Consider the following 57,671-nt stretch of genomic DNA (forward strand, 5'->3'; position numbering starts at 1 on the left):
CCCCTCGTCGACCTCGTCCGGGAGGTAGAGCGTGCGCGCACGGCCGCCCTCGCGGGCGGTCGGATGAGCGTGGGCGTGGCCGCCTACCCGCACCGCCATCCCGAGTCCCCGACGTCCCAGCACGACCTCGAGGTGCTGCTCGCGAAGGAGCGGGCGGGAGCGGATTTCGCGATCACCCAGGTCTTCTTCGATCCCGCCGAGTACTGCGCCCTGATCACGAAGGCACGTGAGGCCGGCCTGAGGATGCCCGTGATCCCCGGCTTCGTCCCGGCCACGAACCCGCGCCGCCTCGAGCGCCTCGCCGAGCTCTCCGGGGTCCCGCTCCCGCGCGACCTGATGCACTCCCTGGAGACCGCGCGGGACGAGGCCGAGCAGCGCCGGGTCGGCGTGCGCTGGAGCGTCGACCTGATCGCTCGCGTCCTGGATGCGGGAGCTCCCGGACTGCACCTGTTCACCTTCAACCGCCACGCCGAGTCCCTCGACGTGCTCGAGACCCTCGACCTGGACCGATGGTCCGCCACCACCACAGGAGATGACCGATGACGACCGCTCCCCGCACCCCGGACGCCGACGCCGGCACCGATGCCGACGCCGACGCCGCCACCGGCCCCGCCGTCCGCACCCCGCTGCCCGCCGCGACTCCCGTCGGCTACCCGCGCATCGGCCCCGACCGCGAGCTGAAGAAGGCCGAGGAGGCCTACTGGGCCGGTCGCATCGACCGCACCGAGTTCGCCGCGCGCGTGCGGACCCTGCGCGGCGCGACCCGCGCCCGTCTCGCCGGGCTCGGCCTCACCGCCGCGGCCTCGGTGCCCGAGACGTTCTCGCTGTACGACCAGGTGCTCGACGCCGCACTCGCCGTCGGCATCGTCCCGGACCGCTTCGCAGGCGTGCTCGGCACCGACGGCACCGTCGACCTCGACGGCTACTTCGCCCTCGCCCGCGGCACCGCGGACCAGCCGCCGCTCGAGATGACCAAGTGGTTCGACACGAACTACCACTACCTCGTGCCCGAGATCGGGCCGGACACCGACCTGCACGTCGCCTCCACCCAGGTCGTCGACCTGTTCCGCGAGAGCCTCGCGGACGGTGCGGGGGAGGGTGCGGGCACCCGGCCCGTGCTCGTCGGCCCGCTGTCCCTCCTGCTGCTGGCCAAGGCGCAGGACGGCGCCCCCGAGGGCTTCGACCCGCTGGACCGGCTCGACGAGGTCGTCGCCGTCTACGGCGAGATCCTGCGCCTCCTGCACGAGACCGGGGCGTCGTGGGTGCAGCTGGACGAGCCCGCTCTCGCCGCCGACCAGCGCATCGACCCCGGCACCCTCGCCTCGCTGCTCGAGCGCGCCGAGGGCCGTCTCACCACCGCCGAGGCGCGCCCGCAGATCCTCGTCACCACCCCCTACGGGGGCATCGGCGACCTGCTGCCCGCCCTGCTCGCGACCGGTGTCGAGGCCGTCCACCTCGACCTCACCCGCGGCGACCTGCCCAGCGTCGACCAGCTCGCGGGCGTCGGCGGCACGAGGATCCTCGCCGGCCTCGTCGAGGGTCGGTCCGTGTGGCGCACCGAGCTGCCCACCGCCGCCGCCCGGCTGCGGCTCCTGCGCGAGCGCACGGCCGCGGCCGGTGGGGACGCAGATGCCGTCGCCGTCTCGACCTCCGTCTCCCTCCAGCACGTGCCCCACACCCTCGCCGACGAGACCGACCTGCCGGCCGATCTCCTGGCCACCCTCGCCTTCGCCGACGAGAAGATCGGCGAGCTCGTCGCCCTCGCCGGCGGCGACATCGAGCCCGGGTCGGCCGACGGTCCCCGCTCCGTGCCCCGCACCTTCGCGGGCGTGCGTCGCGACGAGGTCCGCGGGCGGGCCGCCGCGCTCACGCGCTCGGATCTCGAGCGCTCGGCCTTCGAGGTCCGTGCCGCGGCGCAGCAGTCCGTGCTCGGCCTGCCCGTCCTGCCCACCACGACGATCGGGTCCTTCCCGCAGGTGGCGAGCGTGCGGAGGGCACGCGCCGACCATCGCGCGGGACGCCTCGACGATGCCGGCTACGAGCAGGCGATGCGCGAGGAGATCGGCCGGGTGATCGACGTGCAGGAGGAGCTGGGCCTGGACGTCCTGGTGCACGGCGAGCCCGAGCGCAACGACATGGTCCAGTACTTCGCCGAGCACCTCGACGGCTTCGCGACCACCCGGAACGGCTGGGTGCAGTCCTACGGCTCGCGGTGTACGCGCCCCTCGATCCTCTTCGGTGACGTCGCCCGGCCTGAGCCGATCACGGTGGCCTGGTCGCAGTACGCGCAGTCGCTCACCGACAAGCCCGTCAAGGGCATACTCACCGGGCCGGTGACGATCCTGGCGTGGTCCTTCGTGCGGGACGACCAGCCGCTCGGCGAGACGGCCGACCAGGTCGCGCTCGCCCTGCGCGACGAGATCGCCGACCTGGAGACCGCGGGTCTGGGCATCGTGCAGGTCGACGAGCCGGCCCTGCGTGAGCTGCTCCCGCTGCGCGCCGCCGACCAGGAGGCCTACCTGCGCTGGTCCGTGGAGGCGTTCCGCCTGGCCACCTCCGGTGCCGCCGACGCGACCCAGATCCACACCCACCTCTGCTACTCGGAGTTCAACGAGGTCGTGGACGCCATCGACGCGCTCGGGGCCGACGTCACCAGCATCGAGGCCGCCCGCTCCCGCGGCGAGATCCTCGAGGCCCTGGACCCCGAGCGCTTCTCCCGCGGGATCGGCCCGGGCGTGTGGGACATCCACTCCCCGCGCGTGCCCGCCACCGAGGAGATCCGCGATCAGCTCGCCGCCGCACTGCAGCGGGTGGGGGAGGGGCGCCTGTGGGCGAACCCCGACTGCGGGCTGAAGACCCGCGGCTACGAGGAGACCAGGGCCAGCCTGCGGAACCTCGTCGAGGCCGCGCGGACGGTCCGGGAGACCGCAGGGATCGGCGTCCCCGTCGGCTGACGGGAGGGGCGGGCGGCCCGCGACGGATCGTCGCGGGCCGCATCCGCTCACCAGGTCGAGTACTCGAGCTGGATCTTCCCCTCGTCGTCGATGCCCACCGTGCCGTACAGCGAGATGCTGGCCTCCTCCGTCTCGGAGGTGGCCTTGTCCCCGTCCATGAACGGCTTCTCCTTGTAGGAGTACGTGGCGCTGCCGGCGCCGTCGAAGCCGGTGTCGAAGCTCCAGCTCTCGCCGTCCTGGTCCACCGTGACCGTCGGGTACTCGTCGATGGACCAGGAGCCCGAGTCCTCGACCGGCTCGTAGACGTAGGCGCTCATCGGGCATCCCTCGGGCTCGGGGTCCGTGCTCTTCGCGCACTCGTCGAGATCCGCGTTCACCTGCGACTGGACTTCCTTCGTGCCGGCCTCGGAGAGCTCGTAGGTCGGCGCCGCGTACAGCTCCTCGGAACTCATCGGGTCCACCGGGACGCTGACGTCGCTCGGCGTCGCGGAGATGAACTCGGAGGTCGAGGGGAGGGAGAACTCGTAGGTCCCGGGCAGCACCGACAGCATCGCGAAGCCCTCCGAGACGTCCAGGTCGGAGACGTCGAGCTCCGTGTCGTTGACCAGGACGGTGCCGGCACCCTCGGGCACCGACAGGGCGACGCTCGGGTACTCCACCGCGCCCAGGCGCCAGGCCGGGAAGACGACGCCCGTGCGACCGTGCTTCTCGACGGTGTACGTCTGCTCCGAGGTCACCCCGTCCTGCGTGATGTCGGCGGTGACCAGCACCGAACCGTCCTCCTGGCGGTCGGATCCGGTGATCTCGTGACCGCTGATCCGGGTGTCGGCGGCCCCGGCGATGTCGTCCGTGAGCAGCTTCTGCTGGGCCGTCGGGACGTTCGGCGGCGCGAGCTCGACGGCGCCCGAGGCGTCGCCGTCCTCGAGCGCGGAGAGGTAGGCGTCCACGCTCTTGTCCGGCGCGTAGACGGTGCGGGAGACGACCGCGTAGGCGATCACCGCTCCTGCGATGACGACGCACAGTCCGCCGACGCCCGCGACGACGCCGATGACCGTGCGGCGCGCGCGGCGGGACAGCGGCCGACGCTGCGCCCCGCTCGACGGACCGAAGCCGCCGACGGGCGCGGTCGCCGCCGCCCCGGCGGATGCCGCCCCTGCTGCCATGGCGCCGGCGGGTGCCGCACCCGGGGCCGAGGCCGAGGTGCCGGCAGGAGTCGCCGCGGTCGCGGCCGGAGCGGCGAGGGGCCGGCGGAACCAGGAGAGCGACCGGCGCGGCAGCGCGGGCACCAGGAACGGTGCCACGAAACGGGACAGCAGCTCCACGACGATCCCGGCGAGCAGGGCCAGTGCCGGTGTCCATCCGGCGAGGCCGAACGATCCGGTTCCCTGCTGCGAGCCGAAGAAGTCCGCCTCGACCCGGAAGGACATCGACAGCCGGGAGATCACGAGCAGGACGACGCCGCTCAGGAGGTAGGCGAAGGGGAGCGCGACCCAGGAGATCGCCAGCGCGATGATGTTCCCGGGGACGATCCGACGGCCGTGGTGCCACGGCAGGGAGACGACGACCAGGACGACGAGCCCCAGCAGCAGCGTCAGCAGCCACACGTACCAGGGCAGCGAGAAGACCGTCTCCCGGAAGGTGGGGATGCCCTCGGGGACGAACTCGTACGCCAGCTCCGGGAGGCCGGCCTTGGCGGTCAGCGAGGAGAGCAGGGGCAGGCCCGTCAGGCCGCCGAGGAGCTGGCCGCCCAGCAGGGGCAGCAGCAGGATCGTCGCGAGGACCGTGGGGTTCTCGCCGTCGAGCAGCTGACGGATCGATCCGACCACCACCAGCAGCGCGCCCACGGCCACGCTGATCACGATCGCGTGCACCACGGCGAGCTTGAACGCGGCCGGCAGATCGCCGACCACCGGCCACCAGGCCGGTCGCGACCGTCGGCTGGTGCGTCCGAGCCCGAGGGCGAGCGTGATCAGCACGAAGGCACCGAAGAAGGTGTCGAAGCCCGACGCGTGCACACGCAGCCCGTAGCCGTCCGTGATCGGGATCGGCTGGGCGAGGATGAGAGCGAGGAGCACAGTGACCAGTGCTGTCGCGAACCCGGTGATCACCGCGCTGGTCCAGATGCCCAGCAGACCGGTGTCGCGGCCGCGCTGGATGCGGCGCCCGCCGAAGAACGCCAGCAGGAGCATCACCACGGTCACCGGGACGGGGAGGAACCGGATCGCGGCGTCGAAGGTGGCGCCCTCGATCGTCGCGTGCGTGCCCAGGGATCCGAACATCGCCATCGCGACCAGCTGGAACGGTGCGCGCAGGAAGGCCGCGATGCTGTTCAGGGTGCCTTCGGTGTCGACTCCCGACGAGTCGAGCTCGGACTCGACGGCGCTGTCGGCGCCGCCCGAGAGGCTGAGGGCGAGCGCGGCGACGGCCAGGATGATCGCGAGGCCGCTCATCAGCAGACCGCCCACGTAGGCGATGCCGCCCACGGCCAGCGAGCGCAGGGGGCTCTCGAGGCCGACGGCCGAGAGCTTGGCGAGGACCTCGGCGGGCGTCATGGTGGCGGGCGCGGTCTGTGCGCTCTGCGCGTCCGGCCCGGTCTGTGGGGTCGGCCCGGTCTGCGCGGCGGGCGCACTTTGTGCCGAGGGCGCGGAGGGCACGGAGGGTGCTGAGCCGTAGGACGGAGCCGGGGCGTGCGGCCCGGTCGGGCCGGACGGGCCGGCCGCAGAGGGGGCGGAGCCCGGGACGTTCTCCGCCCCCGGCTCACCGTAGGAATAGGCGTCGCGCGCCCGGTCCGTGCCGCCCGCTGCGGGGGCCGTTTCCTGTGATGGTCGCGCGTCGTCGGGCGTGGTCATGCGTGTCCCCCTGGGGTGCTCCGGTGTGAAGGTCGAGACGGGACTCGCGTGCGCTGGGGGACCCCACCACGGGATCCGATCGATCAGCGTCCGTACCAAGAATGCTCAACCTGTTCCCAGGATAAGGCAGGGGACCGACATATGGCGATGTGGCCCGTTTCCGGGGCCGTCGCGACGACTACGCGCCGGTACGCATCCAGTCGTCGCCCCGCACGCGCACGCCGAGTGCCACCGCCCGGGCGACCATGAACAGCAGGTTGGTGGCGACCCAGAGGGCGGCGAGGCCCAGCGGTCCGCCCGGCGCCCAGAGCCAGACGATCGCGGCGAAGGGCAGCACGGCGAGCATCGTGAGCATGCCCGCGCGGGCCAGGTAGGGGGCGTCCCCGGCGCCCATCAGCACGCCGTCGAGGACGAACACGTACCCGGCGACGGGCTGGGCGATCACGAGAACCCAGAGGGCGGCACGCAGGCTCTCCTGCACGGCCGGGTCGGGGCTGAAGACCGAGGGGACCACGTAGCTCGCGCCCAGCAGCACGACACCCACCACGGCGCCGCCGCCCACGCCCCAGCGGGTGAGGCGGGAGGTCACCGCGTGCACGGTGTCGGTCTCGGCCGCTCCCAGGTGGCGACCGGTGAGGGCCTGACCGGCGATCGCCAGGGCGTCCAGGGCGAGCGAGAGCAGCATGAACACGGTGCTGGCGAGCTGGTGCGCGGCCAGCTGCACCTCGCCGAGCCGGGCGGCGACGAGCACGGTCGCGATGGTGACGATCCTGAGGCTGAGCGTGCGCACGAACATCGGCAGGGACTCGCGGCCGGTCGCGGCGACGGAGCCGGGATGCGGTCTCAGCGCCACGTCCTGACGTCGGGCATGGCGCACCACGACCGCGAGCAGCACGAGCGCCATCAGCCACTGGCTGATCACGGTGCCGATCGCGCTGCCGGCGATGCCCAGGTCGAGCCCGAAGATCAGCAGGGCGTTGAGCGGGATGTTCAGCAGTGCCCCGCCCACGGCCACGATCAGCGGCAGGCGCGCGTCCTGCAGCCCGCGGATCAAGCCCGTGGTCGCCTGCACGGAGAGCATCGCGGGGAGCCCGAATGCGGAGATCCTCAGGTAGACGGATGCCTGGTCGGTGACGGCGTCCCCCGCCCCGAAGAGCCCGAGCAGGGTCGGCCCCAGCGCCGCCAGCACCAGCAGGCAGCCGGCGCCGATCAGCAGGGCGAGCCAGGCCGCGTCCACGCCACGGGCGATCGCCTCGCGGATCCTGCCGGCGCCGAACGCCCGGGCCACGGCGGCCGTCGTGGAGTACGCGAGGAACACGGAGAGTCCGACCACCGTGGTCAGCACGGTCGAGGCCAGGCCGAGGCCGGCGAGGGAGGTCGTGCCCACGCGCGCGATGAACGCGGAGTCGGTCATCACGAACAGCGGCTCGGCGACCAGGGCGCCCAGGGACGGCAGCGCGAGGCGCAGGATGTCGCGGTCCACGGAGCGTCGGGCCGCGGCGGCATCGGAGGAGGGGCGGGGCACGGCTCCATCGTGCCAGGACCTCGCCGTGCCGGAACCGTCGACCGACGGGGGACGGGTCACATGGATCGCCAGACCTTCGGCTGATGTCCGGCCGACGAACGGCGTGGTCGAATGCGTGTGGATGGTCCGATTCGTGTCGATGCCGCGCATCGATCGGCGCTGATCCTCCGCCCCGTCGCTCGCATCGTCCGTCCGCCGCCTCCCGCGGCCCAGGAGACCCATGAACCGTCTGGCCAAGCTCAGCCTGAACAACCGCTCGTTCATCGCGCTCGTGTGCATCGCGGTCTCGATCATCGGCATCTTCGCGATGACGACCATGCGCCAGGAGCTGATCCCCTCGGTCTCCCTGCCGCAGGTCCAGGTGATGACCAGTTCGCCCGGCTCCTCGTCGGAACAGGTGCAGAAGCAGATCAGCAAGCCCGTCGAGCAGGCGCTGACCGGCATCGAGGACGTGGAGAAGACGTCCTCGACCTCGCAGTCCGGGGTCTCGATGGTCACGGTCGAACTGGACTACGGGACGGACACCGCGCGAGCCACCAATCAGGTCGACGCCGCCATCGGGCGGATCCAGGACCAGCTGCCCGAAGGAGCGGACCCGCAGGTCATCTCCGGTGGTACGAGCGACCTTCCGGCTGCGGTCCTCTCGGTCTCCTCCGACCTCTCTCCCGCCGAGCTCGCCGACCGTCTGGACTCCACGGTCACGCCCGAGCTCGAGCGCGTGGACGGCGTCTCCTCGGTCCAGGTGGTCGGTGCTCCCGAGGAGATCGTGCGCATCACCCCGGACGAGAAGAAGCTCGAGGACGCCGGACTCAGCGACAGCGACATCCAGAGCGCGGTGGAGGCCAACGGGCTGTCGATGCCCGGTGGCAAGGTCAGCGACAAGGACCAGAGCGTCGACGTGGTCGTCGGCAAGGAGATGACCAGCCTCGACGATCTCCGCGACATGGTCCTCATGCCCGGGTCCTCGGGCGGCGGGTCCGGTGGATCATCGGCCGGGGGAGATGCCTCGGGTCAGCAGGGCGGCGACCAGTCTGGTGCGCAGGGTCAGGCCGGCGGCGGTGCGGGCGATCCGTCCCAGGCCGGCCAGCAGGGCCAGTCCGGTCAGCAGGCGCAGGGCGCCCAGCAGGGCCTCGCCGATGCGCAGGGCCAGGGTGGCCAGGACGGCCAGGCGGGCCAGAACGGCAACCAGGAGATCACCACCCTCGGCGACGTCGCCAAGGTCGAGAAGACCACCGAGGACCCCACCTCTGTCTCCCGCACCGACGGCCGCCAGTCCCTGGCGATGATGGTGACCGCGACCAGCGACGGCAACGTCGTCGACATCTCCCACGACGTCACGGGCAAGCTCGAGGACCTCCTGCCCGAGGTCGGCGGCGACGCCAAGAGCGACGTGGTGTTCGACCAGGCACCCTTCATCCAGGAGTCGATCGTCTCCCTGGCCGAGGAGGGTCTGCTGGGCCTCGTCATGGCCGTCGGCGTGATCCTGCTGTTCCTGCGGCGCCTGCGACCCACGCTGGTCACCGCGATCTCGATCCCGACCTCGCTGCTGATCGCCTTCATCGGCATGCTGGTCACCGGGTACACGCTGAACATGCTGACCCTGGCGGCGCTGACGATCTCGATCGGCCGCGTGGTCGACGACTCGATCGTGGTCATCGAGAACATCACCCGGCACCTCGCCTACGGGAAGACCCGGATCAGAGCGATCCTCGACGCCGTCAAGGAGGTCGCGGGCGCGATCACCGCCTCGACCCTGGCGACGGTCGTCGTCTTCCTGCCGATCGCGATCGTCGCGGGCATGGCGGGGGAGCTGTTCCGGCCCTTCGCCCTCACCGTCGCGATCGCGATGCTCAGCTCCCTGCTGGTGTCCCTCACGATCGTCCCTGTGCTCGCGTACTGGTTCCTGCGGCCGCCGAAGAAGCAGCCGGTCCCGGACGATCCGGACGACGAGGCGCAGGTCGCCAAGGTCCGCGAGGCCGCCGAGGCCCGCGAGGAGCGCACCTGGCTGCACCGCCTCTACGCCCCGCTGCTGCGGCTCACCCTGAACTCGCTGCCGCGACGCCTGATCACCGTGGTGGTCGCGATCGGCGTGCTCGTGGGCACGGCGTTCCTCGCCCCGCTGCTCAAGGTCAACTTCCTGGGCGACACCGGCCAGAACATCGCCTCGATCACCCAGACGCTGCCGGCCGGGACCAGCCTCACGGACGCCTCGGAGAAGGCGAAGGACGCCGAGAAGGCGCTGATGGACGTGGACGGCGTGCAGACCGTCCAGACCACCATCGGCGGCGGCGGGGAAGGCGGAGGGTTCACCGCCGGCGGCGGCGCCGAGAACGAGGTCAGCTACTCGATCACGACCGATCCCGATGCGGACCAGCAGGCCCTGCAGACCACCATGGTCAAGACCGTGCAGGACCTGAAGAACCCCGGGGACGTCGAAGCCGCCGACATGAGCTCGGCGACCGGCTCCAGCTCCGTGGACATCCAGATCACCGGGCCCACCGCGAAGGACCGCCAGACGGCGAACGACGCGATCCTGGACCAGCTGGACCCGCGGCCCTCCGGCGTTAAGGAGGTCAGCAGCGACCTCGAGGGCGACCAGCCGACGGCCGTGGTGAGCGTGGACCGCAAGAAGGCGGCGAAGCTGGGGCTCACCGAGCAGGCCGTGGTCGGCATGGTCGCCCAGAAGCTGAACCCCGGATCGATCGGGACCATCTCCCTGGAGGACACCGACCTCGACATCCACGTCCAGCAGAAGGACGACGTCGACACCCTGAACAAGCTCGAGGACCTCGACCTGGCCGACGGCCTCGCCCTCACCGACGTCGCGAAGGTCAGCCAGGAGGAGTCCCGGCCGTCGATCGCGACGCAGGACAACCTCGAGACGGTCACGGTGTCGCTCTCGCCGATCTCGAACGACAACGTCGGGCAGGTGTCCCAGGCCGCGCAGAAGGCGATCGACGACGCCGATCTGCCCAGCGGCGTCAAGGCAAGCCTGGGTGGTTCCGCCTCGGACATCTCCGACACGTTCGGTCAGCTGGGTCTGGCGATGCTCGCCGCGATCCTGCTGGTGTACGTGCTGCTGGTGTGGATCTTCAAGTCCCTGGTCCAGCCGCTCGTCCTCCTGGTGTCGATCCCGTTCGCGGCGACCGGTGCGCTGGGACTGCTGGTGCTCACCGGGGTCCCGCTGGGGCTGCCCTCGATGATCGGCCTGCTGATGCTGGTCGGCATCGTGGTCACCAACGCGATCGTGCTGATCGACCTGGTGAACCAGTACCGACGGGCGGGGATGGGCATCGACGAGGCGATCCACCTCGGGGCCGCCAAGCGTCTGCGGCCGATCCTGATGACGGCCGCCGCGACGATCTTCGCCCTGCTGCCGATGGCCTTCGGGCTCACCGGCAAGGGCGGGTTCATCTCGCAGCCGCTCGCCGTCGTGGTGATCGGAGGACTCGTCACCTCGACACTGCTGACCCTGGTCATCGTGCCGGTCCTCTACCGGATCACCGAGGGCCCGGGGGAGCGCCGCCGGCTGCGCCGTGAGGCCGCCGAGCGGGACCGCCGGGACACCGCCGAGCGCGAGGCCCAGGAACGCCGGGACGCGCAGTCACGCGAGCTCGGCGAGAAGGCCGCCGCCTCGACCGCCGCGGGTGGTGTTGCGGGTGCCGGTGCGGGTGCGGATGACGGAGCCGGTGTGAGCTCGGATGTGGGCTCCGGAGGTGGCGCAGGCTCGGATGCGGATGCGGATGCGGATGCGGATGCGGGTGCCGGAGTCGGCGCCGGCGCGGCGGCTGCGGCCGCTGGTGGTGCTGTCGCGGGCGGTGCTGCCGCACAGTTCTCCCCGGCCTCGCCTGCTTCGGCGAACGCGCCGGCTGCGCCGGCCGACTCGGCGAGCACCTCGGAGGGCACCACTCCTGACGTGAAGCGGGAGGCGCCGACTGACCGCCTGAGCAGGGTGGAGGACGAGGAGCCCCGTGAAGCGCGCCGGCCGTCCGAGGTCAGCTGGGATGCCGAGTCGGGGTCGTCCGGCGAGGCGCCGGAGAGCGGCGAGGGAGAGGCGCCGGAGGGCGGCGAGGCGGAGACCCGGGAGAGCGGCGACCCGTCGGCGACGGAGCAGGCTGCGGCGTCGGGGGAGGCCTCGACGAACTCCCACCGGGCTCCTGGTCCTGTGCACCCGTCGCACTCCCGTGAGTCCGGAGCGCACGCGGGGCGGGATCAGCGCCGCGGTCGCGGGGCTCGGCGTGGCCTGGGCCGGGGTCTCGGCAAGGTCGAGGAGGGCGGCACGTCGCTGGCCCGCAGGATCCGCGACCGGTTCCGCCGCCGCTGACGGCCCGGGCGCTCCGCCACTGACCGGTTCCGGCGTCATTGGCGTGCGGTGGCGGGCGGGCCCTGGGGCGCCCTCCATGGGCCCGGCGCCCGGGGTCGGGCCCCGGGTTTCGGAGCGCTGGGGCCGCGACGGGACTAATAACGCATCATCTGCGAGATATTGCAGATGATGCGCTATTAGTCCATCGCAGGCCAGGGCAGTCTTCCGAACCAGGCCCTCAGTCCGTCGCGAGCTGCTGAAGTTCTGCCGGGGAATCGCCGTAGTGCCGGCCGCGCTCGGCGGGAGTACCGGCCTCGCGTCGCGGTGGTCCCGGAACGGATGCTCGTGCAGCTCACGCAGGCAGACCGGCCAGGTGCTGTCGCCGGTGCAGGATCCTTAGCAGCATCTCCTCGGTCTTCTCCCACTCGAGGAACACCTGCTCCCAGGTCAATCGCGTGACCCGGTACCCCCTCGCAGCCAGGGCCAGATCCCGTCGTCGGTCCTCGCGGTACTGCTGAGGATCGTCGTGGAATCTCCTACTGTCGCACTCGATCACCCAGTTCGTACCGATCAACAGGTCGACCCGTGCGTCCGGAAGCAGCTGTGCCTGCGAGCGGACGGTTACACGGCGCGATTCGAACCACCAGCGCACAGCGGTCTCGGTGCCGGACTGCGCATCTGTCCTCACACGTGAGAGCTGCCCGGCCGTGCGTGTCGGCAGTCCTGCCAAGAGCTGCTCGAGCTGCCAAGAGGTCATTCGGTGCTGATGGAGTGCGGACTCGATCAGGATCGCCGCTTTGACCGGAGGAAGGCAGCGGGCGGCATGGTCGAGGGTCAGCCGGATGTTCGGGACAGGATCCTCGTCCGGCCAGGCCCGGAGGGCGGGGCCGTGCAGGGCGAGCGGCTGCAACATTCCGGACGTCCACTGCGGCGAGGAATCACGAGGCGCGACGGGAATGCCGGTCACGGGGTCGTGGACTCGGCGAATGGGACGCAGCATAGGAGGTGGTCCAGGAACAGTGCTGACTCGCAGACGAAAGGCGTGGACACCCTCGACCACCGGTGTCCACAGACCGTGGAGCGCAGCGGCGTCCACGCAGGTGGGACGTACTCCATGAGCCAGTAAGGCCACGAGGTCCTCGGGCGCCTCCGGCGTCACGTACCACTGGCCGACGGTGCGGATGGTGCCGTCCCTCAGCCAGGCGCGACGCTGGCGACGCTCGGGGTGCAGTGCCGCCAGCTGACTCTTGAGGATGATGCCCGGGATCCGCATGGGCAGATCGCATCAGCTCATCGGCCCTCACGGGAGGGGGAGCGGTCGAATGTGGACGACGCAGAATCGGGAGGACCCTAGAACGCCCCAGCCCGCGAGAGAGGGGAGGCGGTGCGCCTCCGCCCCGGCTGCATCCACGGTTGCGCGGGCCGCGGCGGGACTAATAGCGCATCATCTGCGAAATGGCGCAGATGATGCGCTATTAGTCCCGCCCAAGCCCTCGCGCAGGGAAGAAGGCCTCACGCAGGGAAGAAGCCCTCACGCCGGGGAGAAGTCCGCCCCGAAGAAGAGTTCCGACGCCCGCCACCCAGCGGCGACCACCACCGACCACCCAGCGGCGACCACCACCGACCACCGACACCACCCCGCCAACCCCACCCCCGCCAACCCCTCAGATCGGGATCCGCATCCCTCCGAAGGCGTTGCGGAAGATGGTCAGGTCCTCGAGGCCCGGGAGCTTCTGGATCTTCTTGTCGAGGCCGTCGAGGTCGTCGCCACGGCCGGCGAAGAGGTGCCCCATGACGTGCACGACCTCGTCGTCGGACATGACGCCCGAGCCCACCGGGCGCCACGCCCGGGAGAGCGCCAGGCGGGTCGCCGCCCGGGCCTTCTTCGAACCCTCGAGGCGCTCGCGTCCCTGGGTGGTGTAGAAGGCGACGTGCCGTGTCTCCTGCTGGGCGATGCGCTTGAGCAGGGGGCTGAGCGCCGGGTGGTCGGTCATCGCCGAGAGCCGACGGTAGGCCGCCACGGCGGAGAGCTCGTTCGCGGCGCCCCAGGTCATGTGCACGGCCACGAAGTCGGTGCCGGCGAGGTTCGAGAGCACGGACTGCTTGAGCGGGCCGAGGGCCTGGGTCCAGCCGAGCTTGACCCGCTTGGACTTCAGCTCCTCGTAGTCCACCACGATGCCGTGGCGCTGCAGCACCGCTGCCAGGGCCTCCCCGTGCCAGAACTCCTCGCGGTTCCACACGGTCATGAACCCGCCGGTGGCCTGCTCCTGCCGTGAGGGGGTCACGAGCATGTCCCGCAGGTAGCAGGAGGTGTGGTACTCGACGTCGCACATGTAGCGCAGGACGCGCAGGGTGGGCTCGTCGAGAGGCTGGGTCTCGAAGGTGTCGAAGTCGAGGTCGTCCCAGCCCACCGGTTCCGAGGTCTCGGCGAACTTCTCAAGGTCGAAGGCCATCGATGCCTCCTGGGGTCGTGACCTGGGAGATGCCCCGGCGGATCGCGCGTATCGGACCGAGCAGGCCGGGTGCGTCGGGCCCGGGCAGCAGGCGGGTGATCTCGTAGCGCGCGGAGCGCAGGGAGGCGCGGTCGGCCGAGCGGCGGAAGATGCTGGGCAGGGAGATGTCCTCGTCGGCCTGGCGCTGGCCCGCGGGGCGCAGCGGATCCCCGCCGACGGCGAGCACGAGCCGCGCGGTGATCGCCTCGGCCCGGGAGCGCGTGATCCGGGCGATCGCCTCGAGGTGGAAGAAGTCCAGCGAGTGCGTGCGGCGCTCGATCACCTCGGAGAGCACCCGTCGGACCTCGGGCAGGTGCTCGACCCTGTGCAGGAGGGCCTCGAGCGCGGCGCGCAGCGACCCTTCCTGGACGGCCATCCGGGCCATGTGACCTGCGGTGACGGCCTCACCGGCCACGCGCGTCCATCCGGGGCCGACGATCGGCAGGGCGCGCTCGACGTAGACCTGGCGCAGGGCGGCACCCGGACGCGGGCGTCGCCTGCCGTGCGCAGGGCCCGGTGGCAGGGTCTCGAGGATCTCCTCGAGGGCGTGGGCCCACCAGTGCCGTTCCCACAGCCAGCTGGCCAGGAACGCGGTGATGCGGGCTTCGTTGGCGGTCCACGAGCTGTACATCGTGCGGGTCTCGGTGAGGGCCGCGGACTCCAGGGCGTGCAGGAACGCGAGGTCGCGGTGCAGCTCGGCGAGATCCCGCGGGCCCGCGCCTTGCGGGTCCTCCATCGCCTCGTCGATCTGGTCCTCGATGCGGTCGGTGTCGACGTCGATCCTCCCCGGCACCGACCGGGTGTACTCGGAGACGTCGAAGGAGGTGAGCAGCACCGGCGCGACGGAGCCGTCGGAGAACTGTCGCGAACCCTCGCGCGGCGCGTCGTCGTGATAGGCGACGGGGCGGGGCGTGGGGCGGGGAGCGTGCCGAGGGTCACGCTGGCTGCGCGGTTTGCGCCGAGCGGGTGCGCTCACGTGCGGGAGACCTCCTGGCGCGGGTAGGAGAGGGGCGGGAGCGTCCGGCTCGGACCCGGCGTGCGGGTCCTCGTCCTGCTGTTCGATCCTCGTCGAGAACGCTGATGTTCCCGCCATTCTACGCAGTCCCGGCGCGGATGGTCAGTCCCGCCCCCGCGGGTGAGCAGCGACCTCGCATGCCAGGTGGAGAGGGTATTGGTAGGTTGCGAACATGACCGTTGCGCTCCCCGAGCCCCGCCGGAACGGCGCGGCGCACCGCGGAGCCGCCGGGGCGGAGGCCGGGACGGCCGCCCTCCCGCAGTCGACCGGTCCTGGCGGAGCAATCCCCTCGCTCGCGCAGCTCCGCGAAGCGCTGCGTGGTCCCGAGTCCCCGCTGCCGGCCCCGCGCACGGCAGACGAGGCCGCCGCACGGGTCCGGGACCGGACGGCATCCGGTGACCTCTCGGGAGCCCTCCGCGTCGCCAGGGTCTTCGCGGCGCTGCCCGGAACGGACGAGGCCAGACGGGAGCTCCTGCGCGCCCGTCTGGCCGCGCACCGCGCCGCGAACGACGACGGCTCGGCGCGGGCTCTCGCCCGCGAGCTGGTCACCTCGATCGACCGGGCGGGGTCGCCGCTGCAGGCCCGCGCGAGCGCCGAGGTGTTCGCCGAGCACCTCCGGCCGGCCCCGGACGGCAGCGACGAGGAACGACAAGCTCCGTCCGCCTCGGGGGCTCGTGGCAGGCGTCGCGCGGAGCAGACGGCGATCCCGGAGGGCCTGCTCGCCATCGTCCGTTGCGTGGAGCTCCCGCGTCCCTCCCACCTCTCCCGCATCTCTGATCCCTCCGGTATCTCCCACCCCTCCCGCGCCGCCGAGTCCCGACAGGAGCTGACCCGCCTGCAGGAGGCGCTGCAGGCGCTGCCCGCCCACACGCAGGACCTCGTGGACACCCCCGGCCCCCTGCTGGGTGTGCGGCTCGGCCAGTGCTTGGAGGCGGCGGGGCGCGAGGACGACGCCCTGCGGCTCTGCCGGGACGTCCTGGACGAGGTCGCCCACCTGCAGGCCCGCGAGGGCGGCTTCGTCGATGCCGCACGCGTGGTCATGACCGCCCATGCCGTGCTCGCCCGCGTTCTCGCCTCGCGGGATCCGATCGCAGCCGTGGGCCACTCCCTGACGGCGCTCGACGGCATGCATGAGGTCGAGGACCTCTCCCTGCGGGTCCGCCTGATCACGGATCTCCTGCGGGCGCTCGTCATGAGCGACCTGCAGGACCAGGCGAGCTTCGCCGCCGGACGACTCGCCTCCTTCGCCCGCACGTTGCCGAGCGCCGAGCAGAAGGTGGAGCCCCTGCTGGCCGTCGGCGCCCAGCGGGTCGCGGCCAGGCGGTACGACGCCGCCGAGGTCGTGCTCGGCGAGGCCCGGAGGGCGAGCACCGAGGCGGGCGACCGCCGCGGACGCCTCGAGGCCACCCGGCTGCTGGCTCGCTCTCACCATGAGCAGGGGCACGGGCGGGAGGCCCTGGCGCACCTGCGCCGCACCGCGGCCGACGCCCGGTGGGTCGCCGACGACCTGCTCACCCCGACCCTCGAGCGCCCCCTCTACGTGCGCACCGAGCTCGACGCCGAGGCCCTCGCGCTGCGTCACGCCCTGGATCTCGCGACACCCGTGGAGGCCGCGGCGGCGGCGCGGGCGATCGTGCGCCGCGTGCGGATCGAGGATCGCGCGGGGACGATGCCGGCTCCGCTGCTCTGGGACCACGGGGTCGATGCCCGCATCGGAGCTTTGATCGCCGAGGGGATCCGGCTCGCCGAGGCCACCACCGGCCCGACATTCACCGGCCCGACACCCACCGGCCCGACACCCGCCGGTCAGGCACCCACCGCCCCGACACGGACCGGCCCGACACCCACCGGCCCGACGGACGCGTGGGCCGCCTCCGCCGCCGCCTCGGCGCCCGTGGATCCCTCCGGCGTCGAACGCTACGAGCAGCTCTTCCGGGAAGCCGGCCGCGCACTCGAGCAGGTGCCGCACGGTCACGAGGACCGGGCCCGTTACTGGGGCGCCTATCTCGAGGACCGCCACGCGCACATGCTCGCGGCGCGCGGGGAGTTCGCGGCGGCGACGTCGGCCGGGCGGCAGGCGCTGCGCGCCTGGCAGCAACTCGGGCGGGACGAGGAGGCCGCGGGGCTGGACGAGCAGATCCGCATCTGGCGCACCACTGACGATCGGCGCGGCACGGCGTAGCGTGGCGGGCATGAACGCCATCGACACCCTCATCGAAGCGGCAGGTCGTCCGGCTGAAGCCCTCTCAGGCCTGCGCGAACGGTTCACCCCCGACATCCTCACGGCCCATCCGGGCGGCCACCCGAACTCCGTGGGGTGGCTGCTGTGGCACATCGGCCGCGAGATCGACGTGCAGCTCGCCGACCTCTCCGGCGAGGAGGAGGTGTGGAGCAGCAGCGGCTTCCGCGACCGCTTCGACCTCGGCGAGCTCGGTGACGGCGTCGGCGTCGGGCACACCGAGGAGCAGGCCCACCGGATCGTCGTCACCGACAGCGCGCTGGCCGTCGACTACGTGCAGGCGGCCACCGACGCGTTCCTCGCCTACCTGCGCACTCTGTCCGACGAGGACCTCGACGCGGTGATCGACGACGCCTGGGATCCGCCCGTCACCCGCGGGGTCCGGCTCGTCAGCATCGTCGACGACGCCGCCCAGCACGCCGGCCAGGCGGCGTACGCCCTGGGGATCCCGAGGGGCTGACGTCCCCGAGCCGCCCCGCCGGCCCCGGGTCGCCCTCCCCGCGTCGACGGGATCAGCGCATGCCGGCCATGGGGATCAGTGCACGCCGGCCATGCCCTTGGTGACGGGCTTCGCGATCAGCAGCATGACGATGCCGACCGCCACCGTCACCAGTCCCGTGATGCCGAAGTAGGCGGCTTCGTGATCGACCGAGTAGAAGGTCGAGAGCGAGCCGGACAGTGCTGTGCCCAGGGCGACCGCGAGGTTGTAAAGCGCCATCATCATCACGGGGAACGCCGTCGGGGCGAGCCGCGTGGCCAGGGACAGGCCCACCGGCGAGATCGACAGCTCGCCGCAGGTGGCCACGAACATGATCAGCACGACCCACAGCACCGGCACCGAGGCCACGGGGGCCATGGGCACGAACAGCAGGAACGCGAGGCCGACCAGCAGGATCCCCATCGCGAACTTCACCGGTGTGCCGGGCTGGCGCCGACCGAGCTTCGTCCACAGGGCGGCGAAGACGGGCGCGAGCACGAGGATGAAGAAGGGGTTGAACGACTGCGGCCATGAGATCGGCATGATCCAGCCCAGGATGGAGCGGTTCAGCCGTTCGTCCGCGTAGACCACGAGCACGGTGAACTGCTGCTGGAACAGGGCGAAGAAGGCCGTGGTGCCGATGAACATCGGGATGAAGGCGATCACCCGGGAGCGTTCGGTGACCGTGATCTTCTTGCTGGTCAGCAGGATCGCGAAGATGACGATCGCGGCCACGGCGGAGATCCCCACCATGACGTTGGCGAGGTTCGTGGGGTTGATGACTCCCGAGAGCACCAGGACGACCACGAGCAGCACCGCGACGACGGCGATCACGGCCCAGAGCGCGTACTGCTTGCGCGGCAGAGGATCGGGGACGTGGTTGGCGTTCTTCGGCAGCGAACCGCGCGTGACGATGTACCAGACCAGGCCGATGGCCATGCCGATCGCGGCGGCCGCGAACCCGGCGTGGAAGCCGATCGACTGCTGCAGCAGCCCGGCCACGAGCGGGCCGATCAGCCCGCCGATGTTCACGCCCATGTAGTAGATCGAGAAGCCGGCGTCGCGCTTGGGGTCGTCGATCGCGTACAGCGACCCGACCAGGGTCGCGGCGGTGGCCTTGAGGCCGCCGGAGCCGATCGCGACGCACAGCAGACCCGCGACCAGGCCGCTCACCCCGGGCAGAACCGCCAGGGAGATGTGGCCGATCATGATCAGCACGGCGCTGAGGAACAGGGTGCGCTGGGGGCCGATGAGCCGGTCCGAGACCAGCGCGCCGAGGATGCAGAACACGTAGACCGCGCCGCCGTAGGCGCCGACGACCGAGGTCGCGACGCCCTGGTCGATCCCGAGACCGCCCTTGGTCATCGCGAAGTACATGTAGATCGCGAGGATGCCCTGCATCCCGTAGTAGCTGAAGCGCTCCCACATCTCCAGGCTGAACAGGTTCATCAGCGGCCAGGGCTGGCCGAAGAAGGTGCGCGTCCTGCCGTGGGAGGGCCCGTCGGGCGACCCGTCGGTGGGTGCGGATGCTGTGGTCTGGGCCGCGTCGGTGCGGCCCGGGGGCTGGGTGGCATTCACGGGCCGTCATGGTGCCGCGCGTTCCCCGCTCACACAAACCCAGCGGCGCTGGGGGTGACCGAGCAGACGCGCGGAGCCGTCGTCAGGCGCGGGCGGAGCGCCGTCCGGAACGTCGGCCGAGGATCGCGTGATCCAGGGAGATGCGGCCGGCGCCGGCCGCGGCGAGGGCCAGGGCTCCCGCTCCGAGCGCTCCGACCAGCTCCCAGCCGCCGCCGTCGACGAAGATCCCGGCCGAGGCATGCACGAGCACGGCGGCGACCAGCATGTCGATCGCGAGCAGGATGCCCGCCCAGGGGGTGAGCAGGCCGAGCACGAGGGCGATGCCGCCGATGAGCTCGAGGGCTGCGACGACGGGCGCGGCGAGCTCCGGCATGGGCACTCCCATCCCGGCGAAGTTCTGCGAGGTCGCGCCCAGGCCGAACTGCCAGAACTTCTGGGCGCCGTGGGCGGCGAAGACGACGCCGAGGACGACCCGTGCGATCAGCAGGCCGAGGTCGCGGAGGGTGGAGCTTCGGTGGGCGGCGGCGGTGACCATGAGGGTCCTTCCATCGGAGGGGACGGCCGTCCCGAGCAGCACCGGCCGCAGCAGGTGCTCGGCGGCGGGCGACCGGCACCCACGGTAATGGAAAAATCAATGAGTGTGAAGGGGTGGTGTGACGGGGTGACGTGAAGGGGGACTGCGAACTGATCCACAGGCCCGCGAGTCGGCCGGCCATCATCCCTAGACTGTCCCGGTGACCCAGAACGACGCCTACGAACCCGGACCGGACCGCGGACTCGAGCGCACGCCGCCCCAGGACCTCTCCGCCGAGCGCGGCGTGCTGGGCGGGATGATGCTCTCCAAGGACGCGATCGCCGACGTCGTCGAGAAAGCGCAGGGCGGCGACTTCTACCGGCCCGCTCACGAGGTCATCTTCGAGGCGATCACCGACCTGTACTCCCGCGGCGAGCCGGCCGACCTGGTCACCGTCTCGGACGAGCTGACCAAGCGCGGCGAGCTCCAGCGCGTGGGCGGCGGCGCCTACCTCGCGGACCTCATCGACATGGTCCCCACGGCCGCGAACGCCGGCTTCTACGCCGACATCGTCGTCGAGCGCGCGACCCTGCGCCGACTGGTGGAGGCCGGCACCCGCATCGTCCAGCTCGGCTACGCGGCCGACGGCGGCGAGGTCGAGGAGGTCATCAACGAGGCGCAGGCGCAGGTCTACTCGGTCACCGAGCGCGGCCAGAGCGAGGACTTCCAGCCGCTCAGCGAGGTCATCGGCGGCACCATCGACGTCATCGAGGCCACCCAGAACCGCGGTGGCCAGGTCACCGGCATCCCCACCGGCTTCTCCGAGTTCGACGAGATCACGCAGGGCCTGCACCCCGGGCAGATGATCATCTTCGCGGGCCGTCCCGCGATGGGTAAGACGACCCTGGGCATGGACGTGCTGCGCTCGGCCTCGATCCACAACGGTCAGACCAGCGTCATCTTCTCCCTGGAGATGGACAAGACCGAGATCACGATGCGTCTGCTCTCGGCCGAGTCGCAGGTGCCGATGGGTCGCATGCGCGACGGCTCGATGGACGACCGCGACTGGCAGTCGATGGCGCGGGCGATGAGCCGCATCGGCAACGCCCCGCTGTTCATGGACGACAGCGCCAACATGTCCCTGATGGAGATCCGCGCGAAATGCCGTCGGCTCAAGCAGAAGCACGACCTCCAGCTCGTGGTCATCGACTACCTGCAGCTGATGAGCTCGGGCAAGCGCGTGGAGTCCCGTCAGCAGGAGGTCTCGGAGTTCTCGCGTGCCCTCAAGCTGCTCGCCAAGGAGCTCGAGGTCCCCGTCATCGCCATCTCGCAGCTGAACCGTGGCAGCGAGCAGCGCCAGGACAAGAAGCCGATGATGAGTGACCTGCGCGAGTCCGGCTCGATCGAGCAGGACGCCGACCTCATCGTCCTGATCCACCGCGAGGACTACTACGAGAAGGAATCGCAGCGCGCGGGCGAGGCCGATCTGATCCTGGCCAAGCACCGTAACGGCGCCGTCGGCACCATCGCCGTGGCCTTCGAGGGACACTACTCGCGCTTCAAGGACATGCCCGGCGGAGGCGGCTTCACGGGGGGCTGATCGCGCCCGCGCGCAGCGCCGGCCGACTCCCGGTCGGCTCCCGGCCGGCGGCGAGCCGCATCGGCGACGGCAGACGGTCCCGGCGGTGGGCCGAGAGCTCAGGCCAGGGCGGATCCGGTGTCGGAACCGGACAGCTCGTCGTGCAGCGCCAGCACCTGGCGCTCGCCATCGGTCGCGGGTCCCACACCGTTCCACCAGACGCGTCGACACGCGGCCGCTCGGCCCAGGGCGGACTCGTAGGAGCGCACCCACGACTCGTACTTCGCCTGCGCAGGCCCCTCGGCAGGCCAGCGCACGGACAACGCGGCACGGCCGACGCGCCACGGCTTCGGGGTCAGGCGCGCCCGATAGGAACCCTGCACCGTGCACAGGCGCACGTAGAGCGGATCGGAGTCCAGCTCCTCCAGGAGCGCGCGCGACCGATCCTCGTCCGGCCTCGCCCCGGTGCCGCTGACCAGCACGCGGAACCCCCCGCGGGTGCGATGCAGGTGCACGCCCCACTCCGGATGAGCGGCGGCGAAGGCCTGGACGCGCTCGCGGACGCGGGTTTCCTCGGGGGCCTCGGGGGTCTCGGGGGCTTCGGGGGCTGTGGGGGCACCTGGGGTCCCGTTGGTCGCCGTGGCTTCGCCCGCGGCGGAGGCGGAGGTCCGCCCCGCGGGATCGTCTGCGGAACGTCGGCCCAGCAGCCTTCCCAACAGGGAGGGACGAGGGGCGCGCGGACGCTCGGAGCGGGCATCGGTGTCGCTCCCGGCGAGATCGATGTCCGCGATCAGCACGGCGTCGGTGTTCAACACCGTCGCGCCGTAGCGGTTGCGGGTGAGCACGGCCAGGAGCGTGCCGTCGTCCCCGTGGATTTCCTGGAGGATCTCCTCGCGCACGGGCCGGCCGGGGTAGTACTCGGCCGCGCGGGAGTCCTCGATGCCGCGCGCTGCGAGGGCCGACACCCGGGAGTCCGCCGTGGCGAGGGCGTCCTCGCGGGAGCTGGAGGATCATCCCCAGACGTCGACCGCGACGACGCCGCGTGTGCGGGAGGGCAGGTCGGCGCGGCGGGTGACCCAGAAGTGGGGGAGCGGCTGCATGCGGTCAGACTACGACGGGGTTCGTCGGGGTGAGGGTGGTTCGAAGGTGGGGGCGGTTCAGGGGGGGGGAGGGTGGTTCAAGGGCGTGGCGGCACAGGGGCTCGGCCGAGCGATTTCTCGGGCGTGGCGGAGCGATCTTGGGAGGGATCGTGGTCTGGGCGGGACTAATAGCGCATCATCTGCGAAATGCTGCAGATGATGCGCTATTAGTCCCGCCGCGGCCCGAGCGGCGCCGACGACGCGGTCTGAAGAGGACGCCCCGACGCCCGGAGGGTCGACGGCCTGGACGCCCGGCGGCCTGACGGCCCGACGGCGTGGGCAGCGGCGGCATCGGCCCGGACGACGGTGGCGTTCGACGCACGCCACCGACCCCGCGCGCCACCCCCACCCGGCGCGCGAGAGAATCATCCGGTGACCTCCGAGCCCGATCAGACCCCGCGACACGACACCGACACACCACTCGCTGACGGCTCGACCCCCGTTGCCCCGCTCTCGGACGGGCCACACACGGACGCCCCGCTCCCCGCCGCTTCCACCCCGAAGGGCCGCACGACAGTGGTCGGCCTCGGGCTGGCCGTCGTGTTCGTCGCGGCGATCTCGCTGAACCTGCGCCCGGCCGCCTCGGGGCTTGGCCCGTTGATGCAGGACATCACCGGTGCCTACGGCGTCGGGGCCTGGGCCGACGGTCTGCTGACAGCCCTGCCCTGTCTCTGCTTCGGCGCCTTCGGGCTGTTGGCGGTGCCGATGTCGCGGCGCATCGGTCTGACGGGCACGATCGTGGTGGCGTTCGTGCTCGCGACCATCGGGCTCGTCCTTCGCCCGCTCAGCGGCTCCTTCGGGCTGTTCGTGCTGCTCAGCGCCCTGGCGCTGATGGGGCCCTCGCTCGTCAACGTGGTCACACCCGCCTGGGTCAAGCGCCACGGTGGCAGGGCGTCGGTGGCGCTGATGACGCTGTATTCGATGCTGCTCGCGGTGGGCGCCGCGACGGGCCCTGCGATCGCGGTGCCGCTGGCGTCGGGGGTCCACGACTGGCGTGACTCGCTGCAGACCTGGGCGATCCTCGCGGCGCTGCCGGTGGTGATCGGCGTGCTCGTCCTGGTCCGGGTGGGTAACGACTACCCGCGCGCGGTACCCGGGGCAGACGCCGCGGCAGCGACGGACCCCGGGGCCCAACCGTCCGCGCCCCCATCTTCGCCCGCGCCCGCGCCCCAGCCCCCGTCCGCGTCGGCGGGCAGCGAGCTCCCTGATCCCGCCGCCGATCTCGAGGCCACCACCGCGCGCGCTCGCGCCCGAGCGGCAGCGCGGGAGGCCGCCCGGTCCGTCCCCCTGTGGCGCTCGCCGGCCGCCGTGTTCCTCACCCTCATGTTCGGTCTGCAGTCGATGAACGCCTACACCCAGTTCGGGATGCTGCCGCAGATCCTCACCGACGCGGGGCTGTCCCCGGGCGCGGCGGGGGCGACCGTCTCGCAGGTCGCCGCGTGGGGCATGGTCGGCGGTCTGGTGATGCCCACGATCATCGCCCGCTCCAACCGGCTCGGCATCTTCGCCCTGGCCTTCGGCCTGCTCACCGCCGCGGGCTACCTGGGGCTGATCCTCGCGCCGGCCGCGTCGCCGGTGGCGTGGGCGGCGCTGCTGGGCATCGGCGGCTTCGCCTTCCCGACCGCGATCGCCATGATTCCGGCACGCACCCGTGACCCCGCGATCACCGCGCGGCTGTCCGGGATCGTCCAACCCGTCGGATATCTGCTCGCCGGCATCGGACCGCTGCTGATGGGCGCGCTGCTGCAGGCTACCGCGTCCCTCACCCTGGTGCTGTGGGTGCTGCTCGTCAGCGCCCTGGCGCTGGGCGCGGCGGGCTGGCGGGCGAGCGCGAACCGTCTGGTGGACGACGACCTCATCGAGGCCGTCGAATCCAGGCCGCCGAGCGGGACCGACACTCGCGAGCGGGACTGACAGTCGCAGGCAGGCGTGGGAAGATGCCTCCCATGAGCTCCGTGCACGTCGAGACCCCTGCCCCGCATCCCGGCGAGGAGGAGGCCAGCGGCGCAGACGCCCTGCGCCGGGCCACCTGGATCACCGCCCACCTGCCCACAGGTCTGTTCGAGTTCGGTGTCCGGCGCACCCACGGGAACACCAAGCCCGACCACGCAACCGTGGAGCGCTCGCTCGTCACCCGCTCACGCCATCGCGGCATCCCGGTGACCTGGATCGACCGCGAGAATGCGAACCGCGGCGTGCTCATCCACCTGCACGGCGGGACCTACGTCAAGGGCGAGCACCCCGATCACTGGGACTGGCTGGCCGACATGCGCCGCCGCGGCGGGATGGCCGTCGCGATGCTGCACTACCGGCTGCCGCCCGAGATGCCCTTCCCCGCCGCCTACGACGATGCCGTCGAGGGTGTTCTCGGCATCGTCGAGGACTTCGCCCCCTACACCCCGCGCTGGGTGCTCTCGGGTGACAGCGCCGGGGCCGGACTCGCCCTCGCGGTCGCCCAGACCCTGCGCGATCGCGACGAGCAGCGCCCGTCGGCGCTCGTGCTCACGGCGCCGTGGGTGGATCTCACGCTGAACGATCCGCGGATCGCCGAGCAGGAGGAGAAGGACCCCGCGCTGAGCCGGGAGACCCTGGCGCGCTCCGCCGCCCTCTACGCCGACGGCTTCGACCTCGAGGACCCGCGGCTGAGCCCGCTGTTCCGCGACCTGCGGGACCTGCCGCCCGTGCACCTGACCGTCGGCGACCAGGACATCCTGCTCGGGGACGCTCTGCGGCTGCGGGACGGCCTGGCCGATGCCGGCACCGAGGTCACCTGGCTCGAGCAGCCCGGCGGCTGGCACTGCTACCCGATGGTGTGGCGGGGCCCGGTGTCGCAGTACGCGCGGCGCCGGCAGATCGCCTTCGTGCGCGAGGCGCTGCGCTTCGACGTCCCGGTCAACGAGGGGCGTCGCGCCGCCGCCCACTGACCCACCGGGCCGCCGCCCGCCGACCCGGGTTCGCGGCCGGAGCTACAGCAGCCGCTGCAGCGTGACCAGGTCCCACCAGGTGCCGAACTTGAACCCGGCCTCGGGCATCCGACCGACCTCGCGGAACCCGCAGCGCTCGTGCAGGCGGATCGACCCCGTGTTCCCGGACTCGACGAGAGCCACCAGCGAGTGCATGCCGTGCTCGCGGGCATGCGTCACCAGAGCCTCCATCAGGGCCGTGCCCACGCCTCGACCCTGCGCCTCGGGCAGCAGGTAGACGGAGTCCTCGCCGGTGAAGCGGTAGCCCGCGTAGTCGCGCAGCGGGGAGAACGAGGCATAGCCCAGCACCGCGGCGGACGGTCCCGGGTCCTCGGCGACCAGCATCGACCCGGCCTCCAGCTGCGCCTCGAACCAGGAGCGCGAGGCCTCCGGGTCCGGGACCTCGTCGATCCAGAGTCCTGAGGAGCTGCGGATGGCCTCGTCCCGGATCGCGAGGACGACGGCGGCGTCCTCGGCGGCCGCGAGACGGATCCGGGGTGGTGTGCGGGCTTCCGTGGCCACGGTCGTGCTCATCGCACCCGGTCGGTCACGGTCGATCGGCCGCGACCGGTCTGACCGTTCAACTCGCTGTGCACGTGCTGGGCGGCGGATTCATCGCGTGCGGTGATCCGCTGCAGTGCCTCGGCGTCGGCGACGTCGGGCTCCTCCCGCGCCAGCACCACCCAGACCGCGAAGCCGATGGTGCCCAGGATGCACAGCGCCGCGAGCACCACGAAGCCCAGGATGCTGAACGAGGGCGGCGCGGTCAGCCAGTCGCACAACCACTGCATGTGCGCCCTCCCGTGTCCCGTCGCGGGTTTCATCGTACTGTGGACCTGCGCTTCCGCGCTGACCGGGCCCATCGGCCCGGCACCTGGCGGCGGCGCCCGCGGAGGCTGCACCGGGCGGTTCCGCGCGCGGTCTCCCGATCGTCGGGGGAGGGAACGGACTGAGGGGCATGGCCGACGTCATCGTGGGGCGCTTCGCGCTCATCGACCTGATCGCCAAGGGCGGGTCGGGTGCCGTCTGGCGTGCCTGGGACTCCAAGGCCGGGGCCCTGTGCGCGGCGAAGGTGCTGCGCCAGCGCGATTCCGCGGACCTCATGCGCTTCGTGCGCGAGAAGGGCGTCAGCTTCGATCATCCCCACCTCCTCACCCCGTACGGATGGGGCGCGGAGGACGAGCACGTCGTGATCGCGATGCCGCTGGCCAGCGGCGGCACGCTCGAATCCGTGGTGCGCGGGCACGGGCCGCTCGGCGAGCCGGCGGTGGTTGTCATCCTGGACCAGCTGCTCGACGGTCTCGCGCACGTGCACGCCGACGGCTGGATCCACCGTGACGTCAAGCCCGCGAACATGATGCTCGAGCCCACCGGGGTGCAGCGTCCGCATTCCCGCCTCGCGGACTTCGGCATCGCCGTCCACGAGACCGACGTGCGCTTCACCAGCGTCGGCATGGTCAACGGAACGCCCGGGTACATGGCCCCCGAGCTGTTCTCGATGGCCGAGCCCCACCCCAGCCACGACCTGTATGCGGCGGGCGTCGTGGCCATGTTCGCGCTGAACGGGCCGTTCCCGCTGCGAGACGGCGCCTTCCGGGCCGAGGAGCTCGATCATCGCCTGCGCGGGGTGTCGCCGAAGCTCGCCGCCGTGATCCGCAGGATGGTCGATCCGCAGCCGGAGCGGCGATACCAGGATGCTGCCGCGGTCCGCAGCGATCTGCCGCACGTCCCTTCCGGCCTGCGTCTCGCCTTCGCCGACGGCGCACCGCTGGACGTCCGCTCGACGCTCCCGCCGCTGCCCCCGGACGCTCCGGGCGCCCAGCGCCCCCAGGTCCCGGCGCGCTCCGGCCCCTCGATGGAGGAGATCCGGGCAGGCCGCGTCGAGCAGGCGTACACCTCGCGGGGTCCGGGCGCGCGCGGGCGCCACGCCCCGGCTCCGCCGACCCAGCAGGCGCACGGCACGCAGCAGGCCGGCGCGACCCGCCACGGGCCCCCGCAGCAGGGGGCGCAGCCACAGCAGGGAATGCCACAGCAGGGGATGCCGCCACAGCGTCGTTCCGGAGGGTCGGGGCCCAGCAGCTCGAGCGCCCCCTCGCAGAACCGGCCGAATCCGACGGCTGCGCAGGGGGCGACCACCCACGCGCAGCGTCCCGGCCCGCCCCCGCAGCAGCGGAACCCCGTCTCGCCCCCGCCGATGGGGTCCTACCCCTACGGCCAGACCCCGCGCGATGCGGCGGGCCGACGCCTCGTGGACTCGCGGCGACCTCCCGGATCCGCCGCGGCCACTGCACCGGCCACGGGCCCGGCCCCGGCGCCCTCACGGGGCTCGGCCTCGCGACAGCCGTCCTCCGCGAGTTCGGCGGGGACCGGCGAACGTCCGTCGGGCCTGCGTGCGAACTCGGTGCTCAGCGGGCAGACCCGCACCACGCTGATCGGTGCGGGCGTCGGGGTCGTCGCAGCGGTCGTGCTCGGCGTGCCGACGGCGATCCTGCTGGTCAGCCTGCTCTGAGAGCGACCCTCCTGCTCCGAGGGACGCAGTGCTCCGGGAGCCGGCACACCGCCCGAGCGAGCGCCCCCGCTCTCAGGATCCCGACGCCGCCGGCGCGGTCGCGACCGTGTCGAGCGACTGGATGAGCGCATCCGCCCGCGGGTCCATCAGCAGCGTGATGTGCAGGGTTCCGCCCGAGCCCGAGCCCGAGCCCGAGCCCGTGCCCGTGCCCGAGTCGTCGTCCGCCCGGCCGCGGAGGGTCCAGCGCACCGAGGCCCGCGAGAGCACGTCGGCGTCCTGCGGGGTGAGCGCGTCGAGGTCGGCGGCGCTCACACCGGAGCGCTCCAGGGCGGAGGCCAGGCGACGGCGCCTCTCCTCGCGGGAGATGTCGAGGTCCATGTTGTCGGCGAACCAGACGTCGGCCAGGGTGTCGTCGCCCTCGCGCAGCCAGTCGAGCGCGGCACGGGCCGCCTCCAGGGTGCGCGGCGCGGCGCTGGGCAGACGCGCCGCCAGCAGTCCGGGGACCTGGTCATCGAGCGTGCGCAGCACGCTCATCGCGACGGGTGTGGCCGGGGCGTACTTGCTGTTGGCGAGGACCACCACGCCGACGCCGCTGTCACGGTGCCAGACCATGAACGAGCCGTATCCCGGGTAGCCGCCCGAGTGGGAGATGACGTCGCCCAGCTCCGGGAAGCGCTCGACGACGAGGCCGAAGCCGTACCCGCGCACGTTCGCGAAGCCGGGCGAGGCGCCGTCCTGACCGGCGGGGAGGGCGGGCGTGGACTGGATCCGGTGGATCTGCTGCATCTCCCGGCGCGAGGCCGTGGACAGCAGGCCCTGCTCGCGTCCGGGAGCGTCGGGGGCATCGGCCGCTGCGAGGAACCGCACCCAGGTCGCGATGTCGTCGACCGTCGAGAACAGTCCGGCCATCGCTCCGTACACGCCGGGCTCGTCGAAGTCGACGGCCTCGAAGCGGGTGGCGTCCACGCGGTCGGCGAGCCGATGTCCGGTCGCGATGCGGGAAGCGTCCAGGTGCTCGCGGGAGAAGGACGTGTCGTGCATACCGAGCGGCACCAGGAAGGTCTCGGTGAGGTACTGGTCGTAGGGGAGGCCCGTGACCTCGTCGATCAGGCGTCCCAACAGGGCGAAGCCCGTGTTGGAGTACTCGAAGCCGGTGCCGGGGGCGTGCACGTGGCCCAAGCCCTTCGCGATCATCGCGGCGAACTGCTCGCGGGTCATCGACTCCTGGCGATCGCCCCAGGGATTGTCGGTCACCAGGCCGGCGGACATGCTCAGCAGGTCGCGGACCGTGATCACGGGGGAGTCCGCGGTGGCGGGGGAGAGCGCGGCGGCCTCGGGGACGTGCTGGGCGATCGGGTCGTCCAGGCGCAGCCGCCCCTCCTCGCGCAGTCGCAGCACGCCGGCCGCGGTGAACGACTTCGTCATCGAGGCGATGCGGGAGATGGTCCCGCGGTCCATCGGGGCCGATCCCGGTGCGGGGCGGCCGCCCTCGAGCCGCCGCGAGCCCGAGGCGCCGGAGGCGAGCACCGCGGAGTCTTGGTCATGGCCGCCGACCACGGCCCAGACCAGCCCGGCCGTGCGGTGCTCCGAGACGGCCGCATCGGCGAGGGACGTGATCGTCGCCACCACCTCCTCGGGGATCACGGACGCAGCGGGGGTCGCAGAGGCGGTGACAGGCATGGGGACCACTCTAGGACGAGGTCGGCGAGGGGATCGTCGGCCGGCGGCATAGGGAATTACCAGAGAAGGACCAGTGGATTCCCACCCGCGGGGCGTTCCATGATTCTCGTGATGGACACCCCCTCGTCCGGATCCGGCACAGCTGTCGTGTCGTGACGGTTCCCTGAATGCCGGGCCGGCGCGCCACCCCCTCAGCGCGTCGGCCCGGCTTCTTCTCCGGGGTCCGCGGGCTGCTGGTCCGGCGCCTGCGAGTCCGTGGGATTCCGCTGCGCCACCGGCCGCGCCGCGGCGTCGTAGAAGCTCGCCAGGGCCCGTGCGGCCGACGGTCCGAGCACCTCCTGCAGCAGCGTCGGATCCGCGATCGCCGGGTCGAAGCCGGGCCGCTCCTCCTGCTCCTGCTGCGGCTCCTCGCCCTCCGCGGATCCTGCCTCCGAGGCACCGTCCGCCTGCTCGTCGGGGCTCGCGCCGTGTCCCTCATCCGATCCCTCGGCCTGGCTCTCGCCGTCGGGCGCCCCCGCCTGTGCCTCGCTCCCGGTCCTCCCCGCCCGGGCGAGCGCCGCTGCGCCGCGGCCGGAAGCGGTCGGGGCGGCGATCTCCCGCAGCGTCAGTCCGCGCAGGGTCAGCAGGTGCACGGGGGACTCGTCGACCGCCTCGACCAGCACATAGGTCAGGGCGGCGACGTGCACGCAGGGCCCCGGCCAGTCCATGCACGTGCAGTCGTGGCTGAGCTCGGAGACGCTGCGCGGAAGCAATGTCGCATCGTGCCCGGCGAGCTCCTTCTCGACGCTCTCCGGATAGCCGCCGCTGCTCAGCAGGGCCGGGAGCTCGGGATGTTCCTGCAGGACACCCACCACGATCGTGCGGTCGTCGGCCCCGAAGGCGGCGACGTCGAGCTCGGGCTCGTAGATCGTGCCGTCGTCGTCCAGCACCCCGGCCCGGGCCCGACGGGGTGCGACGTCCAGCCACTGCACCCGGTCCGCGCGCGCCAGTCTGCGTCCGCTGCTCGAGCGGGAGGTGCCGAGGACCCCTTCGAGCGCGGCGCGCAGGGCGGCGCCCTGCCAGCTGGCGCCGATGCGGCCCCGACGAGATCTCATGCGGATGCTCATCGCTCGCCTCCCGAGGGGTCCAGCTGGAACAGGGCGTGCAGCTCGGCACTGCTCATCGACATCAGCGCGCTCTCCACCGGGGCGATGGTGAGGTCGGCGAGGGTCTGCTTGTCCTGCAGCACCTGGTCGATGCGCTCCTCGATGGTGCCGGCGGCCACCAGCTTGCGCACCTGGACGTCCTTGGTCTGCCCGATCCGGAAGGCGCGGTCGGTGGCCTGGTTCTCCACCGCGGGGTTCCACCAGCGGTCCAGGTGGACGACGTGGTTCGCGGCGGTCAGGGTGAGGCCGGTGCCGCCCGCTCGCAGGCTCAGCAGCATCGCCCCGGGCTCGCCGGGCGTGTCCTGGAACGTCTCGACCATGGCGTCGCGGTCCTTCTTGGCGAGACCGCCGTGCAGGAAGGGGATCTCGCGCCCGAAGCGCTCGCGCCAGTAGGGCACCAGCATGTGGCCGAAGGTCGTGAACTGCGTGAACAGCAGCACCTTCTCGCCGTCGGCGAAGGCCGACTCCAGCAGGTCGTCGACGTACTCGAGCTTCCCGGAGCGGTGCTGTCCCTCGCGCAGGATGCTCGAGCCGTCGCCGAGGTAGTGGGCGGGGTGGTTGCACACCTGCTTGAGCTTGGTGAGCGTGGAGACGACGAGGGTGCGCCGCTGGTTCTGATCGGCCCCGTCGATCTGGGCCATCATCTCCCCGACCAGGGCCTCGTACAGGCCCGCCTGCTCGGGGGTCAGGTTCACGGTGCGCACCAGGTCGATCTTCTCCGGCAGGTCCGAGATGATGCTCGGATCCGTCTTCACCCGTCGCAGCACGAACGGGCCGGTCAGAGCGCGCAGACGTGCGAGCGCCGCCTCGTCCCCGTCCTTCTCGATGGGGGAGGCCAGATGGTCGCGGAACTGCGTCGCGCTGCCCAGCAGGCCCGGGTTCACGGTCTCCATCAGCGCGTGCAGGTCGCTCAGACGGTTCTCCACGGGTGTGCCCGTGAGTGCCAGGCGGTGGAGCGCGGGCAGCGAGCGCGCCGCCTTGGCCACGGCCGTGCCCGCGTTCTTCACGTGCTGGGCCTCGTCCAGGACGAGCCGGTGCCAGGGGACCTGGGTGAGGATGTCGCGGTCACGGTCCAGCAGGGAGTACGTGGTGATGACCAGGTCGACCTCCCGGGCCCCCTCGACGAAGCCAGCGTCCCGGATCCGCTCCCCGCCGTGGTGGACGTGGACCGCGAGGTCCGGGGCGAAGCGCGCGGCCTCGCGCTGCCAGGAGCCGACGACCGACATCGGGCACACCAGCAGGGTCGGCCCGGCCGGGGTCGGCGCCCGGCGTCCCGCCCGCGGGCGTGACCGCGCGGCTCCGGCCGTCGCGGCCCCCGAGCGGTCGGGCTCGAGAGCGGGGGAGCGGCCGAGGAGCTCGAGCGGTCCCAGCCCCTCGCGCTCGCGGCACAGCAGGGCGAGCACCTGCATGGTCTTTCCCAGGCCCATGTCGTCGGCGAGGATCCCGCCCAGGCCCAGCTCGTGCAGGGCCCACATCCAGTTCAGTCCGTCGAGCTGGTAGCCGCGCAGCGTGGCCTCGAGGGAATCGGGCTGCGGCAGCGGGACCGGGCCGGGACCGTCCGGCACCAGGTTGCGCAGACCGTTGCGCCGGCCGGCACCGGGGGGCGAGGCATGCTCGGAGGACTCGACCTCCTCACGTCCCTCCGCCGGCGTCTCCTCGCTGCTCATCCGGATGTCGAGGCCTTCGGCCTGGCCGCCCGCGAGCAGGGAGAACAGCTCGGCCCAGCCCATCGCGCCACCCTGGGCGGAGAGCGGACCCCCGGGCCCGCCCGACGGCTCGGCGGCGGGCGACGTGGCAGCGGCAGGTGCGGAGGGCGGCTGCGCGGAGGGCGAGGACCGGCCGACTGCAGGGGTGGGTGCGCCGGACCGTTCACCGCGGCCGCCGTCGCCGTCGCCGTCGCCCGCCGGGTCCGTGCCCCGGGATCCGCGGCGGCGCGCGGAGAAGGCGTCGAGGAACCGTTCGGCGGCCCTCAGGGTGGTGGAGTCCAGGCGCACCCACTGGCCACGCAGCTCCACGAGCTCGGCCTGCGCGGCGCGGATCTCGGCGATCTCGTCGTCGGTGAGGTCCATGTCGCCCACCGACATCTTCCAGTCGAAGCGGGCCATGGCCTGCAGCCCCACACCGCTGCCGGTCTGCTCCTGCGCCGGCTCCTCCTCGCCGACGACGGCCTGCAGTCGCGTCTTCTGCTTCGTCCACTCGCGCGGCAGCATCACGGTGACACCGGCCGCCTCCAGGGCGCCGGTGTCGTGGGCGAGGAAGGCGGAGGCCTGCGCGGTGGTCAGCAGCCAGTCCACACCGGTGTCGTCCACGGCAGCCTCCCGCACGGTCGGTGCGAGCCGCATGACCTCGGCCGATGCCTCCGCCGCCCCCTCGACGCCGATGTCGCCGACGGCTCGCAGGTCCGCGACCGGACGCACCGCCCCGTCGCCGTCGCGCAGGCAGGTCTGCAGCGGCCAGGCGGTGCCCAGCGGTGGCTCGTGCAGTCGGACCACGAGCTCCGACCCCGTGGCGCTCAAGTGCACGCGGGCATGCCCGGAGTCGATGAACGCGTCGATCGCGGTCTGCAGACGGCGCCGCGCCGGGACGTCGGCGAGCAGGGGCTCCTCGCTCGCGAGTGCGGTGAGGAGGCCGTAGGGGTCCCCGTGCTCGTCCTCGGCCGCGTGCTCCGGTGCCGCCTCGGTGCTCTCGCCCTCGCTCTGGCTCTGGCTCTGGCTCTCGCTCTCGCCCTCGCCGGCGCCGTCGTCCGCGTCGGAGGAGGCCGTCATCGGGCTCGCCGCGGGAGAGTCCAGGTGGCGTGCGAACTGGTCACGGGCGTGCGCATCGATCAGGGCGTGCAGCAGCGGGGGGTCCTGCGGGTCCAGACCCGCCCAGCGGGCCCAGGGCCGGCCGAAGCGCTCGAGGATCCGCACCGTGATCCGGCGCTCGGCGACCAGCTGCTCGGCCTGCAGGTCCCGCACCACGCCGGTCAGCAGGTCGGGCATCGCCACCAGGTCCTCGGTCAGGCGCAGAGGGGTGGCGTCGGCCAGCAGCGGGGTGAGCAGGGCCGGGACGTCCGCCTGCTCGCCCGCGCGCTCGCGGATCAGACCCGTCACTGCGCCCAGCAGGGCCCGCAGGCGGGGGCCGTCCAGGGGCAGGGCGGGCACGCGGTGCTCTGCGCTGCGGCCCTGGACCCGCACGCGATGCCGCAGCCGGCCCTCGCAGCCCGCGAGGGCACCGGCCAGCGGCCCGTCGGCCTCGGTGAGCGACGGATCGAGCTCGGTGGCGGGCCGCGAGCGACCATCGGCCGAGGACACCCGCATCCACAGGGACGGACCGAGGTCGTCGTCGACCACCAGGTGTAGTCGGGTCACGGGCATGGTGGCACCGTATGCCCCGCGACCGACATCCGGGCGCGGCGGTGGAGGAGGCGGACGGGGGAGGGACGGACCGTGCGACCGCGGGCGGTCGGTCCGCCCCTCACAGCCCGTCGACGATCTCGGCGGTGGCCTTCAACCAGGCCTCGCGGGTGCGGCGGTGGATGCGGCTGATGTCCAGCGGCGCCCCGTCGACGAACTGCTCCTCGTAGGGGACCTCGACGACCGCGCGCGTGTGCGCACCGAAGTGCTGGTGCAGGACGGAGCGCAGGGAGGGATCCATCGTCTTGCGCGAGGAGTGGGACAGGATCGTCACGGCGTGGTCGACCTGCTCGGCCAGGCCGGTGGCCCGCAGCTCGTCGATCATCCAGGCGGCGGCGTTGAACGTGTCCTCGCGCAGCGTCGAGATGATGACCAGCTGGTCGGCCGAGCGCACGCTGGCCAGCCAGTTCGAGGCGCGCACATTGTTGCCGGTGTCGATGACCTTGATCCGGTAGAAGCGAGAGAGGGCCTCGTCGAGGTCGCGGAAGGCGACGTCGTCGATGAGGGCCGAGGAGCCGGGATCCTCGTCCGAGGCGAGGATGTCGAAGCGGGCGGCTTCCTGCCGACGCACGTACGGGTCCAGCGCGGAGGCCGTGGTGTGGGCGCTGCGCAGCGAGTCCAGGTCGTGCAGCAGGTCGATCGCCGTGCGCTCGTGCTCCGTCGGGGCGGCACGCCACCCCAGGGTCCCGCGGGTTTCGTTGTTGTCCCAGGCCAGCACGTCCCCGCCGCGAGCGAGCCCCAGGGTGCTGGCGATCATCAGGGACGCGGTGGTCTTGTGGGCACCGCCCTTGAGGTTGACGACGGCGATGTTCTTCGGGGAGTCGAGCCGGCGGGCGATCCGCGCGATCTGGGCGCGCTCCTCCTGCTCGGCGCGACCGGGCCTCGGGCTGATCCGACCGCCCGTCAGGCGCGTGAGCGCGCCCTGCCAGCCGCGGGTGGCCGGAGCCTCGGCGGGAGTCCGGCCGTTGGCCTGCAGGTCCTGAAGGGTGGGCCTCTGCCCGCCACCGGCGGCGGGGGATCCGCCGGGGCCGACGGGCGCCTGCCCGAACGGGGTCTGCGCGGCGGGCACCTGCCCGTCGGGTCCCTGTCCGGTGGGAGCCTGGGTGGCCGGCGCAGCCTGCGCATGGTCCTCCGGGGCAGGCGCCGGCGTCTGGGCGGGAGCGATCCCGGCGGTCTGCGCCGCGAGCGTCGCGGCGGTCGGCTGCGCGGCCGAGGCTTGGCGCGATGCGGCATCATCGCTCGGCTGCGGCTGTGACTGCAGCTCCGGGGTGTTCGCCGGAGTGGCCTCGGGCGCGGAAACGGGTGCCTCCGAGGCCTCGGGCGCCGGTGCCGGGGTCGGGGAGAACGCGGCCGCGCGGCGGCCGTGCCCCGGGCGAGCGGGTCGGGCGGGCTGTTCGACCGGCGCCGCCACGGGAGGCTCCGTGTCCTCGTGGGAGGGGGCATCGGGGGCCTGGGGCGTGTCTGCATCCTCGGTGTCGAGCAGGCGCGGCGGCACCCATCCCGGCCCACTGGTCTCGCTCGACGGCGTGGCCGGTGATGCCGGCGCGGAGTCCTCGGCGGGCACGGGGGCGAAGTCCACGCGGTCGCTGGTCGCGTCCCGCCGGACGGGCCTGACGATCGTGGCCTCGAGGTCGTCGGCGCTCTCATCCTCGTCGGCAGGGCCCGCGGCGTCCGCGGCGTCCGCAGGGTCCGCAGGGTCCGAGCCGTCCGCGACAGGAGCGGCGGCGGTGGTCGCCTGCCCGGCGGAGGGAGCGGTCTCCTCATCGACCTCGTTCTCGCCGGTCGCGGCCGACGTATCGGAGTCGGGGCCGAAGACCGGGCGGTCGTCGGCCGGTCGCGAGGTGATCCGCCCGCTCGGCTCCACCCGCAGGTGGTGGCGGGCGTCGGCCTCGATGATCACGACGTCCTGGGCGGTCCCGGCCCGCCGAGCCATGTCGATGAACAGGCGCTTGACGTCCGCACGCACCTCGGAGATCTGCTCCGCGCGGATGTCGACCGTGTCATCGGCCAGATGGACCGTCGCCGCCCTGTCGGAGGTGATGCGCGCCTGCGCGATCATGGTGGGTTCTCCCTCGCTGCCGGATGGACGCCCCCGCGCTGTCCACGGGATGCGGACCCACTGTACGAGACGCCTTCGTGCCTGCGTCCCCCGTGGCCGGATCATGCCTGGTGGGCGCTAGGTCATGGGTCAGCAAAACCCTGCACAGCATTGGATGATCGCGTTTACATCGGCGACCGCAGGCCCGTAGCATCTTCTGCGGACGTCGCCTCCTCGATCCCCCTCGCGGGAGGTGACGCAGGGGCCCGCGAACAGTTCCCCCCGACTGCAGCGGCCCCGTCTCTGCCGGTCGTCCGCACCCACCACCACTGAGGGACGGCAGGCATCGCGAACGGCCCGTGAGCCCCGACAGTGCGTCGATGTGAGCTCCGGGCCGTTCGCTCGTCCTCAGTCGAGGATCGCGACGTCGCTTCCGGTGTCCAGGCGGTAGCCGGCGCCGCGCACGGTCGAGATCAGGCGGCGGTAGCGGCCAAGCTTCGCGCGGACCCGGCGCACGTGCACGTCGACCGTGCGCTCACCGGTCTCCTCGGAGGCGTCGGCCCACACCGACTCCATGAGCTCGTCCCGGCCGACGATGCGGCGGGAGTTTCGGGCCAGATGGGCCAGCAGCTCGAACTCCTTGTAGGTGAGGTCCGCGTCCTCGCCGTCGATGCGCACCCGGCGCCCGAACAGGTCGATCACGAGGGACGTGTCCGCCCCGGTGATCGGGGCGACGTCAGGGCTGACCGCGGTGGCGCGCAGAAGGCGGCGGCGTGCGGCCTCCGCGTCCCGTCGTGCCGGGGAGTTCTGCGAGACCACGCCGCTGCGGCGCGTGCTCGTGGGCTGGGCCGCCTCGCCCTCCTGGGTGCGCGGGGGCAGGGCCCGCAGCGTCGGCGCGGAGCTCGCGCCGGTGCTGGGGGAGAAGGGACGCGGGGAGCGGACGTCCACGCTCGCCGCGGCCCGGCGACCGGCCGTCAGGCGGCGGGCGTTGGCCCGCAGGGCGTCGGCGATCTGGGCGGCCTCGACGTCCGGGGTGCCGGCGGGGAGGCTGACCGTGAGGGTCAGGGTGACCTCGTCGGTCTCGGGTGCCGCGGCCGGCGCCGCAGCCGAGGGGCCGGCGTGCGAGGGGGCGCGGAAGCCGGGGCGTCCGGCGCGCTGGGTGCGAGAGGTGCGGGCGCTGCGATCGAGGGTCAGCGGGCGATCGGCGGGGCGCTCGGTCTGGGTGACAGGACTGTTCAGGGTGATGGTCATGATGCGTTCTCCGGGTTCGTGCACCGTGGGTGCAACGGGTGGGGACCCGGGATCCCAGATATGGATCGACGCGTGTGGTTCGCGGATCGCTGGGCTGTGCTCCCGGCCGGCACCTGGAGCCCGCGCCTTCCGGCCGGCTCCTGTCAGCCGACCCCGGAGGTTCTTCGAGCGCTCAGAGGCTCGGCTGACGGTGCATCATGCACATGCACATCATCATCGAACGCATCATCGAGCGGGCCGCCGTCGTGGCGACCTCTCGGCTCGGAGCGTTCGTGAACATGGTGACCATCATGCACGAGGGCCGCTCGGACCCTCAAGCGGGTGTTCGCATCCTGGGACGTCGGTGGTCAGCGGCGAGGGGAGCGCTCAGCGAGCACCGGGCTCCCGCCGCGGTCGCAGCCCGCGGGCCCTCAGTCGACGACGCCGAAGAGGCGGTCGCCCGCGTCGCCGAGGCCCGGGACGATGTAGCCCTTCTCGTTGAGCTTCTCGTCGATCGCCGCGGTGACGACGGTGAGGTCGATCGCCGGATCGATCGCCTCGTCGAGGGTCTTCAGGCCCTCGGGCGCGCACAGCAGCGTCACGCAGGTGATGTCCTTCGCGCCGCGCTCGTGCAGGTAGTTCACGGAGTCGATGAGGGTGTGGCCGGTCGCGAGCATCGGGTCGAGCACGAAGCACTGGCGATCGGTCAGGTCGTCGGGCAGGCGGTTCGCGTAGGTGGTGACCTCGAGCGTCTCGTCGTTGCGCACCATGCCCAGGAAGCCGACCTCGGCGGTGGGCAGCAGCCGCGTCATGCCGTCGAGCATGCCCAGGCCGGCGCGCAGGATCGGCACGACCATGGGCTTGGGGTCGGTCAGCCGGGTGCCCGTCATCGAGGAGACCGGGGTCTCGATCTCCACGGGCGCCACGGCGACGTTGCGGGTCGCCTCGTAGGCCAGCAGGGTCACCAGCTCGTCGGCGAGCAGGCGGAACACCGAGGAGCGCGTCTCCGCCCGACGAAGAACCGTGAGCTTGTGGGCGACGAGGGGGTGATCGATCTCGAGAACGCGCATGGGGGCGAATCTACCGGACACGTGGTGTGAGGACGCCGGGTCCGAAGCGTGCGTGAGAGGTCACCGATACCGGAGGTCCGCGCTGCCGGTGCTCGGCGAGCGAGAATGACCGCGTGAACGACATCCCTGCGACCCCTGAGCCGACCTCGGCCGCCTCCGCCGACGGGCCCCTGTCCGACGACGCGGTGATGGGGCTCGCCCTCGAGCAGGCCCGAGCTGCCGCCGCGCGCGAGCCCGCCGACGTCCCCATCGGCGCCGTGGTGCTGGACGCGAACGGCAGGGTCCTCGCCTCCGCCGGCAACCGCCGCGAGGCCGACGAGGACCCGACCGCGCACGCCGAGATCCTCGCTCTGCGTGAGGCGGCCCGCGCCACCGGTCGCTGGAACCTCTCCGGATGCACCCTCGCCGTCACGCTCGAGCCCTGCACGATGTGCGCCGGGGCGATCGTGCTCGCCCGCATCGCCCGCGTCGTCGTCGGGGCTCCGGATCCGAAGGCAGGTGCCGCCGGGTCCCTCTACGACCTCGTGCGCGAGCCGCGGCTGAACCACCGCGCCCAGCTCACCACGGGAGTGCGGGAGCTGGAGTGCGGGGACCTGCTGCGGAGCTTCTTCCGGGCGCGACGGGGCCTGTGACCGCTGAGGTGCGCGCCACACGCCGACCGTCCGCGCGGTGAGACCGGCCACTCGCTGACCCGGTCAGATGGCCGTACGTGAACGCAGGGGTCGAAAGGTGCGCTAGGGGAGTGCTCTACTTCTGCCTGTGATCACTCTCGAAGACCTCACCAAGGTCTTCCCCGCGCCGGGCGGGGGAGACCCCGTCGTCGCGCTCGACGGCATCGACCTCGAGGTCGGAGCCGGACAGATCCATGGGATCGTCGGCCGCTCCGGCGCCGGGAAGTCCACGCTCATCCGCTGCCTGACGGGCCTCGAGAAGCCCACTCGCGGCAGCGTGAAGATCGACGGCACCGACATCGCCGCGCTCGACGGGCCGGAGCTGCGTGCCGCCCGCCGCGAGATCGGCATGGTGTTCCAGCACGCGAACCTGCTGGACTCGCGCACTGCCGCCCGCAACATCGGCCACCCCCTCGAGATCGCCGGCATCGGCCGCGAGAAGCGCGCCGCGCGCGTCAGCGAGCTGGTGGACCTCGTGGGCCTCGGCGGCCGCGAGCACAACCACCCCGCGCAGCTCTCGGGCGGGCAGATCCAGCGCGTGGGCATCGCCCGCGGCCTCGCCGCCGAGCCCAAGGTGCTGCTGTGCGACGAGCCCACCAGCGCGCTCGACCCTGCGACCACCCGCCAGATCCTCGCGCTGATCCGCGACCTGCGGGACCGTCTGGGCATCACCGTCCTGATGATCACCCACGAGATGAGCGTGGTGCGCGAGATCTGCGACTCGGTGACCCTGCTCGAGGACGGCCGTGTCGTCCAGAGCGGTGCGCTCGCCGACGTCGCCTCGGACCCGCACGGTCCGCTCAGCAGTGAGCTGATCCCGCTGCCGCCCGCCCCGACCGGCATCAGCGCCCGCGTCGTGGACTGCGACTACGGCGCCGACCCCGAGAACCCTCGCGCGGTCGCCACCAGCGAGGAGCTGGTGCGGATCGCGGAGGGCTACGGAGCCCGTGCGCAGATCGTCGCCGGCACCATCGAGACCATCGCCGGACGCCAGGTGGGTCGCGTGCAGCTCGCGCTGCGCAACGAGGACGACACCCCGATCACCGAGAAGGGTCTCGCCGAGTACCTGCGTGACCTCGAGTCCCGCGGCGTCGTCGCGAAGGAGGCGGCCTCATGAGCGAGTGGCTGAGCAACCCCGTCTTCACGACCTGGGACCCCAACACCTCCCTGTGGTCGAACACGCTGATCACCCTGTACATGACCGTCGGCACGATGGTGTTCGCGGCCCTGATCGGGATCCCGCTGGGGGTGCTGCTGTTCGAGACCGACCGGGCCTCCGGCGGCTCCGCCCGCTGGGTGAACCGGATCGTCGGCTTCATCGTGAACGTCGGCCGGTCCTTCCCGTTCATCATCCTGATCATCGCCCTGATCCCGGTCACCAGGATCGTGGTGGGGCGCGTGACCGGCCCGAACGCGGCGATGTTCGCGCTCGTGGTCTCCGCGATCCCGTTCCTCGCGCGCCTGATCGAGATCAACCTGCGCGAGATCCCGGCGGGCAAGATCGAGGCCGTGCAGATGATGGGCGCGAGCCGCTCGCAGGTGATCCGCCAGGTGCTGTTCCCCGAGGCGCTGCCTGGGATCATCGGCTCCCTGACCACCACCACGATCGCCGTCATCGGCTACACCGCGATGGCCGGCGCCGTGGGCGGCAAGGGTCTGGGCGACCTCGCCAACCGCATGGGCTATCAGAGCTACGACAACGTGGTGATGGTCGCGACCGTGCTCGTCCTCGTCGTCATCGTGATCCTCGTCCAGGCGCTCGGGTCCGTTCTCGCGCGCACGGTCGACCACCGCGCCCGCAACGCCTGACCTGGTCGCCCGACCGGCTTCCCTGACCGACCCCAGCTCACTCCCCGCCCCATCCCGTCTGAGGAGACACCCATGTCGAACCTGACCCGCCGTTCCCTGTTCGCCTCCGGCGCCGGCGTCGCCGCTCTCTCGGTCACCGGCTGCGGCCTGATCGGGGGCGCTTCCGACGGGCCCCAGGAGAAGAAGGGTGTCACCGAGATCAAGATCGGTGCCTCGCCGAAGCCGCACGCCGAGATCCTGCAGTTCGTACAGGACAAGCTCGCCAAGGATGCCGGCCTGTCCCTGAAGATCACGACGTACACCGATTACCAGATCCCGAACCAGGCGCTCAGCGACGGCGACATCGACGCGAACTACTACCAGAACCAGCCGTTCCTGGACGAGCAGGAGAAGAAGAAGGGCTACGACTTCTTCGCCTTCAAGGGCGTGCACATCGAGCCGCTGGGCCTGTACTCCGAGAAGATCACCAAGCTCGATGAGCTCAAGGACGGCGACGAGATCGCGATCGCCAACGACCCGACCAACCGCGGTCGCGGACTGGGCCTGCTCGCCGAGGCCGGGCTGATCACGCTGAAGAAGGGCGTCGAGGTCACCAGCGCCACCACCGGTGACGTCGACGAGAACCCGCAGAAGCTGAAGTTCACCGAGGTCGAGTCCGCCCAGATCCCGCGTTCGCTCGGCGACTTTGCCGCGGGGGTCGTGAACGGCAACTATGCGATCGACGCGGGTCTGAAGCCCTCGAAGGACGCGATCGTCCTCGAGAAGAGCGACGCGAAGAACCCTTACGCGAACTTCGTCGTGGCGCGCACCGAGGAGAAGGACAACGCCGGGCTGAAGAAGCTCGACGAGCTCCTGCACTCCGACAAGGTCAAGGACTTCATCACCCGCACCTACACCGACGGTTCGGTGATCCCGGCCTTCTGAGCCGGGGCGACCCCGCCTCGCAGCACGCGCCGGCCGCGCCGCCTGTCGCCGGGCGGCGCGGCCGGAGTCGTTCCGGCGCAGTCCCTCAGATCGTCGTGGGGGCCCCGACCTGGTCGAGCAGCCAGGCGAGCTCGTCGGCGCGCTGCTGCCACTTCGCGTAGCGCCCGGAGCGTCCGCCGTGGCCGGCGACCATCTCGCAGCGGAACACGATCGGCCGCTCCGCCTGGTCGTTCGTGACCGTCTCGCGCAGGCGCGCCACCCACTTCGCGGGCTCGACGAAGAACACCCGGGTGTCGTTCAGCGAGGTCGAGGCGAAGATCGCCGGGTACTCGACCTCCCGCACGTTCTCGTACGGGCTGTAGGACTTCATGTACGCGTAGACCTCGGGATCGTGCAGGGGGTCGCCCCATTCCTCCCACTCGCCGACGGTGAGCGGCAGCGAGGGATCCAGGATCGTGGTCAGTGCGTCCACGAACGGCACCCCGGCGATGATCGCGCGGAAGCGCTCGGGTGCGAGGTTCGCGATCGCGCCCATCAGCAGACCGCCCGCACTGCGCCCTTCCGCCGCGAGCCTGCCCGGCGCGACCCAGCCGCTCTGCTCCAGGTGCTCCGCGCAGTCCACGAAGTCGGTGAAGGTGTTGCGCTTCTCGAGCAACTTCCCGTGCTCGTACCAGGGTCGACCCATCTCGCCGCCACCACGCACGTGCGCGATCGCGACCACGATGCCGCGATCCAGCAGCGACAGCCGCGTGGGCACGAACGAGGGATCCATCGTCGCCTCGTAGGAGCCGTAGCCGTAGAGGTAGCCGGGGTTCGCGCCGTCGGCCGAGATCTCCTTCCGCGCGGCCAGCGAGATCGGCACCTCGGTCCCGTCGGCCGCCCGGGCCCACAGTCGCTTCTCGACGTACAGCTCCGGGTCGAAGCCGGGTGCGGGGGTGCGTCGCAGGATCGTGCGCGCACGGGTCGCGAGGTCGACCTGCGCGATGGTCGCGGGCGTCAGCAGACTGGTCAGCAGGTAGCGCAGGACGGTCTGCTCGAAGTCGGGATTGGTCTGCACGAAGACGGTGTCGAGCTCACCGCCGTGGGTGACGTCCCAGACTGCAGCGACGTCCCATGCCGCGGCCGCCTGCCGCGCCTCCAGCGGACGGTTGGCGGCAGGGGAGCGGCGCGGGATCACCCGCACCGCGGCGAGGCCCGCGCTGCGCAGCTCGAGGGCCACGTGACCGGCGAAGGCCTCCGCCGATTCGAGGCGCTCACCGTCGGCGGCCTCGAGGAGCCTGGTCCAGGTGCCGGGCTCGGCGAGCGCGGCGGTCGCGAGCGCGAAGCCCTCCACCCCGTCGTTGTGGACCACCAGCAGATGGTCGCCCGCGTGCTCGAGCGTGTACTCGACGCCCTGACGACGGCCGCCCGCGGCGCGCGGCGCGGAGGTCGGATCCGTGAGGTCCAGCAGCCAGCCCTCGCTCGTGGAGGTCGAGTCGGACTGGAGGATCAGCGTGGAGGCATCGCGCGAGACCTCGAAGCCGATCATGAACCGCTCGTCGCTCTCCTCGAGAACGAGCACGTCCTCGCTCGCGTCACCGCCCAGACGGTGTCGCCAGATCTGGTGCTGGCGCCAGGCCTCGTCCACGCGTGCGTAGAAGAGCCACTGCTCGTCGGCCGAGAACGCGAGTCCGTAGCCGGCACCGCGCACCGCCTCGTCGAGGACCTCCCCGCTGTTCAGATCGGTGACGACGACGTCGAAACGCTCGTCGCCGCGCACGTCGGTGCTGTAGGCCAGCAGGTCGCCGCCGGGGGAGGGATGGAAGCCGCCCAGGGAGAAGAACTCCTGGTCGGCGCCGAGGGCCTGGACGTCCAGGATCACCTGCTCACCGGGGAGGAGCGTGCCGGGCTCGACCGCCGGCACCCCGCCCTCGCCGCGCGGGAGCTCGCTGCTCTCCCGCACCCGGGTGTGGCGGGGATAGTCCTCGCCCTCCGTGGTGCGGGTGATGTACCACCAGTCGCCGCGGCGCACGGGGACCGAGAGGTCGGTCTCCTGGGTGTGGCCCACGAACTCCTCGACCAGCTGCTCGCGCAGGGACGAGAGGTGCTGCGTGCGGGCGTCGGCATAGGCGTTCTCGGCTTCGAGGTGGGCGATGACCTCCGGGTCCTCCTTGTCGCGCAGCCACTCGTAGGGATCGGTGACGGTGTCGCCGTGGTGCGTGCGGTCCGTGGGCCGGTGATCGGGACGGGGCGGCTGCGGCAGGTCAGCGGGCTGGGGAAGGGAGGCATCGGTGCTCGTCACCGGGCGAGCGTATCGCCCGGTGAACTGCATCGCACGGCGACCGTGAGCGTTTGCCCGTCCCTCGCACCGATGCGTAGACTCATCCGCGGTAGCGTGTCCGAGCGGCCGAAGGTGCATCACTCGAAATGATGTGTGGTTAATAGCCACCGCGGGTTCAAATCCCGCCGCTACCGCCCTTGACCAGGGGTGCGTCCCTGGTCCGATCAGGCCCCTGCCGTGAGGCGGGGGCCTTTTTCGTGTCCGGGGCCGGGGCCGGGGCTGGGCGCCGTGGGCCGGGTTCCTGGTCGGCGCGGGTTGCCGGCCCTGCGCTGACCGAGACTGCCGGAGGCCGGGATCCGTGCTCGGGCCTCCGCGGGACGTATGGCGCACTCGTTGCCATATATGGCACACGATGCGCTGTGCGTCCCGTCGAAGCCCACGTACCTCCGGAATCGGTGCCACGTACCCCCGGAACCGGGCCCACGTACCTCCGGAATCGGTGCCAGGGACGTCCGCCATCGGAAGCCCCGGCCCTCCGGAATCGGGGCCCACGTCGCTACGGCATCGATCGAGGGCATGGGCTTGCTAGGTTGTGTGAATCGATACGGTCGATGGCTTCCCCGGCCGCCCCGCGCACGCACCGCCGCGTGCACCCTGACTCGACGAGGAGTCCCCATGCCCCCGCTGTCCGAGCATCCCCGGCCCCGACCGGCTACCTCGATCCGCCCGGCCGCCCCGACCCGTCCGGCCGCCCCAGCCCGTCCGACCTCCTTCTCCCGATCGGCATTCCTGCGCGCCTCCGCCTCGGCACTCGTGGTCCCCACGCTCGCCGCGCCGGCCGCCCACGCCGCCGGCCCCGACCTCGCGACCGCGAGCACTGGACCGACGCCCACCGGCCACGGCCACGGCGGCGACCCCCTCGAGGACGGCCTCGTCCACGGCTCCCACAGCTTACCCGGCAACGACGGCCGCGCCCACGAGGTCACCTGGGACGCGCGTTCCTTCCGGATCGACGGCGAACGCCTGCACCTGTATGCCGGCGAGATCCACCCCTGGCGGGTGCCCGCTCCGGCGCAGTGGCGCGAGCTGCTGCAGCTGATGCGGGCGACCGGCTTCAACGCGGTCTCCTTCTACTTCTTCTGGGGCCTGCACCAGACCGAGGAGGGCGGTCCCTTCGACTTCACGGGCATCAAGGACGTGGACCTGCTGCTGCGCATCGCCGAGCAGGAAGGCCTTTACGTCATCGCGCGTCCCGGCCCGTACGTGAACGCGGAGATCTCGATGGGTGGCCTGCCCGCCTATCTCACGAACCGGAAGGCCTCCCTGCGTTCGACCGACCCGGACAACCTCGCGGACTCGAAGGCCTGGTTGAGCGCGATCGGGGAGATCCTGACGAAGCACCAGGTGACCGAGGGCGGCGGCAGCGTGCTCATGTGGCAGATCGAGAACGAGCTGATCAGCGAGGAGGCCCAGCGATCGGAGTTCCTGCGCACTCTCGCCCAGCACGTCCGCTCGATCGGGGCGAGCGTCCCGCTGTTCCACAACGACTACAACCTGGGCGGACGCTTCCAGGATGCCGAGGTGCACGACCTCGACTTCTACGCCTACGACCACTACCCGCTGGGCTTCGACGCGGGCGGCGACCGTCAGCGGCTGGGGGAGGCCGAGGCCCAGTTCCGGGAGTTCGCGCCCGAGTCCCCGCACTTCATCACCGAGTCCCAGGGCGGGGCCTTCACCCCCTGGGGCGCCCCATTCGACGCCTCGCAGGCCTACGAGTTCACCGATCCCGCCTTCACCCGCCAATGGGGTGTGCGGAACCTCGGCAACGGCGTCACCGCCTTCAACTACTACATGGCTTTCGGCGGCACGAACTGGGGGTACACCGGCTCGCCGTCCTCGGGGTTCACGAGCTACGACTACGGCGCGGGCATCACCGAGGATCGCCTGGTCACCGGCAAACTGGCCGTCCAGAAGGAGCTCGCCGCCTTCCAGGACGCCCTCCCGCAGATCACCTCCATGGCACCGGCGAGCGCCCCGCTGCTGCGGGATGTCGACGGGGCCGACGTCCAGGCCTACCAGCGCATCGCCACCGACGACGAGAAGGCCGCGTCCGACGACGGTGCCTCGCGGCTGCTGGCCTTCCGCCTCGCCGACTCCAACGACGAGACCGACACCCGCTTCGCCGTGCGCCTGCTGCTCGGGGCGAAGGACACGGGCGGCGGCGCAGGGCAGGGTGACGGCGGCACAGGGCTGGGCGGCGACGCAGGGCAGGGCGGCGACGCAGGGCCGGGCGGCGGCGGCGCAGCGCAGGGTGACGCCCGTGGATCGTCGTCGGCCGAGGAGCCCGACGTCGACGACGGGGATGCGGCGATCCAGTACGAGGGTGACTGGGAGAGCACCCCGGACGAGACCGCCTTCGGCGGAACGGTGCACCGCACCGAGACCGCCGGCGCGACCGCGAGCTGGACCTTCACGGGGACCGGCGTCGACGTCATCACGGCGACGGGAACCGACCACGGCACGGCCGAGTGCCTGATCGACGGCGAGGTGGAGGGCACCTTCACCTCCCACGTGGCCTCCGATCAGAACAAGCCCACCCGGTTCGTCGCCCACCGGGTGCGCGACCTCGAGCACGGCGAGCACACGGTCACCGTGCGCGCCACCGGGAAGGCCGCGGAGGGCGGCACCGGCACCGTCGTCACCCTCGATGCCTTCGACGTGCCCGGCGACGCCGAGCAGGACCCCGACGCCCCGATCCCGGACGGCGTCACCGGTTGGGTGCGCGTGCCGCAGAAGCAGGACACGGCGCTGCACCTGCACGGTCGCGACGCCTTCGTGGTCACCGCCGACTGCCTGATCGGCGGCCATGCCCTGCTGTACTCGACCAGCCAGCTGTTCGGCCCGGCCCTGCCGCGCCGCGGCGGCATGCAGCAGATCCTCGTCGGCGCCGACGGCGACCCCGGCGAGATCGTGCTGCGCTACGACCGCGAGCCCCGCATCGACGCGCCTCGTCGGGGCGTCGAGAGCAGCTGGGACGAGACGTCCGGCCAGCTGCGTCTGAACGTCACCCATGGCGAGGAGCCCGTCGAGATCAGCCTGCGCGGCAGACCCCTCGGCGCCGACGGTACGGGCAGGCGCTCCACGCTGCACCTGCGGTTCCTCTCCCGTACGGCCGCCGCCCGCACCTGGATCCTGAGCGGCACGCCGGGCCGGTGGGTCGAGCCCACACCGGGCCACGAGGAGGCCCACGTGGTCGTCGAAGGCGCCGAGCACGCCCGCGCGGTCACCTTCGACGGCAGCACGGCGCGGATCACCGCCGGCGGTGCGGAGAGGACCTCGCTCCGGGTGGACGTCCCGGAGGGCGTGCGCCGCGTCGAGGTCGACGGCCATCGGGCCTCGGTGCACGAGGGCGTGGCGCAGGTGCACCTCCGCGCCCCGTGGAAGCTCGACGTGCCCGCACTGCGGTTCCGGGGCATCGACGAGGCCCCCGAGACCGCCGGGGACCTCGACGAGAGCGGCTGGACCCACGCCGACTCCACCACCGGCAGCACCGACCAGCAGGGGCCCGGGCGCGGCGGCATCGTGCTGGACTCCAACCACTACGGGATGTTCGAGGGGTCGGTCTGGTACCGCGCGCACTTCACCGCGACGGCGAAGCGCTCCCTGACCCTGCGCGCGAACGGCGGCACCGGCCAGCCCGCGACCGGCAAGGCCCCGGCCTTCGCGCAGGCGTGGGCGGGCGGGAAGAGCCTCGGCGCCTTCCCCGCCGACGGCCAGGACCACGAGCTGGCCATCCCGGCCGGCGCGCGCACGACGGGCAAGGAGGCGGTGCTCGCCGTGCTCGTGCACAACCTGGGCCAGAACCTTGACTGGAGCGACGACGGACTGTCCAAGCAGACCCGCGGTCTCTACGACGCGGTGCTCCCCGCCGACGGTGACGTGCGCTGGCTGATCCGCGGCGTCGCCGACCCCGCAGGGGCCGACGATCCGCTGCGCACGATGTACAACGTGGGCGGCCTGCACGGGGAGCGCGAGGGCTGGCACCTGCCGGAGTTCGCCGATCACCGCTGGAAGCGCGCGACGTCGATGGTCGCCGACGAGCCGGGCATCCGCTGGTACCGCGCGGATTTCCGCCTGCGCGTGCCCGAGCAGCAGGACGCCTCCTGGCGACTGGTGGTCCGCTCATCCCGTTTCGAGAGGGACCGCAGCGACCACAGTCAGGTCGTCCTCTACGTCAACGGGTGGCAGATTGGCATCTACATCGGGGACATCGGCCCACAGTCGGAGTTCACGATCCCCGCCGGCATCCTCGACCCCAGCGGCCGCAACCAGCTGGCCCTATGGGTCGCCGCGAAGGAGAAGGGCGCGGGCCCGGACCACGTCGAGCTGAAGCTCGTGGGCAACCGCACCGGAGGCATCGGGCACGCCGACCCGCTGGTGTGAGGGGGCGTGGCCGGGGCCCGGGCTGGGGCTGGGTCCGTAGCCGGTGCCGATGCCGGTGCCGGTGCCGGTGCCACTGCCAGTGCCGGGCCCGTGGCCGGGCCGGGTGCCGGGTCCGAGGCAGGGGTGCCGGACGCCGGGTGCCGGACGTCGGGTCGCGGAAGTCGGTCACCGAGCCCCGCCGAGCGTTCCCTTCGGACCCGGTCGGGCCTGGGAGGGACTAATAGCGCATCATCTGCCATATACGGCAGATGATGCGCTATTAGTCCCTCCGCGGCCCGGATCACCCTGGCGGGCAGGCCCTGCGGGCCCGGCTGGGCTTGGCTGGACCCGACAAGGCCCGACAAGGCCCGACACGACCCGGCCGGCCCGGGGTCGGCCCGGCGTGGCCCGGCCGGCCCGGGGTCGGCCCGGCGTGGCCCGGCCGGCCCGGGGCCGGTCCGACGCGGGCCCGACCATGCCCGGCGGCGCCGTGCAGGCCCGCCGCGAAGCCCGCGGGCACCGCTCAGATGAACTCGTACGGGTCGAACTCGTCGATCTCGATGACGCGCACGCGCGGCAGCGGGCTCGTGAAGGCGCCGGCGTCGAACTCGAGGTCGAGGATCTCCACCCGGGGGACCTGACGCAGGTCCGAGGCCATGAACTCGCGGAAGCCGACGACCGCGAGGCGGCGCTGCTCGTCCTCCGAGAGCCCGCGCATCTGCTCGACGAAGTCGCGGTCGTGGCTGACCAGGGCGACGTCGGCCGGTCGGTCCTGCAGGGCGGTGAGGGTGCGCTGGATCGCGATGTCCACGACCTTGCCGTCGCCGCGCAGCGGGATCGGCGTGTAGCCCATGGCCAGCAGTGCCTGGACGAAGGAGGCCGGCAGGTCGCTCGAGACGGCCAGGAAGAACAGCCCGTGCGTCGGCTCGCCCCAGTGCTCCTGGATGAAGGAGAGCAGGGTGTTCCAGCGCGGACGCTCCTCCGGGTGCGGGCGCCTGCCCAGGACCGACAGGCCCAGGGTGGCGTCGATGTTCTCGCCGTCGACGAGGAGGTACGAGCTGCGATCTGCCATGGAGGGAGCCTATCTGCCGACGGGGTGCCCCGCTCACGCCCGCGCCTCGGCCCGCCCGTCCACCCCGCCCCTCTGACCCTCCCCGTCCGCGCCTCGCATGCCCCCTCCCACCCCTCATCCGCTGTGGAGGACGGGCACGTAGGATGGCCAGGTCAGCGTGCCCGACCGCGGCAGGCTGAGGGCGGGGCGCCGGCCCCGTGCCTCGCCGCAGCGGTCCGCGCCCCAGCTTCTTCATGTCAGGGAGACCGAGATGTCCCAGTACACAGGTGTGGCGGTCAGCCCCGGCCGCGTCGTCGGCACGGTGCGCACGATGGCGCCGCCGGTCGCGGAGCCGCCGGTCGGCGAGAAGCTGCCCGATGGGACGGATCCGCAGGCCGAGTCCTCGCGCATCGCCGTCGCCGCGGAGGTCGTGCAGAAGGCGCTGACCCACCGTGCGGAGAACACCGAGGGCGACGGCAAGGCCGTGCTGGAGGCGACCGCACAGATGGCCGCCGACCCCTCGCTCACCCAGACCGCCCAGGGCTTCGTGCTGGCCGGCAACGCCTCCGCGGAGCGGGCCGTGTGGGAGGCCGGCGACCAGGTCGCCTCGATGCTCGAGGGCCTCGGCGGCTACATGGCCGAGCGCGCGGCCGACGTCAAGGACGTGCGCGGGCGGATCGTCGCCGAGCTGCGCGGCGAGCAGGCCCCCGGCATCCCGGACCTCGACGAGCCCTTCGTGCTGACCGCGACGGACCTCGCCCCGGCCGACACCGCGACACTGGACCCCTCGGTCGTGATCGCGCTGGTCACCTCCGACGGCGGCCCGCAGTCGCACACCGCGATCCTGGCCCGCCAGCTGGGCCTGCCGGCGATCGTCGCCGCCAAGGGCATCCACGACCTGGCCGGCGGCACCGAGGTGTTCGTCGACGCCGGCTTCGGCACCATCACCGACGACGTCACCGACGAGCACCGCCGCTTCGCCGAGGCCTGGAGCGAGCTGCAGCGCAATCCGCTGACCTACGAGGGCGGCGGCGTCGAGCTCACCGATGGCACGCGCATGCAGCTGCTCGCCAACATCGGCGGCGCCAAGGACGCGAAGGCGGCGGCCGAGGCACATGCCGACGGCGTGGGACTGTTCCGCACCGAGTTCCTGTTCCTGGACCGGGAGGACGAGCCGAGCGTCGAGGAGCAGACGGCCGCCTACCTCGAGGCCTTCGAGTCCTTCCCGGGCAAGAAGGTCGTGGTGCGCACGATCGACGCCGGCGCCGACAAGCCCCTGCCCTTCCTCACGGACTCCGAGGAGCCGAACCCGGCGCTGGGCGTGCGCGCCTATCGCACCTCTTGGGAGAAGCGTTCGGTGCTGACCAACCAGCTCGATGCGATCGCCGCTGCCGCGAAGGCCAGCGAGGCGAAGGCCTGGGTGATGGCCCCGATGATCTCGACCACCGAGGACACCGAGGACTTCGTCGCCCTGTGCCGCGAGCGGGACCTCGCGCCTGCCGGCATCATGGTCGAGACGCCCTCGGCGGCCGTCACCGCCGACCGTCAGCTCGCCGCCTGCGACTTCGCCTCGATCGGCACCAACGACCTCACCCAGTACACGATGGCCGCCGATCGCATGCTCGGCACCCTCGCCCACCTCAACAACCCGTGGCAGCCCGCGGTGCTCTCGCTGGTGAAGGCGACCTGCGAGGGTGCCCGCACGGCCGGCGGCGACCCCGACGGCTTCGGGGAGAGCGCGAACAAGCCCGTGGGCGTGTGCGGCGAGGCCGCCGGCGACCCGGGCCTCGCGGTCGTGCTCGTCGGGCTGGGCGTCAACAGCCTCTCGATGACGCCGCGCTCCCTGCCGGCCGTCGCCAAGGTGCTCTCCACGGTCTCCCTGGACCAGGCGAAGCAGCTCGCGGCCGCGGCCGTCTCGGCCCCCACGGCCGACAAGGCCCGTGACGCGGTGCGCGCTGGCCTCCCGATCCTCGGCGAGATCGGGCTCTGAGCCGACCCTCCCGGTCACCAGCACGCGGGCTCCGGCACCCACGATCATCGTGAGCGCCGGGGCCCGATGTGTTCCCCGCGCGAGGAGCGCGGCTCAGCCCGCGCGACCCTGGAGCCCGGCCTCGGCCTCGGGCGTGGACCCCGGCACCTTCATCTCGAAGGTCTCGTTGACCACGGCGTAGTCGAAGTAGCCCATCCGGGCGATGGGCTGGATGCTGGGGATGTCCAGGCGCCCGTCGGGGGTGATCACCTCGTCGGCGACATGGATCTTCTCCACCTGGGCGTAGACGATGTCGATCGTGCCCACCGTGCTCGCGCCGGGCAGGCGGTGCGTGCTCAGGTAGCGGCACTCGAAGTGGACCGGGCTCTCGGCGACCATCGGCACCGTCGGAGCGAGGTCGGCGTAGCTCCTGGTCACCCCGGCGCGGTCGAACTCGCTCTCCTCGGGAGGGAGCACCATCGCGCTGATGTTCACGGCCTCGCGCAAGGCGTAGGTCGCCATGTTCCAGACGAACCAGCCGGTCTCCTCGGCGTTGATCACCGTGTCCTTGCGGCGGCCGTCGGGGTACTGGTTCGCCGAGAACATCACCATCGGCGGGTCGAAGGTGAGGTTCTGCCACTGGCTGTAGGGGGCGAGGTTCTCGACGCCGTCCTCGCTGACGCTCGAGAGCCAGCCGATCGGCCGCGGCACCGTGCAGCTCTTGAACGGGGAGTACGGCAGGGGGTTCGCCTCGGTCGTGGGGGAGTACTTCATGAGGTGTCCTCTCGGTCGTGGTCGATCGGTCGGTTCTCGGCCGATGGGTGGTCTCGCGCCGACTCCGCTCAGGCGTCGGCCGGGGTCGGTGCCGCGGATGTGCGGGCCTCGGCACGGATCTCCTCGCCCACGGCGAGGCGGATGCGGCGGGTGAGCACGAAGTACAGCCCGCCGGAGATGATGATGCCGAGCAGCCACGCGACCTCGGCGCCGCCCATGGCCTTCGCGATGGGCCCGGTGTACAGGTCGCTGCTGATGAAGGGGATCTGGCACAGCACGCCGAGCCCGTAGGCGAGGAAGGCGGGGCCCGAGAACCGTCCGTAGGCCCCGGTCGGCGTGAAGAGGGAGTCGATGTCGTAGCGCTCCCGGCGCACCAGGTAGTAGTCGACCAGGTTGATCGCCGACCAGGGCGTCATGAAGTAGAGCAGGAACAGCAGGAAGTTCGTGAAGTTGGCGACGAAGTCCGCGCTGGCCGGCAGGGCGATCGCGAGGGCGGCGAGCGAGATGCAGCAGATCAGCACGGCTCGCGCCCGCGGGGAGACGCGGTCGCGGCCGGTGAAGCTGGTCAGGATCGTCGCGACCGACATGTAGCCGCCGTAGGAGCTGAGGGTGTTGCCCGTCAGCTTCCCGGCGAGCACGGCGATCAGCACGACGATGGCGAAGGGGCCGCCCAGGCCGGCGAGGTAGGCGACCTGGTGCTCGGAGAACGCGGTGCCGCCCATCTCCGCGACCAGGGCTCCGAGCACCATCGCGAGGCTGCCGCCGATGACGCTGCCCAGGAAGGTCCAGCCGAAGGTCCGCAGCTGCGGCGTGGTGGAGGGGAGGTAGCGCGAGTAGTCGGCGATGTACGGGCCGAAGGTGAGCTGCCAGGACGCGGCGAGCGAGATCCCCAGGATGAAGGCCGGCAGGTCGAAGGAGGAGTCGGAGAACAGGGGACCGCCGACGGGGCTGATGAGCACCCGCAGCAGCAGGCCGAGGATGGCGACGGCGCTGAGCACGGTCGCCAGGTGCGAGAAGCGGTGGATGTAGCGGTACCCGAAGATCGCCAGCACCGTGGAGAACACCGCGAAGATCACCGCGCCGGCCCCGTCCGACACGTGCAGCAGCGATCCCATCGCCTGGCCGCCCAACACCAGGCCGGTGGCGTAGAAGCCGAGGTAGATCAGGAGCGCCAGGAAGAGCGGCAGGGTCGCCCCGTGGAAGCCGAACTGGGCGCGGCTCTGGATCATCTGCGGGACGCCCAGTCGGGGGCCCTGGACCGAGTGCAGCGAGGTGACGAAGGCCCCCAATATGTTCCCGAGGATCGCTGCGGGGATCGCCCACATCGCCGTGTTGCCCAGCAGGACGAACAGGGCGCCGGTGACGACCGCGGTGATCGAGGTGTTCGCGGCGAACCAGAGGAAGAACAGACTGCGGGCGGTTCCGTGACGCTCGGACTCGGGGATCCGATCGATGGAGCGTTGCTCCACGACGGGCGTGCGTGCCATGAGGGGGTCCTCCTTCGCAGTGCCGCGGGACGACCGTGCCCCGGGATCCCCATATACAACCAATATATTGGCGGGAGCGCCAGAGGTGACCGGGAATTCTCCGCGCACCGACGGGGGCATCCGTTGTCTGCTGTACTGGGCATCGGACCGCAGAGCGATCACGAGGCAAGGACGAGATGACAGCCAGAAGCATCGAGGGTGAGCCGACGGCACGCACCAAGGCCGAGCAGGCCTACCTGCGGATCGAGGCCATGATCGTCGGCGAGCAGCTCCCGCCCTCCTCGCTCATCTCGGAGTCACGGTTGATGGAGCTCACGGGCTTCGGTCGCACGCCGGTGCGCGAGGCACTCCAGCAGCTCGCCCGGGCACGGATGGTGGAGGTGCTGCCCCATCGCGGCGTGCTCATTCCCGCCATCTCGGTCGAGGAGCAGCTGCGGATGCTCGAGCTGCGTCGTGTGCTCGAGCCGCTGGCCGCGAGTCTGGCGGCCAGGCGGGCCGATGCGAGCGACCGGGCGCGCCTGTCGGCGCTGCTCGAGGAGCTGCGGGGCGACGTCCAGGACGCGACGGCCTACGCGGAGACCCTGCGGCAGGTCCATGAGACGGTCGGGCGTGCGGCCCACAACGCCTATCTGGTCGACGCGATCGCGGCCGTGCAGGGCCTCTCGCGCCGGTTCTGGTTCGCCCATCTGCGCGATGCGTCGTCGGAGATCGCGCGGGGCTCGGCCCTCTACGGGCAGGGGATCGCCGCCGTCCTCGACGGCGACGGGGAGGGCGCCGAGCGCGCCCTACTCGCCCTGAACGACTATCTCGTCGAGTTCACGAGAGCGACGTTGGACGAGCAGGGACGCGGGCTCGGCTGAGAGCGAGGATCACTCCTCGGCGTCGAGATCCTTCTCCAGGAGCTCGGCGAGGGCGGCGACCGACTCGTCGGCGCCGTCGCCCTCGGCCTTGAGCGTGACCTCGTCGCCGTGGCCGGCGCCGAGCGTCATCAGCATCAGGATGCTGGAGGCCTGGACGGCGTTGCCGCCCGCCTTCTCGATGGTGACGGTCGCGGGCTGCTCGCCGGCGGCCTTGGAGAAGATCGCGGCCGGACGCGCGTGCAGTCCGGAGGCGCTGGCGATGGTGACGGTGCGCTCTGCCATGGTTCAGCCTTTCGATGGGTCGCCGTGGGAGACGGCGGGCGGGGCGCGGACGAGGTGGCCGCGCGGTCTTCCGTGTACCCCGGGACGATATCGGACGGGCATGCCCGACGCCCGGGAGCTGGGCCCGGCGACCCGTGCGAGTCGCCGGGCACAGGATCAGAGGGCGGACTGCCTCCGGGAGATGCGGTCGGTGACCTGGGAGAAGAGCGGATGCCCCTCCTCGAGTCCCGTGATCGTGCTCGTGGCCGAGGCGGCGTCCTGGGTGCGCAGGATCTCCTGCAGCTGCGCGGCCTCCTCGTCGCCCTCGGGCGTGAACGCCAGGGCGGCGCTCAGCGAGTCCAGCAGCGCCGTCGCCTCCAGGCCGCGCTCGGCGAGCTCGGCGGCGGGGCCGACGATCCGGTCGTGCCGGGAGAGCTTGCGCAGAGGGGCGCGTCCCACGCGCTCGACCGGATCGGGCAGTGCACGGTTGTGGAAGCGCCCGAGCACCTTGGTCGCGTAGGCCTGGAGCGTCTCCTGGTCGAAGCCGTGCTTGGCGATCAGCAGTGCGGAGGTCTCCGCGAGCACGGCGCGCACGCTCTCCTCGACGGAGGCGTCCTCGATCGCATCGGCGATCGTCGCGTACCCGGCCGCCCAGCCCAGCCAGGCGGTGGTGGCGTGCCCGGTGTTGACCGTGAAGAGCTTGCGCTCGATGTACGGGATGAGGTCGTCCACCCAGGTGATGCCGGGGACGTCCGGCTCCTCGCCCTGGAACGGCGTGCGGTCCACCGCCCACTCGTGGAAGTCCTCGACGGTGACGTCGAGGCCCGCGGCCGGATCCTGCACGGGCACGATCCGGTCCACGGCCGTGTTCGCGAACAGGGCGCGCTCATCGAGGTCCTCGCCCGCGAAGTTCGCGCGGATCTCCTGCTCGAGGGTGTCCGTCGCGTTGATCGCGTTCTCGCAGGCCATCACGGCCGCGCGCGGGGCGCCGTCCGGGCGGGCGGCGAGCCCGGCGGCGATCGCCGGGGCCACGAACCGCAGGATGTGCACGCCCACCGCGGTGGTGACGATGTCGGCCGAGGCGATCTCCGCCGTCAGGGCGTCGAGGTCCTTCGCCGAGTTCACGGCGCGGAAGCCGTCGACGACGGTCTCGGTCGGCTCCTGGCCGACGGTGCGCACGGTGTAGGAGTCCGCTGCGTCGAGCGAGTCGATGAGGGCGTCGGCGACGTCCGCGAACACGACCTCGTAGCCGGCCTCGTGGAGCAGCAGCCCCACGAAGCCGCGGCCGATGTTCCCGGCGCCGAAATGCACTGCCTTCTTGGTGGCCATGGGTGGATCAGTCCTTGTCCTCGGAGAAGATGTCCAGGATCTCCTGCTCGGTGGTCGCCTTCTCGAGGCGCTCCACCTGGGCGGGGTCGGAGAACGTCATGGCGACGTTCTGCAGCAGGGAGAGGTGCTCGTTGCCCACGCCCGCGATGCCGACCACGAAGGTCACGGGGTTGCCGTTCCAGTCGATGCCCTGCGGGTAGCGCACGAACGACATGGCCGAGCGGGAGATCGACTCCTTGGCCTCGTTCGTGCCGTGGGGGATCGCCAGACCGTTGCCCATGAACGTCGAGACGGTCGCCTCGCGGTCGTGCATGGCGCTGACGTAGGCGTTCTCCACGGCTCCGGCGCGGACCAGCAGGGAGCCGGCCTCGTCGATCGCGGCGTCGGCCGAACCCGCCGAACCGTCCAGCACGATCGAGGAGGCGGAGAGGATCTCCGGCTCGGCGTCGGCCGACGGCTCCGCCGTGGCCGTGGCTGCCTCGCTCGGCTGCTCCCCGGTCGGGGCGGCCTCGGCGCGGTGCGTGTTGGCGGCACCAGCGGCACTCGCTGCGCCCCCGGCGGCCGCCGCCGTCCCCTCGCCGACCGTCGCGTCGACCTCGTCGGCCGAGGCCGCATCGGGGTTGTTGCGCTGCTCGACGAGCTCGACGACCTCGTCGTAGCGCGGGGAGTTCATGAACTGGTCGACGCTCACGTGGATCGCCGAGCCGGTGCGCTGGCGGGCGCGGTCGGTGAGCTCCTTCTGCGTCACTACCACGTCCCACTCGTCGTTCAGGCTCGAGATCGCCTTGTTGGTGACCTCGACGTCGTCGAAACCGGCGGACCGCACCTTCTTTCGCAGCACCGTCGCCCCCATCGCCGAGGAGCCCATGCCCGCGTCGCACGCGAAGACGATGCGCTCGATCGGGCCGCTGTGGGAGGAGTCGTCGGCCGCCGCGGCAGCACCCGCCGCGCCGCCGGCGGCAGCGCCACCGGTGAGCGCACCGGCGACCGAGGACTTCTTGCCCTTCATCTGCTCCATCTTCGCGGTGGCCGAGGCGATGTCGCCGTCGTCCTGCTTGCCGACTCGCAGCAGGATGGCGGCCAGCACGAAGCTGACGACCGTGGCTCCGAGGACGGCGATCGCGATGCCCAGATAAGAGTCCGTGGTGGCGTTGCCGAA

Annotated in this window: 39 protein-coding genes and 1 tRNA gene (2 of these 40 only partly in view); 17 read left to right on the plus strand and 23 right to left on the minus strand. The window is 72.0% G+C overall.

Going from position 1 to position 57,671, the window contains the following annotated elements:
- Together DEO23_RS10125 and metE are read left to right on the plus strand one after the other, a co-directional pair.
- A protein-coding gene (locus DEO23_RS10125; RefSeq protein ID WP_109275899.1) for a methylenetetrahydrofolate reductase crosses the window boundary here: on the plus strand, positions 1 to 543 show its 3' portion. It extends 399 nt beyond the left edge of the window; the window shows 543 of its 942 coding nt (coding positions 400-942); its start codon lies beyond the left edge, outside the window; its stop codon occupies positions 541 to 543.
- On the plus strand, positions 540 to 2,954 hold the full coding sequence (metE, locus tag DEO23_RS10130) for a 5-methyltetrahydropteroyltriglutamate--homocysteine S-methyltransferase (protein WP_109275900.1): 2,415 nt from the start codon (positions 540 to 542) through the stop codon (positions 2,952 to 2,954). The genes DEO23_RS10125 and metE overlap by 4 nt, the downstream gene beginning before the upstream one ends.
- A 47-nt stretch (positions 2,955 to 3,001) precedes the next feature.
- On the opposite strand, the gene DEO23_RS10135 is transcribed toward metE, so the two are convergent.
- Together DEO23_RS10135 and DEO23_RS10140 are read right to left on the minus strand one after the other, a co-directional pair.
- Complete coding sequence (locus DEO23_RS10135; RefSeq protein WP_133249864.1) at positions 3,002 to 5,608, minus strand: hypothetical protein; 2,607 nt, start codon at positions 5,606 to 5,608, stop codon at positions 3,002 to 3,004.
- Between the two features lie 373 nt (positions 5,609 to 5,981).
- Entirely contained in the window at positions 5,982 to 7,328 is a 1,347-nt protein-coding gene (locus DEO23_RS10140; protein WP_240613339.1) for an MATE family efflux transporter, read from the minus strand.
- Between the two features lie 220 nt (positions 7,329 to 7,548).
- Between DEO23_RS10140 and DEO23_RS10145 the strand changes: the two genes are divergently transcribed.
- Positions 7,549 to 11,652, plus strand: a complete 4,104-nt coding sequence (locus DEO23_RS10145; RefSeq protein ID WP_205678934.1) for an efflux RND transporter permease subunit — start codon at positions 7,549 to 7,551, stop codon at positions 11,650 to 11,652.
- A 331-nt stretch (positions 11,653 to 11,983) separates the two neighbouring features.
- Here DEO23_RS10145 and DEO23_RS10150 read toward each other — a convergent pair whose 3' ends face one another.
- From DEO23_RS10150 to DEO23_RS10160, 3 genes are all read right to left on the minus strand, one after another.
- Positions 11,984 to 12,544, minus strand: a complete 561-nt coding sequence (locus tag DEO23_RS10150; RefSeq protein WP_240613340.1) for an endonuclease domain-containing protein — start codon at positions 12,542 to 12,544, stop codon at positions 11,984 to 11,986.
- A gap of 751 nt (positions 12,545 to 13,295) precedes the next feature.
- The gene (locus tag DEO23_RS10155; protein WP_109275902.1) at positions 13,296 to 14,084 is read right to left on the minus strand and encodes a ferritin-like domain-containing protein; all 789 of its coding nucleotides are present in this window, start codon (positions 14,082 to 14,084) and stop codon (positions 13,296 to 13,298) included.
- On the minus strand, positions 14,068 to 15,099 hold the full coding sequence (locus tag DEO23_RS10160) for a hypothetical protein (protein ID WP_205678936.1): 1,032 nt from the start codon (positions 15,097 to 15,099) through the stop codon (positions 14,068 to 14,070). Before DEO23_RS10160 ends, DEO23_RS10155 begins: the two co-directional genes overlap by 17 nt.
- A 211-nt stretch (positions 15,100 to 15,310) precedes the next feature.
- Between DEO23_RS10160 and DEO23_RS10165 the strand changes: the two genes are divergently transcribed.
- Complete coding sequence (locus tag DEO23_RS10165) at positions 15,311 to 17,320, plus strand: hypothetical protein (protein ID WP_109275903.1); 2,010 nt, start codon at positions 15,311 to 15,313, stop codon at positions 17,318 to 17,320.
- Between the two features lie 10 nt (positions 17,321 to 17,330).
- Entirely contained in the window at positions 17,331 to 17,837 is a 507-nt protein-coding gene (locus tag DEO23_RS10170) for a mycothiol transferase (RefSeq protein WP_109275904.1), read from the plus strand.
- 75 nt (positions 17,838 to 17,912) lie between these two features.
- On the opposite strand, the gene DEO23_RS10175 is transcribed toward DEO23_RS10170, so the two are convergent.
- Positions 17,913 to 19,433 (minus strand): peptide MFS transporter, encoded by a 1,521-nt coding sequence (locus DEO23_RS10175; RefSeq protein ID WP_109275905.1) that lies wholly within the window; start codon positions 19,431 to 19,433, stop codon positions 17,913 to 17,915.
- A gap of 82 nt (positions 19,434 to 19,515) precedes the next feature.
- Entirely contained in the window at positions 19,516 to 19,968 is a 453-nt protein-coding gene (locus DEO23_RS10180; RefSeq protein ID WP_109275906.1) for a DoxX family protein, read from the minus strand.
- A gap of 199 nt (positions 19,969 to 20,167) precedes the next feature.
- On the opposite strand from DEO23_RS10180, the gene dnaB reads away from it, so the two are divergent.
- On the plus strand, positions 20,168 to 21,547 hold the full coding sequence (gene dnaB, locus DEO23_RS10185) for a replicative DNA helicase (RefSeq protein WP_109275907.1): 1,380 nt from the start codon (positions 20,168 to 20,170) through the stop codon (positions 21,545 to 21,547).
- A 98-nt stretch (positions 21,548 to 21,645) separates the two neighbouring features.
- Here the strand turns inward: dnaB and DEO23_RS15960 are convergent, their stop codons facing one another.
- A complete protein-coding gene (locus DEO23_RS15960) occupies positions 21,646 to 22,491 on the minus strand; it encodes a hypothetical protein (RefSeq protein WP_133249865.1) in 846 nt (281 codons plus the stop codon).
- Between the two features lie 546 nt (positions 22,492 to 23,037).
- On the opposite strand from DEO23_RS15960, the gene DEO23_RS10200 reads away from it, so the two are divergent.
- Together DEO23_RS10200 and DEO23_RS10205 are read left to right on the plus strand one after the other, a co-directional pair.
- Positions 23,038 to 24,579, plus strand: coding sequence for an MFS transporter (locus tag DEO23_RS10200; protein ID WP_240613341.1), 1,542 nt, complete (start codon positions 23,038 to 23,040; stop codon positions 24,577 to 24,579).
- Positions 24,580 to 24,611: 32 nt separating this feature from the next.
- Positions 24,612 to 25,589 (plus strand): alpha/beta hydrolase fold domain-containing protein, encoded by a 978-nt coding sequence (locus tag DEO23_RS10205; protein WP_165831800.1) that lies wholly within the window; start codon positions 24,612 to 24,614, stop codon positions 25,587 to 25,589.
- Positions 25,590 to 25,631: 42 nt separating this feature from the next.
- Here DEO23_RS10205 and DEO23_RS10210 read toward each other — a convergent pair whose 3' ends face one another.
- Together DEO23_RS10210 and DEO23_RS10215 are read right to left on the minus strand one after the other, a co-directional pair.
- On the minus strand, positions 25,632 to 26,162 hold the full coding sequence (locus DEO23_RS10210) for a GNAT family N-acetyltransferase (RefSeq protein WP_109275911.1): 531 nt from the start codon (positions 26,160 to 26,162) through the stop codon (positions 25,632 to 25,634).
- On the minus strand, positions 26,159 to 26,419 hold the full coding sequence (locus DEO23_RS10215) for a hypothetical protein (protein WP_109275912.1): 261 nt from the start codon (positions 26,417 to 26,419) through the stop codon (positions 26,159 to 26,161). The genes DEO23_RS10210 and DEO23_RS10215 overlap by 4 nt, the downstream gene beginning before the upstream one ends.
- Before the next feature lie 167 nt (positions 26,420 to 26,586).
- Between DEO23_RS10215 and DEO23_RS16415 the strand changes: the two genes are divergently transcribed.
- Positions 26,587 to 28,137, plus strand: coding sequence for a serine/threonine-protein kinase (locus tag DEO23_RS16415; protein ID WP_240613342.1), 1,551 nt, complete (start codon positions 26,587 to 26,589; stop codon positions 28,135 to 28,137).
- Between the two features lie 72 nt (positions 28,138 to 28,209).
- On the opposite strand, the gene DEO23_RS10225 is transcribed toward DEO23_RS16415, so the two are convergent.
- The 6 genes from DEO23_RS10225 to upp all read right to left on the minus strand — a co-directional run bounded on the left by DEO23_RS10225 (position 28,210) and on the right by upp (position 38,695).
- Positions 28,210 to 29,817: a serine hydrolase domain-containing protein gene (locus DEO23_RS10225; protein ID WP_109275913.1), complete on the minus strand. Its 1,608-nt coding sequence runs from the start codon at positions 29,815 to 29,817 to the stop codon at positions 28,210 to 28,212.
- 191 nt (positions 29,818 to 30,008) lie between these two features.
- The gene (locus tag DEO23_RS10230; RefSeq protein ID WP_205678938.1) at positions 30,009 to 30,911 is read right to left on the minus strand and encodes an SWIM zinc finger family protein; all 903 of its coding nucleotides are present in this window, start codon (positions 30,909 to 30,911) and stop codon (positions 30,009 to 30,011) included.
- Positions 30,912 to 30,919: 8 nt separating this feature from the next.
- The gene (locus DEO23_RS10235; RefSeq protein WP_240613343.1) at positions 30,920 to 34,318 is read right to left on the minus strand and encodes a DEAD/DEAH box helicase; all 3,399 of its coding nucleotides are present in this window, start codon (positions 34,316 to 34,318) and stop codon (positions 30,920 to 30,922) included.
- Positions 34,319 to 34,418: 100 nt separating this feature from the next.
- Positions 34,419 to 36,416 carry a chromosome partitioning protein gene (locus tag DEO23_RS10240; RefSeq protein WP_109275914.1) on the minus strand — a complete coding sequence of 666 codons (1,998 nt, stop codon included), beginning with the start codon at positions 36,414 to 36,416 and terminating at the stop codon, positions 34,419 to 34,421.
- A 387-nt stretch (positions 36,417 to 36,803) separates the two neighbouring features.
- Complete coding sequence (locus DEO23_RS10245; protein WP_109275915.1) at positions 36,804 to 37,646, minus strand: winged helix-turn-helix domain-containing protein; 843 nt, start codon at positions 37,644 to 37,646, stop codon at positions 36,804 to 36,806.
- A gap of 410 nt (positions 37,647 to 38,056) precedes the next feature.
- Complete coding sequence (gene upp / locus DEO23_RS10250; protein WP_109275916.1) at positions 38,057 to 38,695, minus strand: uracil phosphoribosyltransferase; 639 nt, start codon at positions 38,693 to 38,695, stop codon at positions 38,057 to 38,059.
- A gap of 188 nt (positions 38,696 to 38,883) precedes the next feature.
- Here upp and DEO23_RS10255 point away from each other — a divergent pair, with 188 nt between their 5' ends.
- The 4 genes from DEO23_RS10255 to DEO23_RS10270 all read left to right on the plus strand — a co-directional run bounded on the left by DEO23_RS10255 (position 38,884) and on the right by DEO23_RS10270 (position 42,099).
- Positions 38,884 to 39,327, plus strand: coding sequence for a nucleoside deaminase (locus DEO23_RS10255; RefSeq protein ID WP_109275991.1), 444 nt, complete (start codon positions 38,884 to 38,886; stop codon positions 39,325 to 39,327).
- Between the two features lie 127 nt (positions 39,328 to 39,454).
- Entirely contained in the window at positions 39,455 to 40,483 is a 1,029-nt protein-coding gene (locus tag DEO23_RS10260; protein WP_109275917.1) for a methionine ABC transporter ATP-binding protein, read from the plus strand.
- On the plus strand, positions 40,480 to 41,175 hold the full coding sequence (locus DEO23_RS10265) for a methionine ABC transporter permease (protein WP_109275918.1): 696 nt from the start codon (positions 40,480 to 40,482) through the stop codon (positions 41,173 to 41,175). The genes DEO23_RS10260 and DEO23_RS10265 overlap by 4 nt, the downstream gene beginning before the upstream one ends.
- A gap of 72 nt (positions 41,176 to 41,247) precedes the next feature.
- Positions 41,248 to 42,099, plus strand: coding sequence for a MetQ/NlpA family ABC transporter substrate-binding protein (locus tag DEO23_RS10270; RefSeq protein ID WP_109275919.1), 852 nt, complete (start codon positions 41,248 to 41,250; stop codon positions 42,097 to 42,099).
- 85 nt (positions 42,100 to 42,184) lie between these two features.
- On the opposite strand, the gene DEO23_RS10275 is transcribed toward DEO23_RS10270, so the two are convergent.
- Positions 42,185 to 44,380, minus strand: a complete 2,196-nt coding sequence (locus DEO23_RS10275) for a S9 family peptidase (RefSeq protein ID WP_240613344.1) — start codon at positions 44,378 to 44,380, stop codon at positions 42,185 to 42,187.
- A gap of 87 nt (positions 44,381 to 44,467) precedes the next feature.
- Between DEO23_RS10275 and DEO23_RS10280 the strand changes: the two genes are divergently transcribed.
- Positions 44,468 to 44,553, plus strand: a tRNA-Ser gene (locus DEO23_RS10280).
- 481 nt (positions 44,554 to 45,034) lie between these two features.
- Positions 45,035 to 48,802: a beta-galactosidase gene (locus tag DEO23_RS10285; protein WP_109275921.1), complete on the plus strand. Its 3,768-nt coding sequence runs from the start codon at positions 45,035 to 45,037 to the stop codon at positions 48,800 to 48,802.
- A gap of 502 nt (positions 48,803 to 49,304) precedes the next feature.
- Here the strand turns inward: DEO23_RS10285 and DEO23_RS10295 are convergent.
- Complete coding sequence (locus DEO23_RS10295) at positions 49,305 to 49,853, minus strand: NYN domain-containing protein (protein WP_109275923.1); 549 nt, start codon at positions 49,851 to 49,853, stop codon at positions 49,305 to 49,307.
- A 250-nt stretch (positions 49,854 to 50,103) separates the two neighbouring features.
- On the opposite strand from DEO23_RS10295, the gene ptsP reads away from it, so the two are divergent.
- Positions 50,104 to 51,822: a phosphoenolpyruvate--protein phosphotransferase gene (ptsP, locus tag DEO23_RS10300; RefSeq protein ID WP_109275924.1), complete on the plus strand. Its 1,719-nt coding sequence runs from the start codon at positions 50,104 to 50,106 to the stop codon at positions 51,820 to 51,822.
- Between the two features lie 93 nt (positions 51,823 to 51,915).
- Here the strand turns inward: ptsP and DEO23_RS10305 are convergent, their stop codons facing one another.
- Positions 51,916 to 52,575: a flavin reductase family protein gene (locus tag DEO23_RS10305; RefSeq protein WP_109275925.1), complete on the minus strand. Its 660-nt coding sequence runs from the start codon at positions 52,573 to 52,575 to the stop codon at positions 51,916 to 51,918.
- A 68-nt stretch (positions 52,576 to 52,643) separates the two neighbouring features.
- Complete coding sequence (locus tag DEO23_RS10310) at positions 52,644 to 54,062, minus strand: purine-cytosine permease family protein (protein ID WP_109275926.1); 1,419 nt, start codon at positions 54,060 to 54,062, stop codon at positions 52,644 to 52,646.
- Positions 54,063 to 54,238: 176 nt separating this feature from the next.
- Here DEO23_RS10310 and DEO23_RS10315 point away from each other — a divergent pair, with 176 nt between their 5' ends.
- Entirely contained in the window at positions 54,239 to 54,922 is a 684-nt protein-coding gene (locus DEO23_RS10315; RefSeq protein WP_109275927.1) for a GntR family transcriptional regulator, read from the plus strand.
- A 9-nt stretch (positions 54,923 to 54,931) separates the two neighbouring features.
- Here the strand turns inward: DEO23_RS10315 and DEO23_RS10320 are convergent, their stop codons facing one another.
- From DEO23_RS10320 to DEO23_RS10330, 3 genes are all read right to left on the minus strand, one after another.
- Entirely contained in the window at positions 54,932 to 55,204 is a 273-nt protein-coding gene (locus DEO23_RS10320; protein WP_109275928.1) for an HPr family phosphocarrier protein, read from the minus strand.
- Positions 55,205 to 55,360: 156 nt separating this feature from the next.
- Positions 55,361 to 56,512: a mannitol-1-phosphate 5-dehydrogenase gene (locus DEO23_RS10325; protein ID WP_109275929.1), complete on the minus strand. Its 1,152-nt coding sequence runs from the start codon at positions 56,510 to 56,512 to the stop codon at positions 55,361 to 55,363.
- A gap of 7 nt (positions 56,513 to 56,519) precedes the next feature.
- Positions 56,520 to 57,671, minus strand: the 3' portion of a protein-coding gene (locus DEO23_RS10330; protein WP_109275930.1) for a PTS sugar transporter subunit IIA. 1,020 nt of this gene lie beyond the right edge of the window; 1,152 of the gene's 2,172 nt are visible here — the last part of the coding sequence; the start codon falls outside the window, past its right edge — the gene reads right to left on this strand; the stop codon is at positions 56,520 to 56,522.

Origin of the sequence: Brachybacterium endophyticum (genome assembly GCF_003130585.1) — a bacterium.
Taxonomy (GTDB): domain Bacteria; phylum Actinomycetota; class Actinomycetes; order Actinomycetales; family Dermabacteraceae; genus Brachybacterium; species Brachybacterium endophyticum.

Excerpts from the sequence above, each read along its gene's own strand:
- metE (WP_109275900.1), top strand. The coding sequence starts at position 540 with ATGACGACCGCTCCCCGCACCCCGGACGCCGACGCCGGCACCGATGCC.
- DEO23_RS10145 (WP_205678934.1), top strand. The coding sequence starts at position 7,549 with ATGAACCGTCTGGCCAAGCTCAGCCTGAACAACCGCTCGTTCATCGCG.
- DEO23_RS10150 (WP_240613340.1), bottom strand. The coding sequence starts at position 12,544 with ATGTTGCAGCCGCTCGCCCTGCACGGCCCCGCCCTCCGGGCCTGGCCG.
- DEO23_RS10155 (WP_109275902.1), bottom strand. The coding sequence starts at position 14,084 with ATGGCCTTCGACCTTGAGAAGTTCGCCGAGACCTCGGAACCGGTGGGC.
- DEO23_RS10165 (WP_109275903.1), top strand. The coding sequence starts at position 15,311 with ATGACCGTTGCGCTCCCCGAGCCCCGCCGGAACGGCGCGGCGCACCGC.
- DEO23_RS10170 (WP_109275904.1), top strand. The coding sequence starts at position 17,331 with ATGAACGCCATCGACACCCTCATCGAAGCGGCAGGTCGTCCGGCTGAA.
- DEO23_RS10180 (WP_109275906.1), bottom strand. The coding sequence starts at position 19,968 with ATGGTCACCGCCGCCGCCCACCGAAGCTCCACCCTCCGCGACCTCGGC.
- DEO23_RS10205 (WP_165831800.1), top strand. The coding sequence starts at position 24,612 with ATGAGCTCCGTGCACGTCGAGACCCCTGCCCCGCATCCCGGCGAGGAG.
- DEO23_RS10210 (WP_109275911.1), bottom strand. The coding sequence starts at position 26,162 with ATGAGCACGACCGTGGCCACGGAAGCCCGCACACCACCCCGGATCCGT.
- DEO23_RS10215 (WP_109275912.1), bottom strand. The coding sequence starts at position 26,419 with ATGCAGTGGTTGTGCGACTGGCTGACCGCGCCGCCCTCGTTCAGCATC.
- DEO23_RS16415 (WP_240613342.1), top strand. The coding sequence starts at position 26,587 with ATGGCCGACGTCATCGTGGGGCGCTTCGCGCTCATCGACCTGATCGCC.
- DEO23_RS10225 (WP_109275913.1), bottom strand. The coding sequence starts at position 29,817 with ATGCCTGTCACCGCCTCTGCGACCCCCGCTGCGTCCGTGATCCCCGAG.
- DEO23_RS10230 (WP_205678938.1), bottom strand. The coding sequence starts at position 30,911 with ATGAGATCTCGTCGGGGCCGCATCGGCGCCAGCTGGCAGGGCGCCGCC.
- DEO23_RS10235 (WP_240613343.1), bottom strand. The coding sequence starts at position 34,318 with ATGCCCGTGACCCGACTACACCTGGTGGTCGACGACGACCTCGGTCCG.
- DEO23_RS10240 (WP_109275914.1), bottom strand. The coding sequence starts at position 36,416 with ATGATCGCGCAGGCGCGCATCACCTCCGACAGGGCGGCGACGGTCCAT.
- DEO23_RS10245 (WP_109275915.1), bottom strand. The coding sequence starts at position 37,646 with ATGACCATCACCCTGAACAGTCCTGTCACCCAGACCGAGCGCCCCGCC.
- upp (WP_109275916.1), bottom strand. The coding sequence starts at position 38,695 with ATGCGCGTTCTCGAGATCGATCACCCCCTCGTCGCCCACAAGCTCACG.
- DEO23_RS10255 (WP_109275991.1), top strand. The coding sequence starts at position 38,884 with ATGGGGCTCGCCCTCGAGCAGGCCCGAGCTGCCGCCGCGCGCGAGCCC.
- DEO23_RS10265 (WP_109275918.1), top strand. The coding sequence starts at position 40,480 with ATGAGCGAGTGGCTGAGCAACCCCGTCTTCACGACCTGGGACCCCAAC.
- DEO23_RS10270 (WP_109275919.1), top strand. The coding sequence starts at position 41,248 with ATGTCGAACCTGACCCGCCGTTCCCTGTTCGCCTCCGGCGCCGGCGTC.
- DEO23_RS10285 (WP_109275921.1), top strand. The coding sequence starts at position 45,035 with ATGCCCCCGCTGTCCGAGCATCCCCGGCCCCGACCGGCTACCTCGATC.
- DEO23_RS10295 (WP_109275923.1), bottom strand. The coding sequence starts at position 49,853 with ATGGCAGATCGCAGCTCGTACCTCCTCGTCGACGGCGAGAACATCGAC.
- ptsP (WP_109275924.1), top strand. The coding sequence starts at position 50,104 with ATGTCCCAGTACACAGGTGTGGCGGTCAGCCCCGGCCGCGTCGTCGGC.
- DEO23_RS10305 (WP_109275925.1), bottom strand. The coding sequence starts at position 52,575 with ATGAAGTACTCCCCCACGACCGAGGCGAACCCCCTGCCGTACTCCCCG.
- DEO23_RS10310 (WP_109275926.1), bottom strand. The coding sequence starts at position 54,062 with ATGGCACGCACGCCCGTCGTGGAGCAACGCTCCATCGATCGGATCCCC.
- DEO23_RS10315 (WP_109275927.1), top strand. The coding sequence starts at position 54,239 with ATGACAGCCAGAAGCATCGAGGGTGAGCCGACGGCACGCACCAAGGCC.
- DEO23_RS10320 (WP_109275928.1), bottom strand. The coding sequence starts at position 55,204 with ATGGCAGAGCGCACCGTCACCATCGCCAGCGCCTCCGGACTGCACGCG.
- DEO23_RS10325 (WP_109275929.1), bottom strand. The coding sequence starts at position 56,512 with ATGGCCACCAAGAAGGCAGTGCATTTCGGCGCCGGGAACATCGGCCGC.